This window comes from Algibacter aquimarinus (assembly GCF_039543265.1).
GTDB classification, from domain to species: domain Bacteria; phylum Bacteroidota; class Bacteroidia; order Flavobacteriales; family Flavobacteriaceae; genus Algibacter_B; species Algibacter_B aquimarinus.
In genome coordinates this window covers 230,685-288,355 of record NZ_BAABJK010000007.1, presented here as the reverse complement: position 1 = coordinate 288,355, position 57,671 = coordinate 230,685, and the positions used below count along the sequence as shown (strand labels likewise).

Here is a 57,671-nt window from a genome sequence, read left to right as displayed (position 1 = left end):
AATCGATACTGTATGCTTTCCATTTTCCAGTATTTTCTGAAGCTGTTTGAAGCTGAATAGTTTGCTTTGCAACACGACGACCAACTTTTTTGATGTTGTATTTATTGTTACTATTTAGGTTATTATCTTGTAGAAATTGAAGTGCATTATCTTCAAATATTTTAATAATACGAACATCAACCGCACTTAAATTAACGGTTTTAAAATTAAATTTTAGCTGCTCAGAATTTGGTAAAATAGTGCCATTACTAATGAGTTTTACTTGAGGTTTTAAATCTTCAAAAGTGATAGTTTCAGAAAAAGGCTTTTTCAATTTATAACCTTCAGTATTTTTGATGCCTTGAAATACATCTACTTGAATATTGCCAACCAGTTTAGTGTCTGGGTAAACTTTTAAAACATTTCCATTAACTACATATTTTGGGTTTTTTATGTTTTGAATTGTTATTAAACCATCAAAATTTTGTTGTTTTTTAAGTGGGTCTGAAAAGTTAATTGATAAATATTGTTCTGGCGTTTGAATAACATTAACATCAATAATAGTAAAGTTATTGATGCCGGGAATTATTAGTGTGTTTTCTCCTTCATTAGTTGCCTTTATGGTTTTTCCATTCCATTTTACAAGAATTTTACCATCTTCAATTTTCCTATTAATACTATCAATTTTGAATTCGAAGTATTTTGAAGATTTATTTTCTTCATTAAAAACCAAAGCTAGTTTTTTGCCATTTTGTGATGCTTCAATCAACGTTTTTGCATCTTTAATCGAAATAACATCAGCAGATTTTATAACACCCTCAAGATATTGCCAATTTTTACTATAGGACTGTAAATGGTTTGTTTCAATATTAAAACTAGGTGTTATGGTTTTAAACTGAAAGGTGTAATCTTTAAAACCATCAGGCATATTTTTGAAAATATCCTTTAGTTTTACAGTAACGGTATATTCTGTGTTTGGTTCTAAATTTTCATCTGGCTTAAAAAGTAATGTGTGTTTATTAACTACTGTTAACTTACCTTCAACGTGCGGTTTTATACTTACAATGTTATTTGTTATTCCTTCACCCGCTACCCAACTTTCAACTTCATTTGCCAAGTTAATTTCAATAGGGTTTGCTACAGATGTTATTCCAGAAGAGGTATAACTTATATAATCTCTAAATTTGAAAAGATTATCGGTTTCTACAACTTTTTTTTTGCAGGATGCGGCTACAGTAAAAATTAAAACGAAGGCGAGAAGCTTTTTTAATGACATGGATTGATGATTTTAAATGAACAAATTAACTAAAAAACGAAAGCGTAGGCAGAATCTCGTTAAATAAGTTACGTTTAAAATTTAGTGTTTAGTCTTTTTGCAGATGTTAAATAACTCTTAAGGTTTCGTTCGATATTATTTAAGAAAAGCATCGATAAACGACAAGTTTATCAAGAAACAAGGTATTTTATTAAATTTTATACATCTCTAAATACTTTATACCCGTATATTTCAAGAACCCAATCTACTAATATTATGAAAACTATTTGTTTAAAAAACTACGCCTTATTGCTTTGTATTACTTTTATGTTATTTACTGTTTCTTGTTCTAAAGATGATGTTTCCGAGGATGAAATAGAACAGTCTGAAGCTATTTCTATAGCTGAAGAAATTCTGCAATTGGTAAACGCACACAGGAAAAGTGTAGGTAAAGACCCCTTGTCTTTTAATACTTTGGCAAACGATTTAGCTTACCAACACACCTTGTACATGATAGAGCAAAGCGATATTAGTCATGATGATTTTGACTTACGATCACGCGAGCTAATAGACGAGGAAAACGCATCTAGAACTGGCGAAAATGTAGCTTATGGTCAGCGATCTGCAAAAGAAGTTATGGATGCATGGTTAAACAGTTCTGGACATAGAAAAAATATCGAGGGTGATTTTACGCACATTGGTATTGCAGTGATAAAGAATAGCTCTGGCACTTATTATTTTACCCAGCTTTTTTTGAAGAAGAGACTTGAGGATACTGGTGTTTAGTATTTTAAACGACTAGTAATAAGTGAATCTACCTTTTGTTGTTGTTTTAATGTTTTATCAAAATGATATGATATTTCTTGTTCTATTCCTGATATTAGAAAAATTCTATTTTTAAACCTTAAGGATTTTAGAGTATTGAATGATTTTATTTCTAATGAATAGAAATCAATGTCGTTTTCTAAAGTTTCAAACAGGTTTTTAATTTTAATATCAACTGCTTTTTCAGAAATTAACTCTAAATCTTTTTGGAAGGCTTGTAGTGTAGTTAGTTCTTTTGTAAAAGCTGAATAGGAAGAATTATGGAGTTTCACGTAATTAACCAAGCTGCTATTTGTAAACGTGTAAGATGTAGATCTCAGTATTTTCTCAAAAAAATAAGGTAAACTATCGTTTTCTTTTTCCAAGTTTTCCTTTTCAAGGAAAAAAGTAAAATCTTCAATTATTTTGGGCATATTTTTTCTGTAATCTACATCATATATAAGAGACTCAAGATTAATACTGTTCTCTTCTTGAAGCTTTTGAAGCAAGGTAATTTCATTATTATTAGCCTTTCTTGTTTCATTCCAATTATTTATAGTAAGCGCTATAAGAATACCAATAACAACAAGAATAATTTCGCCAATGGCGTATTTAACGTATTTGGATGTTTTTCCAGTTTCCATAAGGTTGTAACGTATTTTTCGGAAGAATTTAATCATTTACGTTCTTTAACTCGAAAGTAAATTAAGTTGAGGTAGTTGAGGTTGTTTAACTATTAGTGTTAAAGATATAGAAATGTTACAAATTAGTCTTTATACATGCCAATATATAATTCGCCATTTTCATTCATAGTTGCACGGTACATACCAGGAGTATTAAACTCCATAACCATATTTCCATCTTTATCAATGGCAACAATGCCACCTGTTCCCCCAAGTTCGGTTAGCTTGTTTTGAATAACTTCGTTTGCGGCCTCTTTTAAACTTAGCGATTTGTATTCCATAAGTGCAGAAATATCATGAGCTACCATACCACGGATAAAAAATTCGCCCCAACCTGTGCTTGAAACAGCGCAAGTTTTATTGTTAGCGTAAGTGCCAGCGCCAATTATTGGTGCATCTCCAATACGTCCCCAACGTTTGTTAGTCATACCACCAGTTGACGTTCCTGCAGCTAAATTACCAAACTTATCAAGCGCGGCACAACCAACAGTTCCGTATTTAGAATCTTTAATATCTTCATCATAAAAAGAGGCTACTTTATTATCTTCTGAAGCTTTTACGCGCTCTAAAGATTTCATTCTTCTTTCGGTAAAAAAGTAACTAGGTTCTACAATTTCTAAACTTTGTTCGGTTGCAAAAACTTCAGCACCACTTCCAGAAAGCATCACGTGAGGTGAGTTTTCCATAACTGCCCTTGCTAAATTTATTGGATTTTTTACAGTTCTTGTCCCTGCTGATGCACCTGCGTTTAACGTTTTTCCGTCCATAATAGAGGCATCATGCTCGTTGTAACCCTCGTGGGTAAACACTGCGCCTTTACCAGCATTAAATAAAGGTGAGTCTTCCATAATATTTATAGTTTTTTCAACAGCATCAAGGCTAGTTCCTCCATTTTTTAAAATATCGTATCCAACGCGAATAGCTTCTTCTAAAACTTTATTATATTCAGCTTCCTTTTCTGGGGTCATATTTTTTTTCAAAATGGTACCTGCGCCACCATGAATTATTATTGAGAATTCAGCTTTTTTTGTTTCAATTGGAGTTGTTTTAGCGTCTTCAGAAACCTCCTTTTTACAGGAAACAAAAATCAATAGTAGAGTAAATAGATAAATAAGATTTTTCATGGCGAAATTTATAGTTTTTACGAGCATAAAGTTAACAATTTTATCGTTAATAAATTTCAATAAAAACCACTTTTAATTAGTATATTCGCAAATAATTTCATCATAACTAATAAATCAATAATTAATGAGTGCAATGGCAACTAGTTTTGGTATAGACAAAGCCCTTGAAATTTTAGGTGTAAAAACAATAAATGAAGGGACTTCTACGGGGTTGAATAATTTTTCTAATGGCGATATTATTGAAAGCTATTCACCTGTTGATGGACATCTTATAGGAAAGGTGAAAACTACAACAAAGGCTGATTATGAGGAGGTAATGACTGCTGCAAGTAGTGCTTTTAAAACTTGGAGAACTATGCCTGCGCCTCAACGAGGTGAAATTGTACGTCAATTTGGAGAAAAACTACGCGAAAAGAAAGAAGCGCTTGGTAAATTAGTGTCTTACGAGATGGGTAAAAGTTACCAAGAAGGTTTAGGAGAAGTTCAGGAAATGATTGATATCTGCGATTTTGCAGTTGGATTATCTCGTCAACTTCATGGTTTAACTATGCATTCTGAACGCCCTGGGCATCGTATGTACGAGCAATATCATCCACTTGGTATTGTTGGTGTTATTTCGGCTTTTAATTTTCCTGTAGCGGTTTGGTCTTGGAATACAGCATTAGCATGGATTTGTGGTGATGTATGCGTTTGGAAACCTTCTGAGAAAACACCCATCTGCGGTATAGCTTGTCAAAACATTGCTGCTGAGGTTTTTGCAGAAAATAATTTACCTGAAGGGATTTCATGCTTAATTAATGGAGATTATAAAGTTGGTGAGTTTATGACCAAGGACACAAGAATTCCTTTAGTATCTGCAACCGGTTCGACTAGAATGGGAAAAATTGTAGCCAAAGAAGTTGCAGGACGTTTAGGCAAATCACTTTTGGAGTTAGGAGGCAATAATGCCATTATAGTAACACCTGATGCAGATATAAAAATGACGGTTATTGGGGCTGTTTTTGGAGCTGTTGGTACCGCTGGGCAACGTTGTACTTCTACACGGCGTTTAATAATTCATGAATCTATTTACAACAAAGTAAAGACGGCTGTAGTTGATGCCTACAAGCAACTTCGTATCGGAAACCCGTTAGATGAAAACAATCATGTTGGTCCTTTAATTGATACGGATGCTGTAAATATGTACAGCGAAGCTTTAAAAAAAGTTGTTGAAGAAGGTGGTAATTTAGTTGTTGAAGGTGGTGTATTATCAGGAGAAGGTTATGAGAGTGGCTGTTATGTAAAACCAGCAATTGCTGAAGCAAAACCAGATTTTAAAATTGTTCAGCATGAAACATTTGCACCAGTTTTATATTTATTAAAGTATTCAGGTGATGTTGAAAACGCAATCGATATTCAAAATGAAGTAGCTCAAGGATTATCCTCAGCAATAATGACGAATAATTTACGTGAAGCAGAACGTTTCTTATCTGTACAAGGTTCAGATTGTGGTATTGCCAATGTTAATATTGGTACTTCTGGTGCTGAAATAGGTGGTGCTTTTGGAGGCGAAAAAGACACTGGTGGCGGACGTGAATCTGGTTCTGATGCATGGAAAATTTATATGCGCAGACAAACAAATACAATTAATTATACCACTGAATTGCCATTGGCGCAGGGAATAAAGTTTGATTTGTAATATAAAATTAACGATTAATATATACAAAGCTGTTTTCAATTGAGAGCAGCTTTTTTTTGTATCTTCAAAGTCAGGATTAAACTTTTTTAAGTTATTAGAGTCTAATAGTTTATCGAATCTTTTTGTTATGAAAGCAAATCACATACAACATCTATACAGACGGGTTGGTTTTGGAATATTACCAACCGCACTTCAAAATGTTTCCACTAAAAGTAAAAAGCAAATTGTAGATGACTTAATTAAAGCTTCTAAGGATAGTACAAAACTTGAAGTAGATATATCTGAAATCAAGGATATAGTTGGCGGTTTGATGATGAGCGGCTCAAAATTAGATGCCGATACACGACGTAAAATTCAGAAAATAAGCAGACAAAAGCAATTAGAGCTTAATGTGTCTTGGATAAACCGTCTGGCTAATTCCTCAGAAGTTCTTAGAGAGAAAATGACCTTATTTTGGGCAAATCATTTTGTGTGTGAAGATAATAGTATAGTTTACATTCAACAGTTTAATAACACATTAAGGGAACATGCATTAGGGAATTTCGGAGATTTTGTAAAAGCCATTTCAAAAGAAGCGGCCATGACAAAATACCTAAACACCAAACAGAATCGAAAGCAAAAACCTAATGAGAATTTTGCCAGAGAACTTATGGAGTTATTCACTTTGGGAGAAGGTCATTACACCGAAGAGGACATTAAAGAAAGTGCTAGAGCATTTACAGGTTATAGCCACAACCTAAGAGGAGAATTTGTTTTCAGAAAACGACAGCACGATTATACCGATAAAACATTTTTTGAAAAAACAGGTAATTTTACAGGAGAAGATGTTATCGATATTATTTTAGAAAAGCGTCAATGTGCAAAATACATATGCACCAAAATATATCGCTATTTTGTTAACGATGCTGTAAGTGAAACTCATGTTAATGAGATGACAGATATATTTTTTAAAGATTATAATATTGAAAATTTAATGCAATTCGTTTTTACATCTAATTGGTTTTACGATGAAAAAAATATAGGCTCAAAAATTAAATCGCCAGTGGAGTTTTTAGTCGGACTAAAATACACAGTGCCTGTAATGTTTAAAAACAGTAGGCAAGTATTACAAATTCAACGTCTTTTGGGGCAAACCTTGTTAGATCCGCCAAATGTTGCTGGCTGGAAAGGTGGCCGAAATTGGATAGATAGTAATACTATTGTACTACGTTTAAAGTTACCATCGTTATTACTAAACAACGCCTATATTTCAAATGTTAAAAATGGAAATGAAGATGGTTTTATGGACACTAACAAGGAAGAATTCAAGAAAAAATACGGTAGACGTTTTAATACAGAAACCGATTGGAATTATTTTGAAAAACACTTTAAAAATGTGTTACTGCAAGATATGGATAGCCATATTTTGGCTTGCCCTGTAAATGAAGATGCAAAAACATATTTACAGTCTTTAGCAAAAGTTTCAAAGCAAGAATACTGTATACAACTTATGTCGTTACCCGAATATCAAATGTGTTAATTATGGACAGAAGAAAATTTTTAAAACAATCCTCTCTAGCTAGTAGCCTATTTTTTGTACCTAGTTTTGTAAGAGCATTTGAGGAAGTAGCCGCTAATAAATTAGGCTATAAGCGCTTGGTAATTATTCAATTATCTGGTGGTAATGATGGTTTAAATACCGTTGTTCCTTTTAGAAATGATTTGTATTACAAAGAGCGCCCAACTATAGGATTAGCACAAAACGATATTATAAAATTAAATGATGAAGTAGGTTTAAACGCTAGTTTAGCCCCATTAAAACGACTTTACGATAAAGGCTACGTTTCTATTATTAATAATGTGGGTTATCCAAACCCAATTCGGTCACATTTTAGATCGATGGATATATGGCAAACCGCTTCAGATTCTAATCAATATTCGCAAAGTGGTTGGATAGGTCGTTATTTAGATACTTACGGTAAAGACCCACACAGTGCTATTGAGATAGACGATAGTTTATCGCTAGCAATGAAAGGTGAACGTATGAACGCCATAGCCACAAAAGACCCGAAAATTATGTATAATTTATCAAAAGGGCCTTATTTAAAAAATATTAATAAACACTTAAAAGACAAACACTTAAGTGAACATAATTTAGGCTATTTATATAAATCTATGATAGCTGCAGAGTCTTCTGCTAAATACATTTACGAAACCTCAAAAACGGTAACAAGTAAAAAAGAGTACCCAAAAAACAAATTTGGAAAGCAAATGAAAACCACAGCGCAACTCATTAATTCACATGTACAAACCAAAGTATATTATACTTCTCTTGGTGGTTTTGATACGCATGTAAATCAAAAGGCTACCCAAAAACGTTTACTAAATATGTATGCCGAAAGTGTTGAGGCATTTGTAGAAGATTTAAAAGCTAATAACACTTTTAAAGACACCTTGATTTTAACATTCTCAGAGTTTGGGCGTCGAGTAAAACAAAACGCTAGTGTAGGTACAGATCATGGTACGGCTAACAACGTTTTTATTATTGGCGAAAACTTGAAATCACAAGGACTTTATAATAATATGGCTAGTCTAAGCGATTTAGACGATAATGGCGATTTAAAATTCGAAATAGATTTTAGAACCATTTACGCTACCGTTTTAGATAAATGGTTGGAAGTTGATGACAAAAAAGTACTTAATAAATCTTTTAGTCAATTAAATTTTATTTAAAATAATTTGGGCGTTACCCACAAGGGGTCGGGCTTTACGTTACAAGTCCTCGCTCCTTTGTCGCTGTGGGCTTTACTCTGCAATCCCTAACGCAGGCTCTCTTGTTTATTAGGTTTTAAAACTAAACGTTCTGTTTTTTTTGGATTAGTTCGTTTAATGCAAAAATAAAGTTCTGTTTTAATGAACTTTATTGGTTGTTAAACGAAGTTATCTTTTTTTTCTGACAAAGTCAAGTAGTGTTTACTTAAAAAACAACAGCAATTAATGGTATGAATATTTTGGAAAACTATGCTAATTAGTAAAATATATAAATTACTAATGCCAGAAAAAGGACAAAAAAAAACCTTGAGACTCAGATTTATAAAATCGATTTGGAGCACAAGGTTTATTAATTAATAGCGGTGCAAATGTAACACTTTATTTATAGTATCAAAATTTTAAAATTAATTTTATTAACATTTGTTAACTGTACTTCACTTTTCTAAGTATTCTTATAGTCTCTTTATACAAGTTGTAAACTTCTAAATTGTGTTTTTTTAAATAAGGTTTAGCTTCTTGTAATTTATTTATGGCTTCATGAAACAAATTAAAATAACAAATTAAATAGGTAACAGGTAGGTTTTTTAAATCGAGTTCTTCCCTTTTGGTTAAGGTAAGTCCTTTTTTTAATTTTTCTAAAATAGCATTGTTACTATTATAAATATGGAAAAGTTGTTTTTTGTCATATTGTGGTGCGTCAAATAACAGTTTTGTTTCAATACTATAATTGGCATTATCTTCAAATTTTATGAGTGTTTCTTCTAACTGATAATACTTGTTCGAGTTTTGAAAACCTAAGTTTACATATTCAATAATTTTAAAGCTATCATCATCAAATGAAATTGAAACTTCATCTAAAGCTGAAAAAAACAAACGGACTTGTTCATTAATTAATTCAATATCAACTCTTGAATAAAATACTTCATCTTTAACTACTTTTTTTGACCTGCCCAACACAACACAAAATACTCCTTAAAAACCTTGTATTGCGCATTGTAGTCTTTTCGGGTATTCATAAATTCAAAAACACCCTTAAGCGTATGTTCTATATTGTTTTGCGCATGGTTTTCTATGGCTTCAACAATTTTAGAATTGATGTCTTTTATTTCAATATCGAAAACTTTGGGCATGCTCATGCTACCATCTCTAAAAAATACAGAACCACCGTAGTATTTCCATATGTTTTTTCTAAGTGATGTAATTTTTCCAGTAGGCCTAATAGTTACTAAACCAACAACTTTATCATCTGGTAAATGCGGAAATGGGATGTTTTCGTATTGTACTATTGGAGGATTAGTTAAATAAGCGTTAATGAGGTTTTGTATTTTACTATCATCAAAAAAATCTACCCCAATAATGTTATTATCTTCATCTTCAACACCAATAACTATATAGGAATTGTTCTTTGGGTTACTATTGGAAAGTGCACAAATGTGTTTTAAAAATTTTGCCTTACCTTCTTTATGGCTAATATCAACTTTACGCTTCTTATCATAAAAACTATTCTCATCATTATGAGCCAAAAGGTGTTTTATAAGGAGGCGTTTGTTAATCATATTTATAATTTCTGCTAAGGCAGGAATCTCATGGATTTAAAGTTCTTTTTTAACAGTTGTACTATTTGCTTGAGCAGTACAAAACATTAAAACATCGGCTATATTTACATGAGGTGGTCTAGAAATAGCAAAATAAATAACCTCGGCAACATCTTTGGCTTGTAAAGCTTTAAAACCTTTGTAAACAGAATCAGCAATTTTATCGCCTTTAAAGCGTACTTGAGAAAACTCAGTTTCAACAAGCCCAGGATTTATAGCACCTACTTTAATACCATACGGATTTAGGTCTATTCGCATACCTTCAGTAATGGCTAAAACAGCATGTTTACTAGCACAATAAATATTCCCTTTTGGGTAAACTTCTTTACCTGCAGACGACCCAATATTGATGATATGCCCAGATTGTCTTTCTGTCATTTGCGGAATAACAGCCTTGCTAACATAAAGCAAACCTTTAACATTAATGTCCATCATAGCATCCCAATCCTCAATACTTCCAGTGTGTATAGGGTCTAACCCATGAGCATTTCCTGCGTTGTTTATAAGAATATCTATAGTTTTAAATTCGTTTGGTAATGTCTCAATTGCTTTAAATACAGAGGCTTTATCGCGAACATCAAAATTTAAAATATGTACATCTGTTAATTTTTTTAAAGCGCGTTGTATGGTATTTAAACGTTCTGCTCTTCTGCCACATAATATTAGTTTTATACCGTTTTTTGCAAATTCGTAGGCTGTAGCTTCTCCAATACCACTTGTGGCTCCGGTAATTAGTGCGGTTTTAGTCATTTTTTATAAATCAATACATTTAAAAATACACGTTATATGTGTATTTATGCTATTCACATATAAAAGTACTTAAAACTAGTTTAAAATTGTATTATTGAAATTAAATTAGTTGTTTAGGCTTTGATTATGAGTTTTTTAAATTAATAATTAATAATATTTTAGATTTAAATATGCATTAAATAAACCAAACAAGTAATTAGTTACGTATATATTTTTATAAACAAAAACAATTAATAAATATGAGTATAATGAAGAAGTTAAAATTAATTATCCCTTTCTTGTTTCTTACAATTTTTGTTTCCTGTAATGATAACAATTCTAGTGAAGTAAATAAAGGCGAGCCAACAATATCTATAAGATTAGTGGATGGTCCTGGAGATTATGAAGCTGTTAATGTAGAAATTGTTGACGTTATGATAAAAATGGATAACGATAATGACGATGATAACGGATGGATGTCTCTTGAAGCAAATAATGAAATTGTTAATTTATTAGAATTTACAGGAGGTTTTAGTAAAGTTTTAGTAGAAAGATTTCCAATTCCAGCAGGAACTTTAAGTCAAATGCGACTGGTACTTGGAGATGGCAATACCATAGTTATAAAAGACAGTAACAATGAAGACGAGGAGTTTGCTTTAAAAACACCAAGCGCTCAGCAATCAGGATTAAAATTAAAAGTTAATACTGAAATTGAAGAAGGTTTTACTTATGATTTCGTTTTAGATTTCGATGTAGAAAAATCAATTGTACGTGCAGGTAATTCAGGAAATATTATATTAAAACCAGTACTTTACGTGAGTGCTGAGGCAAGTTCTGGAATAATTGAAGGGAAAATTTCTCCAATTGACGTACCATCAGTGGCCTCTGTTTTAGTTGATGATAACGGAACGCCAGAAATAGATGACGATTTTATTATAACAGCTTTTACTGATACCGTAACAGGCGAATTTGCCTTATGGGGCGTGCCAGCAGGAACTTATGATGTTATAGTTAAACCTGTTGATGAAGTGTCAGATTACAGTTATGGAAGCGCAACAGATGTTTCAGTTTCAAATGGCGAGATTACAACCGTATCAGAACCTATTGAGCTTATGCTAAAAACAGCCACAGTTAGTGGTACTGTATCGGGTTTAGCAGATGGTATTGCAGCAAATGTGTCTATAAATGATACAGCTTTAACAACTGTTCAAACAGATAGTAATGGTGTTTATGAAATAAACGAAATTGTACCAGGAAATTACACTGTAACAATAAGTGCTTCGGGATATGTTTCTCAAGAATTTATGATTAGTTTAGATCCAGATGAGCAAGAAGTTGTAAATGCAACTTTAGTATTAGAATAAGAAATTTTAATTTCCAAATAACAAAGGGCAATATCGAAAGATATTGCTCTTTTGTTTTTAAGTTAGAATTAACTTAATTAGTATTAATATTTTAACCAATTGTTAACAGGTATTAATGAAAAATTTTAACAATTTGCAATGCTCAAATAAGGGCAGTATATTCGAGGTTTTTAAAACGAAAAAATAATGGAAGAGACAGGTACAATTGATATTAAATCAATTAATGAGAAAATAGAAAAAGAAAGTGCTTTTGTAGACTTATTGATGCTAGAAATGAACAAAGTCATTGTAGGACAAAAGCATATGGTAGAACGTTTGCTTATTGGTCTGTTAGGGCAAGGTCATATTTTATTGGAAGGTGTTCCAGGTTTAGCAAAAACTTTAGCCATTAACACATTGGCTCAAGCTGTTGATGGAAGTTTTAGTAGAATACAGTTTACACCTGATTTATTACCAGCAGATGTAACCGGTACATTAATTTACAATATGAAGGTTAATGATTTTTCTATTAAAAAAGGACCAATTTTTGCAAACTTTGTACTTGCAGATGAGATTAACAGAGCTCCAGCCAAGGTACAATCGGCATTACTTGAAGCGATGCAGGAAAAGCAAGTTACCATTGGTGACGAAACCTTTACGCTAGACAAACCTTTTCTTGTTATGGCAACACAAAACCCAGTTGAGCAAGAAGGAACATATCCTTTGCCTGAAGCTCAAGTTGACCGTTTTATGCTAAAAACTGTAATAGATTATCCAAAGCTTAATGAAGAGCAACTCATAATGAGAGCTAATATGAAAGGCGCTTGGGATAAAGTAAACCCTGTGGTTTCTGTAAAACAAATTCTTACGGCACAACAAGTAGTAAGAGAAGTTTATATGGATGAAAAAATTGAAAAATATATACTAGATATAATTTTTGCAACACGTTACCCAGAAAAATATAAACTAGCCGATTTAAAACCATTAATATCATTTGGAGCATCACCACGTGGAAGTATCAATTTAGCAACTGCTGCTAAATGTTATGCTTTTATAAAGCGTCGTGGTTACGTTATTCCAGAAGATGTTCGTGCTGTGGTTTATGATGTTTTAAGACATAGAATTGGTATTACCTATGAGGCTGAAGCAGAAAATGTAACCTCGGTAGACATCATCAACAAAATTGTAAACGAAATAGAAGTACCATAGTATTTTCTTAATTCTAGCTTGCAAATTAATGTTGATTGAAAAATGGATACTAAAGAATTACTAAAAAAAGTACGTAAAATTGAGATTAAGACGCGTAGGCTGTCTGATCATATTTTTGGAGGTGAATATCATTCCACTTTCAAAGGGCGTGGTATGACTTTTAGTGAAGTACGACAGTATCAATTTGGAGATGATGTAAGAAGTATTGATTGGAATGTTACAGCCCGTTATAACGAGCCTTACGTAAAAGTTTTTGAAGAAGAACGAGAGCTTACCATGATGTTGATGGTAGATGTTTCTGGTTCAGAATTTTTTGGTACCGAAGAGCAATTTAAAAATGAAGTAGTTACAGAAATTGCTGCAACATTAGCATTTTCGGCCACTCAAAATAATGATAAAATAGGTCTAATTTTATTTTCAGATAAAGTTGAACTTTATATTCCGCCAAAAAAAGGGCGTTCTCATGTACTGCGTATTATTCGTGAATTAATAGAATTTCAACCAGAAAGTAAACAAACCAATATTGCAGAGGCTTTAAAATTCATGCAAAACGTGATGAAGAAAAAAGCTATTGTTTTTGTGTTATCAGATTTTATTGCTGATGAATATCATCACACCATGAAGATAGTTGCAGGAAAACATGATGTAACAGGTATTCGAGTTTATGATAAGCACGAAGAGACTATTCCAAATTTAGGAATGGTACAAATGCAAGATGAAGAAACGGGCGAATTGATGTTGGTAAACACATCATCAAAAAAAGTAAGGCTTAATTATGGAAAATTTTATAATGAAAAAGTAAACTATTATAAAGAGAGTTTTACAAAATCTGGAGCAGGAGCTATTGATTGTAGAGTTGACGAAAGTTATGTAAAAAAATTACTTGGGTATTTTAAAAGAAGAGGATAAAAAAACAGCGTTGGGTTTAACTTAGTTTAGGCCTGTGTAAAATGAAAAATGTAAATTCAAATATAATAGAAACTAGAATTAAGAAAGAAAAGTTAATACTGTCTGGTTTTTTCAATAAAACTGCATTGTCTTTTTTATTGATTCTAATATCTTGGTATTCTTCTGCTCAAATGACATCTTCAATAGATTCAACTTCTATTAAAATAGGAGAGCAAATTACCTATAATATTCAAGTTGAAACAGATACTACAAGTTTAGTTGTGTTTCCGGAGGGGCAAACGTTTTTGCCGCTTGAAATGATAGAATCATATAAAGTAGATACCTTACAAAATAAGGACAAATACAACCTTATAAAAAAGTATGGATTAACACAATTTGACTCTGGTAAATACACCATTCCAAGACAGAAAATAATAATAGGAGACAAAACATTTTACACAGATTCCTTAAAAGTTGAGGTAAATAATATTGTTATAGACACCACTAAACAAGGGCTTTACGATATAAAACCAATTATCGAAGTAAAGAAACCATCTAGTAATTGGTGGAAATATTTGTTAATTACATTATTAATAATTGGAGTAGTTGCATTCTTATTATATTGGTTTATTTGGAGGCAAAAACCACTTACCGAAGAAGAACAAATTGCATTATTACCTCCATACGATAGAGCGAAATTGGCTTTAAAAAAGTTAGATGATACCCCTTACTTAGAGAATGAAAATTTAAAAGATTATTATTCAGATTTAACATTTATTATCAGAAAATATCTAGATGAGAAGGTGTACGATCGCGCTCTAGAAAGTACCACAGACGAACTTATAAGTAGGCTTAAATTACTTAAAGATGGTAATCAAGTAGATTTAAGTAAAGAGGATATTAAAAATTTAGAAAGTATATTAAAACGTGCCGATTTAGTAAAATTTGCAAAGTCTGCACCAGATGTAGAATTAGCAAAACTAGATAGAAATACTATTGATGTCGAGATAGACCATGTAAAAGAAGCACTTCCAGAACCAACTGAAGAAGAGAAGCTTCTAGACCAAAAATACAGAGAAGAGCAAGAGCGAAAAAAGAAACGGAATAAAATAATATTAACCCTTGCAATTGGAGTGTTTTTATTGATAGCCACATATATTGGTTTTTCACTAAAATATGGTTTCAATTATGTAAAAGACACTCTAATGGGTCATGATAGTATCGAACTTTTAGAAGGAGATTGGGTGACTAGCGAGTATGGTTTTCCACCAATTACTATTACAACACCTGAGGTTTTAAAACGAATTGAAACTCCAATTCCAAATGAATTACAAGGTCAAATGAAAATAAAAACATTTGGTTTTGAGCAAAAGCAAAGAATTACCATCGTAGTTTCAAACACAGTACTCACACAAGCTCAAGATAGTTTAGATATTCGCAAAGCTATAGAGGGTAATTTAAAAACTTTAGAAAGTAGAGGCGCTAGAAATATTCTAACTAAAAATGAAAAATTCACTACGCCTAATGGTGCTGAAGGAGTAAAAACTCATGGAACATTAGAATACCCTATAGAAAACACAGATAATTATATTAATGGGAATTACACATTATTAAGTTTTACAAGTGATAATAAAGTAATACAGCAAATTATTTTAACATGGAAAAAAGATGATGTTTATGCAGATGAAATAATGGAACGTGTTTTAAATTCAGTTGAACTTAAACCAGCAGAAGAATGATGTTTGAAGGGATTGAATTTTTAAATAAGCAATGGTTTTGGGTGTTATTAGTACTTCCTTTAGTAATACTATGGTATGTTTTTAAGAATAAAAAACAAACTGCCGAATTAAAAATATCAAGTTTAAAAGGGTTTAAAGTAACAAATTCTTGGTTACCAAAACTGAGACATTTTTTGTTTGCCTTACGATTAATAGCATTAGCATTATTAATTACTGCTTTGGCAAGACCGCAAACGGTAGATGTATCAACCAAAACAAAAACAACTCGTGGTATTGATATTGTAATGGCTATTGATGTATCTGCAAGTATGTTGGCGAAAGATTTATCGCCAAACAGATTAGAAGCACTTAAAAAGGTTGCCGCAGAATTTATTAAAGGCAGGCCAAATGATAGAATAGGTTTAGTAGAATACGCAGGAGAAAGCTATACTAAAACGCCAATTACCAGCGATAAAGCCATTGTGTTACGCTCATTAAAAAGTATAAAATACAATACCATTATTGAAGGCGGAACGGCTATAGGTATGGGTTTAGCCACTTCTGTTAATCGATTAAAAGATAGTAAAGCAACCAGTAAAGTTATCATTTTGCTTACAGACGGTGTAAACAATTCAGGGTTTATAGACCCTAAAATAGCAAGTGAGTTAGCGGTTGAATATGGGATAAAAACATACACCATTGGTTTAGGAACTAACGGAATGGCACTATCACCTATTGGTATTTTGTCAAATGGGCAATTTCAATATGGTAGAGCACAAGTAGAAATAGATGAAGAGCTGCTAAAAGAAATTGCAGACGTAACAGGTGGAAAATATTTTAGAGCTACCAATAACAAGAAGTTACAGGAAATTTATAACGAGATAAATAAACTAGAAAAAACAGAAATAGAAGAATTCAAGTTTTATAATTACGAAGAAAAATACAGGGTATTAGTATTGCTTGCAGGGTTGCTATTGCTAATAGAAGTACTTCTTCGTTTTACGTTTTTTAGAAGTTTTATTTAATTAAAAAAAAGAGATAGCTAAATGTATCAATTAGAAGAGAAAATATGGTTTTGGTTATTATTGGTTATTCCAGTAATATGGCTGTTCTTTTTGGTGCTTCAATTCTGGAAATATAAAGCTCAAAATAAATTTGCAGACAAGAAGTTGCTTAAAAGATTAAGTCCTAATAAATCACTTTTCAAGTCTATTTTAAAAATTGTGGTTTTAAGTTTAGCATTTCTATGTTTCATTTTAGCATTAGTAAATCCAAAAATCGGTACAAAACTTGAAACTGTAAAACGAGAAGGTGTAGATATTGTATTTGCTGTTGATGTTTCTAAAAGTATGTTGGCTGAAGATATTGCGCCAAACCGATTAGAAAAATCGAAACAACTGGTTACGCAGATTATAAACAACTTAGCAAGCGACCGCGTTGGTATTATTGCTTATGCAGGAAAAGCATTTCCGCAATTACCAATAACCACAGATTATGCCTCGGCAAAAATGTTTTTGCAAAGTATGAATACCGATATGTTATCCTCGCAAGGTACCGCAATAAACGAGGCTATAAAACTAGCAAAAACCTATTTTGATGACGAAGAGCAAACCAACAGAGTTTTAATTATAATATCTGATGGTGAAGATCATAGCGAAGAAGCCGTGGCTGTAGCAGAGGAAGCAAGTGAAGAAGGTATTCGCATTTTTACAATAGGTGTTGGCGATATTAAAGGTGGTCCAATTCCAGAAAAACGAAATGGCATTGTTTTAAATTATAAAAAAGATAACCAAGGCGAAACAGTTATTACACGTTTAAATGAAGAAACATTAAAAAGTATAGCCGAAGAGGCCAACGGTGCTTATATAAATGGGAAAGTAACAGATAATGTTGTTGAAAACATTCGTGAAATTTTAAATGCCATGGATAAAACAGAGTTTGAAGCTAAACAGTTTGCCGATTTTAAAGACCAATTTCAGTGGTTTTTAGGTTTTGGTATTTTCTTTCTGTTAATTGACGTTTTTCTATTAGAACGTAAAACGGCTTGGTTAAAGAAATTGAATTTATTTAATGAAGATTTATAATTAAATTTTTATAAAAATTTTAACCAATAAAAAGTACAAGGTTTTCTATATTAGAAATATAAGAAATTGAAGATGAAAAATTTAGTAGTATTTATAGCAGTATTTATAGTTTCTTTTTCTAATGCACAAGATAAAGAAATTCAAAAATCTCAAAAGAAAGCAAACGCTTATTTGTATGAGGCAAATTCTTTAATAAATGATGAAGACTTTGTATCAGCAGAAATGGAGTACCGTAAAGCTATTTCAGAACAACCCACTTCAGTTGCTGGAGCATACAACTTAGGTAATTCATATTATGAAAAGGGAAATTATGAAGAGGCACTCTATCGTCATCAACAAGCAACAGAAACAGCAACTTCAAAAATTGAAAAACACAAGGCGTTCCATAATATTGGAAATATATTAATGAAAAATAAAAAATGTAAAGAAGCTGTTGAAGCTTACAAAAGTGCTTTACGAAATAATCCAACTGATGATGAAACCCGTTATAATTTAGGCTTAGCAAAAGAATGTGCTGAACAGCAAAAACAAGATCAGCAAGACGACAATAAAGACGACGAAAACAAGGATAAAGAAAACGACGAGAATAAAGAGAATAAAGACAAAGAAAACCAGGACAAAAAAGACGAAGAAGGCGATAACAAAGAAGATAAAAAAGACGAAGGCGACCAAGAGAAGAAGGAAGGTGAGGATGAAAAAGATGAGGAAGGCAAGCCAAAAGATGAAAAAGACGATAAAGGAAAAGGTGATGAAGAAAAGAAAGAACAAAAAAAGCCAAAGCCTCAACCTGGACAATTATCACCACAACAAATAAAGAATTTATTAGAAGCCATGAACAATCAAGAACAGAAAGTTCAGGAAAAAATGAATGCTGAAAAGCAAAAAGGAGTTAAAGTTAAAACAGAAAAAGACTGGTAAAATAGAATTTTGTCATGCTAAGTTTAGTCTAAGCATCTCAATTATAACAAATGAAGCTAATAAAACATATATCAATACTATTACTAATACTTACAACAGGTCTAGTTTCAGCCCAAGTTGAGTTTGTAGCCAAAGCCAGTAAGCAAAAGCTAGGTATTAACGAGCGCTTGCGTATTGATTTTATAATGAACCAAGATGGAGACAATTTTAACCCTCCAAGCTTTTCCGGTTTTAATCTTATTGGTGGTCCAAATCAGTCTGTTAAGAATGTGTATTCTAATGGTGTACGAACTTATAAAAAAACCTACAGTTACTTTTTATCTCCAAAAACTAGAGGAACTTTAACTATTGGACAAGCTTCAATTACAATAGATGATGAAGTTTATAAAACAGTTCCAATAAAAGTTGAAATTACCGCTGCTGTTGATAAGCCAAAAGACCCAAACGATCCAAATTATATAGCTTCAGAGAACATTCATTTAGTTGCAGAAGTATCAAAAACTAATCCGTATCTAAATGAAGCTATCACTGTAGTTTATAAGTTATATGTTTCACCATCAATTGCTGTTGACGATATTAAGGAATTAGATATTCCAAGATATAACGATTTTTGGAGTCAGAATATAAGTACTCAAGGATTAAAAGTACAGAATGGAACCTACAATGGTGAAGATTATAGATATTTAATTTACAGAAAAGCAGTTTTATATCCGCAAAAAACAGGAAAGTTAAACATTGAACCTCTTGTTTTAGATTTAGCCATGCGAGTACCAACAAATAGGCGAGATATTTTTGGCAGTAGGTTAATGACTAGAGTTAATAAAACCATTTCTGCAGGTAACAAAACAATAAATGTTAAACCATTACCTGAAGCAGGAAAACCAGCTGACTTTACTGGAGCCGTTGGCAATTTTGATTTTAATGTATTTTCTTCTAAAAGAGTTTTAGATGCCTCAGAATCATTACAATTAAAAGTTGAGGTTAAAGGAAAAGGTAATTTAAAACTTTTTAAACTTCCAAAAATATCCTTACCAAGTTCTTTGGAAGTATATGAACCTGAACATGATGAAAAAGTACAAACAAATTTATCAGGAATGCGAGGCAGTATTTCAGATAATTACACTGTTGTGCCACAATACAAAGGTAAGTATCCAATCCCGAGTATTTCTTTTTCTTATTTCGATTTAGAAACGAAAAGCTATAAGCGTTTATCGTCCGCTGAGATTGTAATTGATGTTTCTAACGGGCCTTCAAATAATACAGAATCAAACGATAATAATAATTTAAGCCCTGGAAAGCAAGCAGTTGTTTTAAATAACGATCAGTTTGCATACATTAAAACAACACCAAGTTTAACATCAATCAATACATCCTATTTCTTCCAGACAAAGCTATTTTGGAGCTTACTTTTACTACCATTTTTAGCAATACCGCTTGCTGTTTTTATTAGAAAAAGCAAAGCAACTCGAGATGCCGATGTTTATGGAAACCGAATTAGAAAAGCCGATAAATTAGCACGTAAATACTTAAGTAGTGCTAAAAAATCTTTAGGTAAAAAGGAGGAGTTTTATATAGCTTTAGAGAAAGCTTTACATAATTATCTTAAGGCAAAATTACGCATAGAAACACAAGATTTAAGTAAAGATAAGATTATTAGTTTACTAACAAAGAAGCAGGTTAATAACGATACAATTAAAGATTTTATTAGCATTTTAGAAAGCTGTGAATTAGCACGCTATACACCTATAGATATTGTTACCATGCAAGAAGATTATGAGAAGGCAGCAAAAACGATTTCTTTAATAGACAAACAAGCACGTTAAATGAGATACTTTTTTTACATACTATCGTTCCTGTTATGTTTTGTAAGTTTTTCACAAAACGAAACTTTATTTGATGAAGCAAATGCTTTATATAATGAAGGAAAATATGCTGAGGCTATTGATAAATACACTCTTGTATTAGAAAGTGGAAATCATTCAGCGTCTCTATATTTTAATCTTGGTAATGCTAATTATAAACTTAATAATATTGCACCTAGTATTTATTATTATGAAAAGGCATTACAATTAGCGCCTAATGATACCGATATTCAAAACAATATAGCATTTGCAAGAAATATGACTATTGATGCCATTGATGTTGTTCCTGAAGCTGGGTTATCTAAACTGTTAAAGAATACAGCAAACAGATTTAATTTCGATACTTGGGCAAAACTATCAATATTATCTGTGTTTATTGCAGTTGTACTTTTCCTTATATATTATTTTGCCTATTCCTCAGCTAAAAAACGATTAGCATTTATAGGTAGTTTGTTATCATTGTTTTTTGTTTTAGTGACGTTATGTTTCGCATTTCATAAATTTAATTTAGATAAGAAAGACAGACCTGCTATAGTTTTTGCACAAGAAAGTAAGGTTAAAAGTGAACCAAATTTAAGAAGTGAAGAGTCTTTTAGACTACATGAAGGCACAAAAATTCAGGTTTTAGATACTGTTGGAAATTGGAAAAAAATAAAATTATCTGACGGTAAAACAGGTTGGATTGCTTCAGAAGACATTAAAATGTTGAATAATTTTTAACAATTCTTCAATTTTATCTGATTATATCATTCCTTTTTTTTATTACAAATAATTGAAAGTCAATAGATTGTAAAATATTTTTCATTATTAGTTTTCAAAACATAAAAATATTTTATACCAATCATATTATAATTAAATAAAAATTTATGTTAAATTTTTATGAAGTTTGCACTGTAATTTAAAACAGTTAACAAACAATAATATGCAATCTGATAATTTGATTAATCTGAAAAAAAATGATTCGACTTCAAAAGAGAAGTTTAACCATGGACTACCAGTTATTTCAAAATATTTAATTCCAATTACCTGGTTAGTATTCCTTTCTTGTTTAAGTTATATTATTTACTTCTTTCCTAATTTACCTCAATGGCAAATTTCTGGTGCTTTTGAAATAAACGGACTTAGTATAGTTATTTGGACGGTGGTAACATTTTTTAGTGCCATTGTACAAACGTATTCTGCTAGTTATATGAAAGGTTTTAAAAAGCAAAACACTTTTTTATTAACATGCTTATTGTTCTCAATTTCAGTTATGTTTTTTGTAGCCTCTAGTCATGTGGCTTTATTGTTATTATTTTGGTTAAGTATGGGAATACTTATGTCTAAACTAATAGGCATAAATAAGGAGTGGAACGAAGCTAAACAAGCAGCATCTTGTGCTAGGAAAAACTACTTTGTAAGCGCTCTTTTTTTAAGTATTGGTGTTTTGTTACTGGCCTTTCAAAGTGATGCTTACACTATAAACGAGATATTATCTAAAATAGATGAATTACCAGTTTATGTAAATATTATAGCATCAGTTTGTATTATTGTTGCGGCACTTATTCAATCTGCAATATTTCCATTTCACAAGTGGTTACTATCTGCGATGACATCGCCAACTCCAGCATCAGCTTTAATGCATGCAGGTTTTGTAAATGGTGCAGGTATTCTATTAGCTATTTTTGCGCCACTTTTATTTAAAGCAGATATTCTACTTTTAATTTTTATAATAGGAGGCGTTACTGCTATTATATCTCAGTTTACAAAATTATTACAAGTTAACGTTAAGCAAAAACTAGCATGTTCTACTAGTGCACAAATGAGTTTTATGATTTTACAATGTGGACTTGGGTTTTTTAGTGCAGCTATTACACATTTAATATTACACGGATTTTACAAAGCATACTTATTTTTATCTGCTGGAGAAGAAATAGAAAATTCGGCACCAAAAAATGCTGATAAAATTGTTTTAAAACCATTACAAACACTATTTATATTAGTTACAAGTGCTTTGGGAGGTGTTTTGTTTGCAATAATAACAGGTAAAGGTACTGCTTTTGATAGCGGCTTGTTTTTAACATTTATAGTAGCTATTACGGTTGGGCAAGTTACCTACAACATCATAAACAAAAGTAGCTTAAGTAGTGCAAAAAAACTGATTGTTTTACCCATATTAATTATTGCCGGTATCACTTTTTACGGTTTATGTTTTAATGGTGTTACTTTACTTATGAGCGATATGGCATTTACAAATACACCTGTAGAACTTACCAGTGTTCATATTGGTTTCGGGGTTATTTTCTTAATAGCTTTTTACATCATGTTATTTGGTATTTACCGAAAAATACCTTGGTTGTATGTAAAGCTTCTTAACAATTCTCAACCTTACGGTAAGTCAATTTTATCATTTAAAAACTAAAAGCGTTATGAAAAATTTAAATCTTTTAAATGGTATAGATGAAGCATCTAAATCATTCGGAATTACTTGGCCATTATATTCTTTTGTAACATCAAATCCTTTATCGGGTTACGAGCAATTACCATTTGATGAGGCTCTAAAAAATGCAGAACAACTTTTAAAGGCAAAAACATATCCTAGTCCTTCATTATACAAGCAAGCTTGGGAAAATAATGAGATTGATGCAAAACTACTTTCGTCGTTATTAGAAAAGCATGCGTTTTATAAATCGCCAGAATCTTATTTAAATGAGATGTTATCATCAGAAAAAGAAAACCCTAAAGAAGTTTTCGAGCATAGTAAGTTAGATGTTATAATGACTAAGTGGTTGTCTGCTTTTATGGATGAAGGATTAGCAGAATGGCAAATACCAAATAAGTCTAAAGGGTTTTATTTAGCATGGAAATATTTAGCAAAATATGATAGTTTCAATGGAAAAGATAATGCGTCGAAATTACCAAGCAGCAGTATTGAAGCGATACAAGACGTTGTAAAACAGCATAATGTTGCTAACTATACAGAATTATTTAAGCATCATTTAGCAGCGTTATCAGGTTGGGTTGGTTACATAAAATACAGAGAAAACACTAATTCTATCTGGCAACAAAAATTTCCAATTACCATTCAAGATTACCTTGCAGTTAGATTAACAATTGCTCATAATATGGGGTATAGTATTGTTCCAGAATCTAATTTAAATACAAACCAAAAGCATTCAAAATTAGAACACCTTTGGCTTCAAGCTTGGGAACAAAGTTTTCAAAAGCAGTTATTAAGTGGTTTAAAGAATGAAGCTTCAAAATCTTCAGAAACTAACACTACAAATGTAGCTCCAGATGCACAAATGGTGTTTTGTATTGATACCAGATCTGAAGCTATAAGAAGGCATGTAGAGTCTAAAGGAAATTACGAAACCTTTGGTTATGCTGGTTTTTTTGGAATAGCAATGGATTATCAACATTTTCAAGAAGATTTGGCCATAAAATCATGTCCTCCAATAGTTGGGTCGCCTTATTTAGTAACAGAAAAACCATTATCAGAAACAGACGAAAAGAACAAACAATTTACCAAAGGCAAAAACCTATATAAATCTAATAATTATATCTTAAAAAGATTAAAAAACATGTTGCCTTCATCCTTTGGTTTTGTTGAAGGAGCGGGAGTTTTTTATGGAGCTTCATTGTTATTTAAAACATTTATTCCTGAGTTTTTATTTAAACAAAAAGAAAAAATGAAACCTTCTTACGAAGCGTTTTGCGAACCAGAAATAAAATATAATAGTTGTGAAACGCATGCAGGAAAAGATATTTCTTTAGATGAAAAAGTTGCTATTGTAAAATCTGGGTTCGATTTAATGGGTTGGAAAACTTTTGCACCTTTGGTTTTATTTATTGGCCATGGAAGTCATACAACAAATAATCCTTTCGGTTCAAGTTTAGAATGTGGGGCATGTGCTGCAAGCCCAGGAAGGCATAATGCTAGATTACTCGCTAAACTAGCAAATGATGTTGAAGTAAGAGCTTTTTTGAAAAATATACACAACATAAATATCCCTGATGAAACAGTATTTATTGGCGGAGAACATAATACCACTACAGACGAAATTACCTTGTTTGATAATTTAGTTCCAGAAACACATACACAGAAGTTAGAAGCGTTAAAAGTATCATTGCATAAAGCACAAGAAACTGCGACGGCAGATAGGCTAGCAACTTCTAAAAACAGCATTGAATTAGCAAATAAAAAATCAATGAACTGGGGAGAAACAAGACCAGAATGGGGGCTTGCTAAAAATGCTGGCTTCATAATAGCACCTAGAAAAGTTACTGAGAAAATGAACTTAAAAAGCAGATGTTTTATGCATTCATACGATTATGAAATGGATGACACTGGAGTAGCGCTTGAAGGTATTATGTGCGGTCCAATGGTAGTAACCCAATGGATTAATAATCATTATTATTTTACAACCGTAGATAATAACAAATTTGGTAGTGGTTCTAAAATAACACATAATATAACCGGTAAGTTTGGTGTAGTTCAAGGTAACGGAGGCGATTTAAAAATGGGATTACCACTACAATCTTTAAAGGAGACCGATAATGATATGTACCACCAACCACTTAGACTCACAGTAGTTATTAAGGCACCGTTAAAGAGAGTAGAGTCTATTTTAAAGAAACATAATCATTTAAAAGAATTACTTGATAACGAATGGATATACCTTAAAGTGATGGATACAGATAATGATAGTACAATTACACATTACCATAAAAATTTAAACTGGGTTTTAGATAGCAATTTTGAAGTCAAACGTTCAAATACAAACAAGAAATCATATAAAGAAGAACTAGAATTAAGTGTTTATTAATCGTACAAATAAAACATTATGAAAAACAACAAGTATAAAATATTAGTGCTTTCAGATTTAAAAGAAAAATCGGTTCAAGCTTTAAGCTATGCAGCTAAATTAGCTAATGAAATTGATGCAAATGTTGAGTTTTTTTATGCAAAATCGGCAACAGAGGTTGCACAAGCAGAGGATCCAGTTTCAGCTTTAAGGATAATTACTGAGGTTTCTAAAGAAACAGACAAAAGAATAGAAAACTTAGTAAACCCGATTTCTGAAGATAATAATATCGAAATCAAGACAGCTTTTGCATATGGGAATGTAAAAAATGTAATTGAAAATTACATTAAAACATCTCAACCAGATATGATTATTCTAGGAGAAAGAAAGCGAGAAAAATTTAACTTTCTCGGAAATAATATAGCACGTTTAGTACGTAAAAATTATGACGGTGTTGTTTTTGTAGCTACAGACAAGACTGTTTTAGATTCTAATGGAGAAGTGTCTCTAGATAGTTTAGGACTTAAAAACAATATAGCTAACTATAATTTAAAATCTAAAAAGGAATTAACAGCTTAAATTAATTTTCACAACATTTTTTTACACCCCGTATAGCATAATTTATTATGCTATACGGGGTGTTGTTATTTTAGAAATGATAAATCCGCTACCATTATTGTATAGAAAAAGCAAAATTAAAAGAGAGTTGGTTTAATAAACTTTTAGGATAAAAATGGCATAAAAACTATATACTATTCGAATAAAAATGAAATTTTCCGATGGAAAAACAGTGTGGATTACTTCCGGATATATAAAAATTCTTGCAAGAGTTTTAAAAGCTTAATAAATAAGTATTATATTTAGTTTTTTGAATACTAAAAAACAATGTTTAAAAACGTAATAGCTGTTTTACTATCTTTAATATTTACATTAATTATTGTTCTGCCTACAGTAATTGTTGCATTTGATGATTCAATAGATGTTTCTTTGTTTTATAACACTTCAGAGGAAGAAAAAGAGAAAAGTCAAGAAAAAAATATTGACAAAGAGTTTATTTGTTCAATAGAAAAAGATACCATAAGAAGTAATGTTAAAGATTTTGAGGAATTTAGTTTAGAATATTGTTTTAATGCTTACAAAATACCTCATATCGAGCTTTCTTTTCCACCTCCTAAATTAGTTTCATAATTTAATACATTCATTTTAATTTTTTTTCTATAATTGAAATCATAGCTATTAACTATGGTTTAAACTTATTTATTTTATGTTCAAATATTTAAAAAACGATATACCAGCTAGTATAGTTGTGTTTTTTGTTGCTTTACCTTTATGTTTAGGAATAGCTTTAGCAAGTGGAGCGCCATTATTTTCAGGCCTTATTGCGGGTATTATTGGCGGAATTGTTGTTGGTAGTTTAAGTGGCTCAAAAATTGGTGTTAGTGGTCCTGCAGCAGGTTTAGCAGCTATTGTTCTTGTTGCCATTACTGCTTTAGGTGGTTACGAAAACTTTTTGGTAGCTGTAGTTTTAGGTGGTATCATCCAATTATTATTTGGCTTTTTAAGAGCTGGTATAATTGGTTATTACTTTCCGTCTTCTGTAATTAAAGGTATGCTAACGGGTATTGGAATTATCATAATTTTAAAACAAATACCTCACTTTTTTGGAATGGATAAAGATCCTCAAGGTGATTTTGCCTTTCTTCAAGTAGATGGAGAAAATACTTTAACTGAACTTTTAAAAGCTATTAATGCATTAATAAGTGGGAATGTAAGTATAGGAGCCACAACAGTTGCTATAATAGCTATGGCAATTCTAATTTTGTGGTCTAATGTTTTATCAAATAAAGGAAAAATATTTGAATTGGTGCAAGGTCCTTTGGTTGCTGTTGTTGTGGGTATTTTGTTTTATGTCTTCACGCAAGATACTACGTTTGCTATCACTAAAGATCATTTGGTATCAGTTCCCGTTCCAGAAGATTTTAGTGGATTTTTGGGTCAGTTCAGCTTCCCAAATTTTGCTGCAATTACTAGAGCGGATGTTTGGATAACGGCTTTTACAATAGCACTTGTAGCGTCGCTAGAAACATTACTTTGTGTTGAGGCTACAGATAAGTTAGATCCTCATAAAAATGTTACTCCAACCAATAGAGAATTATTAGCTCAAGGTACTGGAAATATATTGTCTGGTTTAATTGGAGGATTGCCAATAACTCAAGTAATTGTTAGAAGTTCGGCAAATATACAATCTGGGGGAAGAACAAAAATGTCTGCTATTATACACGGCTTTTTATTACTAATTTCAGTTATTATTATCCCCAAATTATTGAATATGATACCGCTTTCTGTTTTAGCAGCGGTACTATTTATAGTAGGATTTAAACTTGCAAAACCATCAACATTTAAGAAGATGTTTAGTTTAGGATGGAAGCAGTGGGTGCCATTTATAGTTACTATAATTGGGATTGTTTTTGTAGACTTACTATGGGGAATAGGTTTAGGACTTGTAGTTGGAATTTTTATTGTTCTATTAAAAAGCTTCCAAAACTCTCATTTTTTACATAAAGAAGGTGAAGATGTTGATGATGGTAAAATTAAAATGACTTTAGCTGAAGAAGTTACATTTTTTAACAAAGGAGCCATTCTAAAAGAATTAGATAATATTCCGTCAGATTCATATTTAGAAATAGATTTAATAAATACCAGATATTTGGATTATGATATCATTGAAATTCTAGAAGATTTCGCCTTAAAAGCAAAAGAGCGAAATATTGATATAAAACTGATATCTAAACGAGGTGTTGTTGAAAACCCACCTAGTTTTATAGAGTTTTTTGAGCTCAGACCAAAATCGAAAATGGGTTTATGATTAAGTTGATACTAAAATGAAGAATATATTTTCTAATATTAAAGGAGATGCTTTTGGAGGTATCACTGCGGGTATAATTGCATTACCTCTTGCTTTAGCATTTGGTGTATCATCAGGTCTAGGACCAGCTGCAGGATTGTATGGTGCAATTTTTATTAGCTTTTTTGCTGCGCTTTTTGGTGGAACTAATACGCAGATTTCTGGACCAACTGCACCAATGACTGCCGTAAGTATGGTAGTAATAGCTAGTATCATTGCTGCAAATAATGGAGACGTCGCTAAGGCTCTACCAACAATACTTACTGTTTTTTTATTGGCTGGATTATTACAAATAGGATTGGGTATCTTAGGCTTAGGAAAGTATATAAAGTACATCCCTTACCCAGTAGTTTCGGGTTTTATGACTGCTATTGGTGTTATTATTTTGGTTACTCAAATATTACCTTCAATTGGGTATTATTCAAAAGAAGATAGTGACTATGTAGATAGGTTTAAGCCAAATGTAGAACAGGTTATATTCGATAGGAGCATTAATGACATAAAAACGAAAAAGCCAGATGAAGCACTAGATATTAGAGACTATCACAGTGCTTTGTCTAAAGTTGAATCGATAAACAATGCAGAAATTTTAGATGAGGCCAAAGTACTTGCTTCTAGAGAAACTTCAGGTGTTTGGGGGACTTTAAAAATACTCCCAAGGGCATTGCAAAATATTGATTGGTTAGAGTTTTTATTGGCACTAGGTACCATAATTATAATTTATGGGTTTAAAAAAATAACCAAAGCAATTCCAAGTACTTTAGTGGCTTTAGTCGTTATGTCTACTGTAGCAATAGTTGCAAAATTAAATTATCAACCTATTGCAGAAATTCCTAGTGGCCTTCCATTACCAAACTGGGAAATATTTACAGGATTTCAGCTTCAAAACATAAGCCCATATATATTTACTGCTTTAACTTTAGCGCTTTTAGGATCTATTGATTCATTACTTACTAGCGTGGTAGCAGATAATATGACTAAAACCAAGCACAAACCAAATAAAGAGTTAGTTGGGCAAGGTATAGGAAATAGTATAGCCTCCGTTTTTGGAGGTATTCCAGGTGCAGGAGCTACTATACGAACAGTGATTAATATTTCATCTGGAGGAAAAACTAAATTATCAGGAATGATAGCTGGTTTATTATTACTTATTATTCTCTTAGGATTAGGTCCCATAGCTTCCAAGATACCTGCTGCAGTTTTATCAGGAATACTTATTACTGTGGGTATAGGTGTTATGGATTATAAAGGATTAAAAGCTATACCAAGTCTACCTAAAGATATGTCCATAGGGCCGCTTAAGTTTAGTTCTGAAGTATTGATTATGTTTGTGGTTTTATTGCTATCTACATTTTGGAATCTCGTTTATGCTGTAGGTATAGGTTTAGTAATAGCATCCTTGATTTTTATGAAAAAAGCAGGAGACTCTTTGGGTAAAAAATCAACTGTAAAGCTTTTAAAAGAAGAGCCTTGGGAGGATGAAAAAGATTTTCCTAAAACCTTAAAAGACGATATTTTTATTAAACACATTAATGGACCATTATTTTTTGGTTCTACAGGAGATTTTCTACAACTTAAATCACAACTTCCAGATAAGGCAGAAACTGTAATTTTGAGATTGGATAGAATGGAATATATGGATCAATCTGGACTTTATGCTATGGAAGATATGCTTTATGATCTTACTAAAAATGATGAACGTATTCTGTTTGTTGGTTTACAACAGCAGCCTAGATATATGATGGAACGTATTGATATTATTCCAGATTTAGTTTCAGAAGAACAAATTTTTGATAACTTTAGTGCATGTATGTTATGGATAAAAAAGAATATTAATTAACTAATTAAAAATTTAAATATGAAAAATACATATTATAATCAATTATTAGCAAATAATAAGGAGTGGGTAAAGGATATGACCCAAAAAGATAAAAATTATTTTGAAGATTTGTCTAAAGGTCAAAAACCACCAGTGTTATGGATAGGCTGTGCAGATAGTAGAGTTCCTGCAAATGAGATTACTGGAACGCATCCAGGTGAGTTATTTGTACATAGAAACATAGCAAACATGGTAGTACATACAGATATGAATATGCTTAGTGTTCTAGACTATGCAGTAAATCATTTAGGTGTAAAGCATGTTATTGTTTGCGGACATTATGGTTGTGGTGGAGTTGCTGCTGCAATGCAAAACAAATCTCTTGGGTTGATTAACAAATGGGTAAGAAATATTAAAGAGGTATATAAAGACAATAAAACAGAGCTTAAAAAAATAGACGATGATAAAGAGCGTTTTGATAGACTTGTAGAGTTAAATGTAAAGGCTCAAGTTTATGATTTAGCTAAAACATCTATAGTACAGCAAGCATGGAAAGATGATAGAGGCTTAGAGGTACATGGTTGGGTTTATGACTTAAAAGATGGTATTATTCACGATTTAAAAGTATCAATGGATAGTGCACAACATTTAGATGATATTTTTACTTTAGATTTAGATTAAGAGCTTGCAAAAATTACTTTATAAGAATATAGAGTTGAATTTTATTTGGTATTGCGTTAGGGATTGAAACGGCATCCTTTTTTGCTTTTTCTGCAAAAAAGATATAGTGAAAAGCCCGACCCTTTGGGTAACGCCCAAAACAAAAATTTTATTATATATTAATTAAAAAGCCATCAAAATATAAAACTTTTGATGGCTTTTTTGATTCAATTTTCTTTTTCAATTTATGTCATTTGTATAAAGGCATAATAAATGGGTAAACCTAAAGTAATATTAAAAGGGAAGGTAATACCTAAAGCCATGGGGATGTAAATACCTGCATCGGCTCTAGGTTCTGCGAGTTTCATGGTAGCGGGAACTGCAATGTAAGAAGCTCCTGCACCTAGTATGGCAAATAGTAATCTGTTACCATCGCTTTCAGTTATAAAGCCACTTAAGTAAGCTACAATTAAACCATTAATTAAAGGTATAATAATCCCGAAGGCGAATAGAAACAAACCATATTGTTTAAATCCTTTAATACGTTTTGCGGTTACCATACCCATTTCTAATAAGAATAATGATAAAAAGCCTTTAAAAATATCTGTTGTAAAAGGCTCGATACCTCTTGCCTGAGTAGCATCTGCAACTAACCCAATAACTAAACTACCTATAAGCATTAATATACTTCCGCCGGTGAGTGAATGTTTTATTAAAGCGCCTATTGATTTCTTTTCACTAGATTTTTTATTTGCATCATATAGCATAATTAAAATTACACCAACAATAATAGCTGGAGATTCCATAATAGCCATAATTGCTACCATGTGGCCACCAAAGCTAATACCTTGATTTTCTAAAAAGGAGACTGCAGTTACAAAGGTTACTGCACTTACCGAACCGTATGCAGCGGCTATGGCTCCTGCGTTTGGTACACCAACTTTTTTCTTTAAAGCAAAGAAGGTATAAATGGGTACAATACTAGAAAGTAACACAGCAAAAATGATTGAGTATAAAATTTCTGAGTTAAATTCACTGTGGGATAGTTCTTGTCCGCCTTTAAATCCAATGGCAAAAAGCAAATAAAGTGAAATAAATTTAGAGGAGTTTTCAGGAATTTTCAAATCACTTTTTAAGCATGTTGCAATAATACCAAGTAAGAAAAACAAAAGTACGGGGTTAGTTAAATTGCTAATAAGTACATCAATATTCATAAGGTTAGTTTTAAATCTGGGCAAATTTACACTAGCATATCCATATATTTTTATTTAAATTTGTTATTCAAAGCATAAGTATTATTTATGAATTTTACATTACACCAGCTAAGAGTTTTTACTGTTATTGTTCAAAATAAGAGTATTACTAAAGCCGCAGAGGAGTTGAACATGACCCAACCAGCTGCATCTATACAACTTAAAAATTTTCAAGATCAGTTTGATATCCCACTTACAGAAGTGTTAGGCAGGCAACTATATGTTACCAATTTTGGGATGGAAATTTATGAAATAGCAGAATCTATTTTAAATCAAGTAGGCACCATAGAATATAGGACTGAGGCTTTTAAAGGCTTGTTATCTGGTAAGCTAAGAATATCAGTAGTTTCAACAGGAAACTACGTGATGCCTTATTTTTTGAGAGGTTTTTTAAAACAGCATCCTCAGATTGATTTGGTTTTAGACGTATCAAACAAAACGAATGTGATTAAAGATTTGGAGCAAAACGAGGTTGATTTTTCATTAGTAACAGTTAGTCCCCAGCATTTAGAGCTTGAGGAAGAGCCTTTAATGATTAACAAGCTACACCTTGTGGCAGCATCAAGCCATGATCTAGATATTAAAAAGGTTGAAGACAAATCTATATTTAGTAGAATTCCTTTAATATATAGGGAGGAAGGTTCAGGTACACGCTTTACCATGCAACAGTTTTTTGCAGAAGAAGCCATTAAACCAAAAATAAAGTTAGAATTAACTACTAATGAAGCCATAATACAAGCAGTGGTTGCAGATATTGGAATGTCTATCGTATCGTTATTAAGTATTAAGAATGAGCTTTTACAAAATGAACTCAAAATTATTCCAGTAAAAGATTTACCATTAAAATCTACATGGAAACTTATTTGGCTTAAAAAGAAAAATTTATCACCAGTAGCTTTGGCATTTTTAGATTATGTAAGGCAAGAAAAAGATAATGTATATAAAGAATTCTTTGAATGGATGGAAGCTTATTAAGCTGTAGTGTCTTCTTTAGAATCTTTTTTGGGTTGTAATAAATTTGGGAAAATCATGGGTACTAGAGATTTTACGGGTTTATAGAGTACAGAATTTTCCTGTGTGTCTTCATCTAAAAGCGTTACTGTATTATTAAATTTATCAAATATATTAAGTACTACACTTAAAATTAGAGCGATTTTTAGTGCGCCAAAAACACCTCCAAGTAGTTTGTTTAAAATACCTAAAGCAGCAAAATTAGCTAATTTAGTAAGTGCTTTTCCAGCAAATGCAATAGCTAAAACAATAACAACAAAGGTTATGGCAAAAGCAGTAATATTAATGGTTTTTTCATTCCATTCTGTTTTGGTTTGTAAAAATTCGGCGGCAAAATTACTGAAATGGATGGCGCCATAAACTCCTGCAACCAACGCCACCAATGAAGCCACTTCAACAAAAAGCCCTTTCATAAACCCACGAACTAGCCCAAGTAAAATTAATGCTCCTAAAACAATATCAATAACCCCCATAATTATTAGATTTTAAACAAATATAAAATAATACTAACACTTAGGTTTATTAACTTTGTTGCTTTGAAATTATTATGGCAAGAGACGAACAATTAAAAGAACGCTGGGATTTAGTAGTAAAAAAATTATCCAATCAATTTGCAGATGGAGACACATTAGATCTTGATGCTATAATTTACCTTATTGGTGTTCAAGAACTGGGTCAGTTAGACAGAACGTTTAAAAAAGACCAAAAGCTAGACCTCATGCACATTGCCATTTGTAAGCTTTTGGCGCCTTATGGCTATTACGAGCTCGATTTTGTGGATGATGAAGGCTGGCCGCATTACAAAACCCTTGAAACCCTACCGCACTTAAAAGCAGGTGAGCAATCTGTTTTAATGAAAGAAGCCATTGTAAACTACTTTATAGAAACCGAGTATATTAATTAAAATAGTTAGGGGCATTACCACAAGGGTCGGGCTTTCGGTAGTCGCTTTTTTGTGTTGCATAGGTGCAACAACACAAAAAGAGCTTCAACAATACCTCAATCCCTAACGCAATTCACGTAAAAAATAGTAAATTTGCCTTCATTTTAGGATGTCATGATAGAAAAGATAAACCAACTTATAGCAGAAGCAGAAGCATTCAAAGCCCAATCTAAAGAAGAGGTTGAAGCATTTCGTGTAAAATATTTAGGTAAAAAAGGATTATTAAACGACTTTTTTGCTGAGTTTAAGAATGTAGCAAACGACCAAAAAAAGGAGTTTGGTCAAACTATAAATAAACTTAAAAAAACTGCTGAAGAAAAGGTGAATGCCTTAAAAACAGAGTTAGAAAGTAAAGAAGAAGTAAAAGGTATTTATGGCGATTTATCTCGCCCAGGCGAACCTATAGAAATTGGTGCTCGTCATCCTATTTCAATAGTAAAAAATCAAATTATAGATATTTTTTCGCGCATTGGTTTTAATGTGAGTGAAGGTCCTGAAATTGAAGATGATTGGCACAACTTTACAGCATTAAATTTACCAGAATATCACCCCGCACGCGATATGCAGGATACGTTTTTTATCCAAACAGACCCAGATATATTGTTACGCACGCACACTAGTTCTGTGCAAGTGCGTTATATGGAAAATAACAAACCACCTATTCGTACAATTTCTCCGGGGAGAGTTTATAGAAACGAGGCTATATCGGCACGTTCTCACTGTTTTTTTCATCAGGTAGAAGGCTTATATATTGATAAAGATGTAAGTTTTGCAGATTTAAAACAAACGCTACAGCATTTTACAACCGAGATGTTTGGAAAGAGTAAAATACGTTTACGTCCGTCATACTTTCCGTTTACAGAGCCAAGTGCTGAGGTTGATGTGTATTGGGGATTAGAAACGGAAATAGATTACCGAATTACTAAAGGTACAGGCTGGTTAGAAATTATGGGTTGTGGTATGGTAGACCCTAATGTTCTGGAAAACTGTGGTATTAACTCTCAAGACTACTCTGGTTTTGCTTTTGGTATGGGCATAGACCGTATTGCCATGCTATTACATCAAATAGGAGATATTCGTTTATTAAGTGAAAATGATGTTAGGTTTTTAGAGCAGTTTAAATCTGCACTGTAAATTTATAATTTTTCAATTACATACCAAATTGAAAATCCGTTAGGATTTTCTGAAGTAGGCAAAAACAAGCAATTATATATAGCAATGGTTGTACAACGTTTTTATTTAAATAATTTAGTGTATTCTCTAAATAAATAAATTTTCCCTCTTTTTGCACCTGTTATTTCAGTTAATATTTCAAGTTTTTCGAGTTCTTCAATTAATTTGTAGACAGAAGGTGAAGATAAACCTGTTGACTCTTTAACTTTTTGCGCATCTATAATTGGTCGTTGGTAAAGATGGTTTAAAATTAATTGTGCATTATATGAGCGACTTCCTAATGTTTGTAGTTTAACTTCAATTTCTTTTTGTAGTTTTAAAATACTATCAAATGTATTTATTCCGTTTTTAGCAGTTTCTATTACTCCAACTAAAAAGAATTTGAACCATTGACTTAAATCACTTTTCTCTCTAACTCTTGTTAGGTTGTCATAATATAACATTCTGTTTCTTTCAAAGAAATCAGAGAGGTATAGAATAGGCTTTTTTAATATCCCTTTTTCAACCAAATACAATGTAATCATTAATCTACCAACTCTCCCATTACCATCTAGAAAGGGATGAATTGTTTCAAATTGATAGTGTATTAATGCGATTTTAAGTAAATCAGGAAAAAATGATTCAACATTATGAGCAAAATTTTCTAAATCACCCATATATTCATTAACACTAGTATGAATAGGTGGAATAAATGTAGCATCATTAATGCTTGCTCCGCCTATCCAGTTTTGGCTACTCCTGAACTCTCCAGGAAGTTTGTGCTTTCCTCTTACTCCTTGTAGTAGTGTTTTATGGGTTTCTCGTATTAATCTAGAAGAAAAAGGTAGTTTTTCTAAACTTTTAATAGCAGAATTTAATGCTTCTATATAATTTTGCACTTCTTCCCAGTCATCTCTTTTTTCATCATTTACGTCTTCTTTATCCAATAAAGCATCTTCTATGTTAGTTTTTGTTCCTTCAATTTTACTTGATTGAGTTGCCTCTTTTAAGACGTGCATACTTATAAATAAATCAATGTTCGGAATGTATTCAGAATACATATCAAGTCTTCCAAGTTGTCTGTCTGCTTGACTTAAGAGGTTTAATACCTCCATATCGTCAATAGTCCATTTTTGATTTATTTTAGTAGGCTGAAAGCTCTTATAAGTCCCTTGGTTTATATAATTACCAGATTTAAATGTTTTCATTTTTATTTAAGTATAAACTTAAACAAAGATACTCCTTAATTAAGAATATTGCAAAAATCTTAAATAAGATAAGCTTCAAATTAAGTATATGCTTAAATTCTTAATTAATGGGCAGTATTATTTAATGTTATCGAAATACTAGATATTAAATCGATTTAACATCTGATATTAAAACGAAGTTCATACTTTTTACTGGCAAATTCAAGTTTCAAAATTTACAGAAATGATATATTTGCAAAATGAAAAAAGACATCAAAATTCCGAAAGTTGAAGGTGTTTACATTGCTGTTGTAAACGAGTACAATAAAATTTACAAAACCCATGATTGGAATGCGTACATTATTAATGATAAAGATGTTGATTTAGATATGGTAATTATAGTTACAAGTGGCTTCTCTGAAAACAAAACCACTTCCATATTTAGAAAAAAAATAGATATGCTTCCTAAAAAAAGTTATGCTAAAATTGAGTTGATGCAAGAAGCGTTATTTGCTCTAAACAACACATTTAAAGTTTCCTTTTTTGAAGGAAACCAAATGTTTGATAAAACCTATTTGTTTAGAAAAAACACAATTAACTTAAAGGCTTTACAACCATTACCTTTAATGGATGTGAAGGGAGTTTTGGTTAAATAGCTATTGGTTCTAAATAACCAATTGTTAAATGCTAAGTAATCAATCTAACCTCTCGGTCAATCTTTTAAAAACCTTTTTAGGGTTTTTGTTTTCATATAAAATCTCGTAAACAGCATTTATAATAGGAATTTGTGCTTTTTTAGCATTTTTTTCATGAAGTAAATGTGCACTTTTTGTAGCATAATATCCTTCAGCAACCATACTCATTTCCATTTGAGCAGATTTGACGGTATAGCCTTTACCAATCATGTTACCAAACATACGGTTTCTTGAAAATACAGAATACCCAGTAACCAATAAATCGCCCAAATATGCCGAGTTATTAATATTCCGTTTCATTTTATGGCGCTTCTTTATAAAGCGTTTCATTTCTCTAATGGCGTTGCTCATTAAAACACTCTGAAAATTATCGCCATAACCCAAACCATGTGCAATTCCAGCAGCAATAGCGTAAATATTTTTAAGCATTACAGCGTATTCTACACCTATAATATCATCGCTTATTTTTGTCTTTATGTAATCGCTAGATAAATTTTCGGCAATAGCTTTTGCTTTTTCAGCATCTGAACATGAAATAGTTAAGTAAGATAAACGCTCTAAAGCGACTTCTTCTGCATGACAAGGACCGGCTATTACAGCAATATTATCATAAGGAATGTTATAAGTTTCATGAAAATGTTCGCCTACTAAAAGTCCAGTTTCTGGCATGATGCCTTTAACGGCCGATACAATTGTTTTATGAGAGATGTCAATATTTAGTTTTTCTAATTCGCTATGAATGAATGCTGAAGGGATTACAAAAATTAAAACATCTGCATATTCTGCAATGTCATTAATATCGTTACTAAGTTTTAATTGCTCTAAATGAAACTCTACCGAACTTAAATAATTTGGGTTATGTTGCTCGCGTAATAAATGTTCTTTAGTATAAACACTTCGCATATACCAACCAATTTCATCTAAATTTTCGCAAAGCATTTTTACAATTGCTGTTGCCCAACTTCCTGCACCAAAAACCGCATATTTTAAAGGTTTATCCATAAATAACTAAATAGTTTATTACTCAAAAATACATAAAAAATTAATCATTTAAGCGTCGCTAAATTCTTATCAATTTAATTTTTGGCACGCCTTTTGGAATTACTTAAACAGAAACCCTAAAATGGATGATTATGAAGACTATAAAATTACTTTTAAGCTTTACATTAATATCAACACTTTTTACTTCTTGTTATACAGAAGTTATAGTTGATGATTTTGTTGAACCAGGAATTACAGTAAATCAATTATTAAGCTCGCACGAGTTATGGTATGTTGATATTAATTCAACTCAAGGTTTTGGAGAAACTCCATTTTTACAAAAGGCTTTCACAATTTCTTTTATAAACGGTGTAGTTTATGCAAACAATAATATAGTTGGTTTGGGTGATAATGGTGATGGATTTGGAATCGATATTGGAGAATATGATGCTTACAATATGGTTTTAGATGTATCTCATGATATTGACGGTTTTGAAACTTTTGACGTTTTCCAAATAGACAATAATACTATTGAATTATACAACCCAAACAACGACACATCTTACTTTTTAGATGGTTACCAAAGAAGCAATTTTGATTACGATTTTGTGTTCTACGATAATATTCATTATTTCTTACAGGAATATGAAGCTTGGGAAAAAACTTTTACTAGTGAGTTTGGTGTGTTAAATGAATTTGATAATGAAAATTATTTACAGTTTTTAGCAGGAGGAAACGACTCTGAATTTAGAAGTTCGCAAGATAATAATGGGCTTAACGTAAATAATATTTTATGGGATTATACCGGAGTTTATGGAGTTGGTAATATTAGTGGAAATGATTTATTGAAAACTTTAACATTAGATTATGATTCTCTGGACAATGAATATTTTGAATTGAGCGTTATAAATGACGGAAAGATAGAGTTATTTCATCCTTCATCTGAAACAGTTTACGAGTTTGTTGGTAGAGGATACATACAATTCTTAAAAACAGCAAATACAAAAGAAGGTGATAAAACAACAAATATAAAAGCTGATAAAAAACGAAAGTTTAAAAAGGCAAGAGTTGAAAATCCTAGAGAAAATACAAGAGTAAAATAATTTTGGTTGGTTATTTAGTTTAGAAACCGTTTAGAGCAACTGCTTTAAACGGTTTCTTTTATGGTATAAGTTAGTTTTTGCTAAAGAGCTTTTTTAAATGTATTAAACATGTCACTTATAATCTCTTTTGGGTCACCTTCTGAGAGGCTTTCAAATGACACATAGCCTTGGAAATTAGATTGTTTTATGATAGATGCAATTTTAACTATATCAGCAGGAACTTTAGTGCTATCTTTGGTTTTGACATGCTCTTTTACAAACCAATAATTGCCGTAAGGTGCTAATTTTTCAATTTCTTTATAGGGGTCATCAGATGGTAAACTCCCACAATCTAAAATAAGACCAAACCATTCAGAATCCACACGTTTAATAATATCAATTACTTCATCACTTGTAAATAAAAACTCATCATGGTTTTGTAAGCCTACAATAACACCGAGTTCCTCACCATATTTAGCGCAAGTTTTAAAGTCTTTAACAAGCCATTCTTTTATCTCATCTTTTGAGAAATCTTCAGATTTATTTCTACCGGTAAACACCCTCATAATTGTAGCACCAAGTTTTGAAGAGATTTCTAACCAGTTTTTTATAAGCTCTTTATCAGTATTTCTAATATTAACATCAGGTGTAACAAAATTATTCCTTACACCAGTCCAAGCAATATCTAAACCTAAATCAAGTGCCCTTCTTTTTAGCGCAAATAGCTCTTTGTTTGGTGGTATTTCTGGATAGGAAGAAAAATAATAACCTGTTAAATCTACGGCATCCATTCCTAATTCTGCACAGAAATCCATCATATCAAAAAAAGTCATTTCGCCACTTCTTAGCATCGAGTTAAATGAATAGGCATTGATGCTATACTGGACTCTTCTCTTTTTTAATTGGAAGTCTTTTTCGTTATTTAATGCTAGGAGTTTGCCAGAGCTTAATATAAGTGGAGTTAAAGCTAAACTTTGTAGAAATGTTCTTCTTGTTTTTTTCAAAATAATAAGGTTTACTACAAATTTAATGATAAAAACCTTATGCTTGCGGCGCCTTAATTATTTATAAAAATTCATTTCATCTAAATATTCCCAAACAAATTCGGGGAGCAAAGGCTTTACATTTTTACCGTTTTTGATTGAGTTTCTAATAAAAGTAGAGGAAATTTCCATAATAGGCGCATCAATAAAATGAACTTTTTGATGAGTATGAAATTGGGTTTCAACATTACCGCCAGATATTCTTGGGTATACGTAAAGATGGTGGTTTTTTATGATAATTTCATAGTTTTTCCATTTATGAAAACTCTTTAAATTGTCTTCACCCATAATTAATGCAAACTCGTAATCAGGATATTTTTCCTGTAAATGTGCCAATGTATTTACTGTATAACTTGGTTGTGGTAAGTTAAATTCAATATCGCTAGGTTTAAGTTTTGTGTAATCTTTTGTAGCGCGATATACCATTTCTAAACGCTGATAATTATCAAGTAAACTACTTTTCTTTTTAAATGGGTTATGGGGTGTTACAACAAACCAAACTTGATCTAAATCGCTATGCTCTGCAATATGATTTGCAATTACTAAATGCCCAATATGGATAGGGTTAAAAGAACCAAAATACAGACCAATCTTCATTATTAATTTTTAAGATTTTAAAAAATTACTAACCAAAAATTCAGCTTCTTTTAGGGCGTTTTCTAAATTGTCATTTACAATAATAGTGTCAAATAAAGGTGCAGTAGCTAACTCTGCAGATGCTTTTGCAACACGCATATTTATTTTGTCTTCGCTTTCAGTTTTACGTTTTTTAAGCCTTATTTTTAGCTCGTCTATACTTGGTGGTTTAACAAAAATAGCGAGGGTTTCTTTAGGAAATTTTCGTTTAATTCTTAGTCCACCAGATACATCAATATCAAAAATAACGTTTTTGCCATTAGCCCAAATACGCTCTACTTCTGTTTTTAAGGTACCGTAAAAATTATCACGATATACTTCTTCCCACTCTAAAAACTCATCATTTTTAATTTTGTTTTTAAATGCTTTTGCAGAAAGAAAGTAATAGTCTTTTTCGTGTATTTCTTCGCCTCGTTGTTCTCTGGAAGTAGCTGATATTGAAAACTCTAAATTTAAATTTTCTAGTTGAAGTAAATGCCTAACAATGGTGGTTTTTCCAGAACCAGATGGTGCTGAAAATACTATGAGTTTGCCTTGTTTTTTATTTGTTTTAGTCACTAATTATTCTTTTTAATTAGAGAACATTCAATAATTGTTCCTTAATTTTTTCTAGCTCATCTTTCATCTGAACTACCAATTGTTGCATGGGTGCATAGTTACTTTTAGAGCCGATGGTATTAATTTCTCTACCCATTTCTTGACTTATAAAACCTAGCTTTTTACCATTAGAATCTTTTGAATTCATAGATTCTGAAAAATAATTTAAATGGTTTTTTAAGCGCACTTTTTCTTCGGTAATATCAAACTTCTCAATGTAGTAAACAAGCTCTTGTTCAAACCTGTTTTCATCGTATTTTTCTCTTAATTCCTCAACCCCTTTTTTAAGTCGTTCTCTTACACCTTCTACACGCTCAGGGTCCATTGCAATAACTTGCTCAAGAATATTTTCAATAGAATGTATTCTTTTCTTGAAGTCTTCTTCTAGTACCTTGCCTTCGTTTAGTCTATGGTTTACTAAATCTTTAGTAGCTGTGTTTATTTCTTTTTCAATGGTTTTCCATTCGTTTTCGTCAATTTCCTCACGAACCGTATTTAAAGCGTCAGGAAAACGAACAGCCATTTTTAGTAATTCTAAATCGTCACTATTAACAACTTCTTGAAGCTGTTTCATGTATTGTTTTACTACAGGCGTGTTTATTTGAGTCGATGTGTCCTCTGCAGTGGCTTCAACATATATAGAAAAATCGATTTTCCCACGTACAAGCTTATCGGCAAGTAACTTCCTTATAGTAAGTTCTTTTTCTCTGTAAATAGAAGGCATTCTAGCGTTTAAATCTAGATTTTTACTATTTAAAGACTTAAGTTCAATTGTAATTTTTTTTGTTGGTAGTTGTAAAACAGATTTTCCGTAACCTGTCATTGAATAAATCATAAACTCATGTATTAAGTTATGCAAAGGTAATTAAAACCTTAAGTTAAGAAAATAGATATTACATGTTAAATACTTTAAGGCACATTATATAGTTTATGTAGCAATTAATAAATACTTTTGAAAAAATAACTTTGAAAATGCGAATGAATAATATAAATCTTTTTACAACTTTATTGCTTGTTTTTGCCTTAGTTTTTTCATGTAAAGATAATAATGAGAAAACTGAAATTGAAGAGAAACAAAATACTGAAGTTTTAGATAAGACAATAAACTCAAATACTTATACTTCTGAGGTTAAGGATAGTCTAATTGCTAACCCTCCAAGTGGAATGATTTGGATTCCTGCCGGATCGTTTTTACAAGGTGCAGTGCCACAAGATAAAGAAGCAATGGGGCACGAAAAACCACAACACCCCGTAAGTGTTGATGGGTTTTTTATGGATATTACAGAAGTAACAAATGGAGATTTTAAGAAATTTGTTAAAGAAACAGGCTATATAACCACTGCAGAAAGAGAAATTGATTGGGAAGAAATGAAAAAACAACTTCCTGAAGGAACGCCAAAACCTCATGATTCTATTTTACAACCAGGATCCCTTATGTTTAAAAAAACAGAGACTACTGTGCCTAATTTATATGATTTTTCACAGTGGTGGCGATGGACTATTGGTGCAAATTGGAGGCATCCAAATGGTAAAGATTCTACTATTGAGGGTAAAGATGATTACCCCGTAGTTCATATTAGTTTTGAAGATGCAGTAGCCTATTGTAAATGGGCTGGAAGGCGTTTGCCAACAGAGGCAGAATGGGAATATGCAGCCAGAGGAAATCAGAAAAACACCGTTTATCTTTGGGGAGATGATAGGTCTCAATTATCTAAATGGGTTAATAGTTGGGAAGGAGAGTTTCCAGTAACTAATACTTTACAAGATGGTTACGAAAGAACAGCACCTGTAAAAACATATCCGCCAAATACATTCGGGCTTTATGAAATGGCTGGAAACGTTTGGGAATTTACTAAAGATTGGTATAACCTAAATTATTACAAGGAATTAGCAGATACAGGTGAAGCCGTTATTAATCCGAAGGGAGCAGATAAAGCATATAATCCAAATAACCCTTACTTACAGGAAGTTATAATAAAAGGAGGTTCTTTTTTATGTAGCGATTCTTACTGTGCTAGTTATAGAGTGTCATCCCGAATGGGAACCAGTAAAGACTCTTCATCAGAACATATTGGGTTTAGAACTGTTGCTACGCCTGAAATGTTATTGAAATAACTAAACAAATCGTGGTATAAAAAAAGGATAGCTTTTAAGTTATCCTTTTTTAGTACTCAAGGTGGGAATCGAACCCACACTTCCGAAGAAACTGGATTTTGAATCCAGCGCGTCTACCAATTCCGCCACTTGAGCAATTTTGGACTGCAAAAATATAGTTTTTTTCGATATAGTGCTATAAAATACTAGCCAATATACTTTTTAGGTAGAAATAAATGTCTAAATTTGCACCTCGTTTAAAAAAACAGTCTTTTTAAATACTATAAAACAACTAGTTAACCATGGGTGTTGTAAAAACTGAAGCTAAAATATTTGCTTGTACGCAAAGTATGGTATTGGGTGAGAAAATTGCCAAAGCTTTTGGAGCAGAATTAGGTAAGGTTATCACGTCAACTTATAGTGATGGTGAATTCCAACCTTCGTATGAAGAATCTATCCGTGGTACTAGAATTTTTATTATTGGATCAACACATCCTGAACCAAGAAATTTAATGGAAATGTTGTTAATGATTGATGCCGCTAAACGTGCATCTGCCAGACACATTACTGCTGTAATGCCTTATTTTGGATGGGCAAGACAAGATAGAAAAGACAAACCTCGTGTACCAATAGCAGCTAAATTGGTAGCAAAAATGTTAGAAGCAGCAGGAGCCACAAGGATAATAACCATGGATTTACACGCAGACCAAATCCAAGGTTTTTTCGAAAAACCAGTAGATCATTTATACGCTTCCATCATATTTTTACCATACCTACGAAGTTTAAATTTACCAAACTTAACAGTAGCTTCACCAGATATGGGTGGTTCTAAAAGAGCATACGCCTATTCAAAAGCTTTGGAGAGTGATGTTGTAATTTGTTACAAGCAACGAGCAAAAGCTAATGTTATATCTCATATGGAATTAATTGGAGATGTTACTGGCAAGAATGTAGTTTTAGTGGATGATATGGTTGATACTGCTGGAACATTAACAAAAGCAGCAGATTTAATGATGGAACGAGGTGCTTTAAGTGTTAGAGCCATTTGTACGCATCCTATTTTATCAGGTAATGCTTATGAAAGACTAGAGAACTCTAAGCTAGAGGAATTAATAGTTACAGATTCTATTCCTTTAACACAGAAAAGTGATAAAATAAGAGTACTAAGTTGTGCAGATTTATTTGCAGAGGTTATGGACAAAGTTCATCATAACAGATCAATCAGTTCAAAATTCGTGATGTAAGTCACGTTAAAAAAAGAGTATTAATTAAATTATTTATATAAACAAATGAAATCAATTACAATTAACGGATCTCAAAGAGAAAGCGTGGGCAAAAAAGCAACAAAGGCCTTACGTAATGCTGGTCAGGTTCCTTGCGTATTATACGGAGGAGATAAGCCAGTGCACTTTTCAGCACCAGAATTAGCTTTTTCAAAACTTGTATACACGCCTAATGCGCATACAGTTGTGATTAATTTAGATAGTGGTGAAGTTTTAAATGCAGTGCTTCAAGACATTCAATTTCACCCAGTAACAGATAGAATTTTACACATAGATTTCTATCAGTTATTCGAGGATAAAGAAATTGCATTAAATATTCCTGTTCAACTTGTTGGTAATTCAAGAGGTGTTAAAAACGGTGGAGTTTTAAGAAGAAATAACAGAAAATTACGTATTAAAGCACTTCCTGCTAACTTACCAGATTTTATAGAGATAGATATTACGCCTCTTAAAATTGGAGATAAAGTAGCAGTTGGAGATTTACCAGATGGTAACTACACATTCTTACATTCTGATAATACAGTGGTTTGCCAAATAAAAACAGCAAGAACAGCCATTGTTGATGATGATGATGAAGATGAAGAAATTGAAGGTGAAGAAGGAGCAGAAGGAGCTAGTGCAGATGCACCAGCAGCTGAAGCTACAGCTGAGGAATAAATTTTTCTTAGGTATTAAAATACAAAGCATTCTGAATTATCAGGATGCTTTTTTATTTTTACAAAAATAAGAAGGAAGAATGTGGCAGTTTTTAAATAAATTATTTGTTAGAAAAGATAAAATACAAGAGGACAATATGAAGAAGTACTTAATTGTAGGCTTAGGAAATATTGGAGAAAAATATGAAAACACAAGACATAATATTGGATTTAAAATATTAGATTTTTTTGCTAAAAAAGCAGATATATCCTTTGAAACTCTAAAACTAGGTGATGTTTCATCTTATAAAATTAAAGGAAGAACTCTAATTTTTTTAAAGCCAAGTACTTTTATGAACTTAAGTGGGAAAGCTATTTTATATTGGATGACTAAAGAGAAAATTCCTTTAGAAAATGTACTCGTTATTACTGATGATTTAAACTTACCCTTTGGAAGTATTCGATTAAAAACTAAAGGAAGCGATGGAGGCCATAATGGTTTAAAAGATATTCAAGATAAATTAAATACCACAAAGTATAACCGATTTAGATTTGGTATTAGCGATGCTTTTAGTAAGGGCAGACAAATTGATTATGTACTGGGCGAATGGACAGAAGAAGAAAATACAACCTTGGATGAGCGCTTAGAAATATCTGTAGAACTTATAAAGTCGTTTGTTTTATCTGGGGTGAATAATACTATGAATACGTTTAATGGAAAATAAGCTATTTACAATTTTTTATTGCGTTTTACTTAATAATTATTTTTTTAGAAACACTTTTATTACCATCTTCTATATTTAAAATATACATTCCAGATTGGATGCTATTCAAAGTAATTTCTTCGTCAAATGTTTTATTGTTTAGAGCGTAGACTTTATTGTAAATAGATCGTCCTCTTAAATCGAAAACTTGAATATTTAGAGTGTCAGTAAATGTTTTATCTGCTTTAATAATGAATTTTCCTGTATTTGGGTTTGGAAAAACTTTAAAATCAGCTAAATCTAATTCTTCAATATTTAATGGTGTTTCGGTGGTTTCACAAAGCTCTACAAACCACGAATTTAAAGTTCCAACATCTCCACCGGCAAAGTCACCTAAACGAATAGTCCAATTACCAGAAGAGTTCTCGCCATTAAAACCAGAAAGCAACTCTCTTATGGATTTTGACGCAATGCCAGTTCCAGAATTAAAGCAATTATACGTTATTGCATTATCATCAAAAACACCAATTATATTATCTTCTTCATCACAATCTTTTGAAGATTTTAATAAAATTTGTGTTCCACTGGGACTTAAGACAGCTAAGGCTAAATCGCCAATATAGTCGTGCGTAACATCAACACCAATTTTTAAATTAGAGATGGTAGTGGCATCTGGAATAGTTATTATACTATTTTGAGTAAAAGCATCACCGTTATCTGTAATTGTGATACCTAAAGCAGCAGCAGAATTGTACTGACTACAGGTTGTATTAACTGTATAGTCAATAGCAAAATCGTCTGAGTTTATTGCGAAAAAATTATTGTTTGTAGGTTCAATCATTATTCTACAATACGGCGCTGGTGTATTGGGTACGGTTAAATTATAACTTCCATTATTTGGAATATTATTTACAATAGGGCTATAGGTTAAACCACCATCGGTAGAAAGTAAAATATTTACATTAGAAGCTCCTGGAAGAGTATTTGTGTTATTTACATTCCAAGTAATGGTCTCATTAGTTCCGCTATTCCATAAAATACTGGGGCTATTTTGCGAAGTTACTTCAAATGGGCCATAAGATGTGCTGAAAGTAACCTGCATGTCATCATGGTTGTTATTAGCGCCTCCTAATTTGTTGTCTCTTACAGTTAGTCTAAAATCAGCAGTTCTATTTGTTAACGGAATTTTTTCCCATTGTGTGGTGTTGATGCCGAATTTTAAGTCTGAAAGTTTTGGGAAATATCTTGTGTTATTGGTTGTAGGTGGGTAGGACCTAAATAATACAGAATTAGCATCTGTTGAGTTTGGGTTTGGATATGTTGTTAACGCATTATTTTCGTCAAATTGTTCCCAACAATATGTCAAATCATCACCATCAATATCACTAGCTGTTCCTACTAACTTAAACGCTGTACCAATAGGGAGTGTTAAATTACTTCCTGCATTTACCGTAGGAGTATTATTCCCTGTATTAACTGTTGTGGCACATGAGGTACCTTTAATGTAATTGGTAACTTGCTGGATAGAAATGCCATGAAAATAAGGGTCGCTATTTACTTCAACATTGGTAGATGCCGTAATTCCTGCATAACCCATTATTGTTGTACCACTTCCTGGTTCCATTTGCGAATTAGTTCCTTCGTTTCCACCATGAGTCCAAGTATGTGTAGCTCCAAATTGATGCCCAATTTCATGTACAACATAGTTAATATCAAAATTGAATCCAATAGGTGATGATCCTGTTGAAAACCCTGAACCTTTATGATTTCTTGTGGCTACAGAACCTCCATTATTACAAACACATCCAATACAACCTGCATCACCTGTAGGGTTATTGTTGTTGTCATTAATGCCACCTAACAAATGCCCAATATCGTAATTAGCTTCTAGAATTACAGTGTCTAATGTGTTGGCTAATTGATTGTCGTAATTAGATAAACTCGTGTAAGGGTCGGTGCCTGAATTTAGGTATATAATTAAATTATTGTTAGGAATTAATTGTAATGTGGTGTTAAAGTCGTTTTCAAAAACGGCGTTTATATTTGTTAGTGTAGCATTTATAGCCGCGTTTACAGATGCTAGAGTACCTCCATGAAAAGAGGCATATTCTCCAGTAACAGATAATGCTAATCGGTACGTTCTTTTTATACTATCATCAGCATCTTTTATACTTAAACTAGATTTTAATATTTCCTTCAAAATACTGTTTTCTGTTAAACAGTTAAAGCTACTATTTGCCTCAAGGTTTGATTTATTAATTACTCTAATTTGATTTTTTGTGTGAGGCTCAAAAATAACAGCATTATCCTTTCCCAAAATAATACCAGAAAATCCATTGTAAGGCGATAAACTAAAACGAAAATAAGCTTCAGGAGAATCGACACCATAACCAACATAAGATTTTATTTCAGGATATTTTGCCTGCAAATCTGGATGCATAACTGATGCTTCTTTGATTATGTATTTTTCGAAAACGCCTTTACTATCAGGAAAACTTAAAACAAAACTAGAGGCTTCTTTAGAGCTATTTGTTTTACTTGTTGCAGAAAGTTTTTCGGATAAGGTTTTATAATCAAATTCAAATATAACCTCATTATCAACATCCTGAAAGCTTTCGGTTGATATTTGGTCAGAATCATTACGATCTACTTTAACAAAAAAGTTGTTTTGCCCAAAAGCGGAAAATACAACTAAAAACATGGAAATTGTTAAAACATAATGTAGCTTTGTTTTCATAAAATTATTCAGGGCATTTTATTAAACTATAATAACAAATCTAGTTTTTTTTAGTTAGACTAGCAATTTACTGCTTTTATGAGCAAGGTTCAAAACATTGAAGAATATAAATCTGTACAACCTACTGTAATTACCATTGGTACTTTTGATGGGGTTCATATTGGGCATCAACAAATAATTAAACGACTTATAAATACTGGAAAAACAGAAAATTTGAAATCTGTAATTCTTACTTTTTTTCCACATCCAAGAATGGTTCTTCAAAAGGATTCAAATATTAAATTAATTAATACAATTGATGAACGCAGCCAAATTTTAGACGATTTAGGTTTAGATTACTTACTAATAAAAAAGTTTACTAAAGATTTTTCAAGGCTATCCGCTGAAGATTTTGTAAAACAAATTTTAGTTGATAAACTAAAAGCAAAAAAAATTATTATCGGTTATGATCATAGATTTGGACGAAATAGAAATGCCGATATTAATGATTTAAAAACCTTTGGAGAAACGTTTAATTTTGAGGTTGAGGAAATCTCGATGCAAGAGATTAATGACGTAGCCGTAAGCTCGACAAAAATAAGAAATGCACTAAAAGATGGGGATATAATGAGAGCAAATAAATTTTTAGGGTACAATTTTATGCTTAATGGTACTGTTGTAGAAGGTAAGGGCTTGGGTAGAACATTACAATTTCCTACAGCCAATATTTTAATTGAAGAAGATTATAAACTCATCCCAAAACAAGGCGTTTATATTGTTAATTCAAAAATAAAGAACAAGTTGTATTTTGGAATGATGAATATAGGCGAGAATCCAACTGTTGATGGTAATGAAGAAACTATTGAAGTTCATTTCTTTGGTTTTAATAAAGACATTTATGGTAGAAAGATTCAAATTAATTTGCTTAAACATATTCGTGAAGAGCAAAAATTTGAATCAGTTGATGCGTTGAAAAATCAATTAAATAAAGATAAAAAAACAGCTCTTGACTATATAGAGAACCACCATGCTTAACAAATGGTTATTTAAACATATTGATAATTCTTCGTTAATAGTTTTCCGTATTATTTTTGGACTTCTTTGTTTTTTAGAATCTGTTGGAGCTATTATAACAGGCTGGGTTAAAATGACTTTAGTCGACCCAAAATTCACTTTTAATTTTATTGGATTAGATTTTTTGCAGCCATTACCAGGAAATGGTATGTATGTTTATTATGCTGTAATGGGCTTTTTTGGACTATTTATAATGCTAGGGTATAAGTACAGATTTAGTATGTTGTGTTTTGCAATTATGTGGTCTGCTACCTATTTAATGCAGAAAGCATCTTACAATAATCATTATTACTTGTTGATGCTCTTGAGTTTTATTATGATATTTCTACCTGCTCATAAGTATGCTTCAATTGATGCTAAGCTAAATCCAAATATTAAATCTATATCTATGCCTAATTGGTGTAAATGGGTTTTTGTAATTCAACTTTTTATAGTTTACACTTATGCTTCTGTAGCTAAAATATATCCAGATTGGTTAGATACTACAGTGATTGAATTATTAATGAAAGGAAAAAGGAATTATGCTATAGTTGGGGAATTTCTTCAACAAAAATGGATACATTATATACTAGCATATGGCGGTATTTTGTTTGACGGTTTAGTAATACCCTTGTTATTATTTAAACCAACTAGAAAGTATATATTCTTTATTTCTATATTTTTTCATTTATTTAATTCAATTGTTTTTCAAATAGGCATTTTCCCTTATTTATCATTGGCATTCACTTTATTCTTTTTTGAACCCGAAACAATTCAGAAGATATTTTTAAAAAAGAAGCCCTTTTACAAATTAGAAGAAATTATTATTTCAAGTTATAAAAAGCCTTTAGTTGTATTGTTTTCAATTTACTTTTTAATCCAAATATGTTTACCATTACGGCACCATTTTATAGAAGACAGTGTGCTTTGGACAGAAGAAGGACATCGTTTGTCATGGCGAATGATGTTAAGATTAAAAAGCGGTTATGCCACTTACGAGGTAAAAAATAGAAATACTGGTAAAACCACTAAAGTTAATTTGGATGATTATTTAACAAAAAAGCAGCAACGTTTAGCAGCTTCAAAACCAGATGCCATATGGCAATTTTCTCAATATTTAAAAAAAGAGTATCAATCTAAAGGAGAAGATATATCAGTATTTGTTAAATGTAATCTTAGTGTGAATGGTAAACCGTATAAGAAGCTAATAAATTCTGAAATAGATTTGGCTAATGTTGAATGGCATTATTTTAAACACAGTAATTGGATTTTACCCTCAAAACAAGAGTAAATATATTAGTAATTGCCTAAATTTGTTGCTTAAATTTTTAACAGATGTTACAAGTATCTTTTATTAAAGAACATAAAGATTTGGTAATTGCACGATTAGAAAAAAGAAATATCGATGCAACTAACATGATCGATGAGGTAATTAAGCTTGATGAAGATAGAAAAAGTATCCAAACAGAGCTTGATAATACCTTGGCAGAATCAAATGCTTTGTCAAAAGAAATAGGGAATTTGTATAAATCTGGGGAAGCTCAAAAGGCTAACCTTTTAAAAGAAAAAACAAGCCTTTTAAAAGAGAGTTCCAAAGAACTGTCTGAAAAACTTAATGATACTGTAGAAGCTTTAACCGAATTGCTTTATAAGATACCAAATATTCCAAATGAAATCGTTCCTAGAGGAAATTCAGAAGAGGATAATGAGGAGATTTATAAAGAAGGAGATGTACCTGTTTTACACAAAAATGCTTTACCACATTGGGAACTCGCTAAGAAATATGATATTATTGATTTTGAGCTTGGTAATAAAATTACTGGAGCAGGATTCCCTGTTTACAAAGGTAAAGGCGCTAAATTGCAACGGGCATTAATAACCTATTTTTTAGATAAAAATACAGCAGCCGGTTATACAGAATATCAATTGCCACTTTTAATTAATGAAGCTTCAGGTATTGGAACGGGTCAACTTCCAGATAAGGAAGGGCAAATGTATCATGTTACGGAAGATAATTTATACTTAATACCAACTGCCGAAGTGCCTGGAACAAATATTTTTAGAGATACATTACTTAACGAAAGTGATTTACCAATAGGTATAACAGGTTATACCCCATGTTTTAGAAGAGAAGCAGGGAGTTATGGAGCACATGTAAGAGGTTTAAATAGATTACATCAGTTTGATAAAGTAGAAATTATTAGAGTGGAACACCCAAGTAATTCATACGCTGCTTTAGATGGTATGGTTAACCATGTAAAAGATATTTTAAAAGAATTAAAATTACCATACAGGATTTTAAGATTATGTGGAGGCGATACATCTTTTGCTTCAGCGTTAACTTATGATTTTGAGGTGTTTTCTACAGCTCAAGATAGATGGTTAGAAATTTCTTCTGTATCTAATTTTGAAACGTTTCAAGCAAACCGATTAAAACTCCGATTTAAAAACACTGAAGGTAAAAACGAATTAGCACATACGCTAAATGGAAGTGCTTTGGCCTTACCAAGAGTACTTGCAGGTATTTTAGAAAATTACCAAACAGAACATGGAATTTTAATCCCAGATGTACTTCAGCCTTACACAGGATTTAGCATAATAAATTAAAAAAACAGATAAAATTTAAAAACAAAAAATCCTACAAATTTGTAGGATTTTTTGTTTTTAAATCGATTAAATGCGTAAAATAAAGGTTGTTTAACGATTTTGCTTGTATTTCTTTTGTATTTCACAATATATTTTTGAAGTTAGCGTAACCAAAAAACTTAAACTTAACCTACCATGAAAAATGTTAAACGCATTTTACTTTTAATTGCCCTAATTTTCTTTGCTAGTAAAGTTTTATTTTCAGATTTCGAGATTTCAAAATCTGAAAATAAAACAACAGCTATTGCAGGAAAATAGTTTCAATAAAATTCCAAGATAAGTAATATCAAGGTTAGAAAAATAGTCCGTTTCGTTAAGTCGAAAATTTAAAGACTGTCCCCAATCGAGTATTACAAAGTTTTTGAAATTAACGGTTAGTTAATAGAACATTTATTTTGGTTGGTTAGTGCCCGAATTTTATTCGGGCATTTTTTTATCATAATATTTACAATATCTAAAAAGCACAATTGTTATATTTACAACATGAGATTTCTTTTTGTTTTATCCCTTTTTATATCTACCAGTGTTTTTGCTCAAGATGATGTTCTTGCTAAAGAATATTTTATAAATTCAGATTTTGAAAAAGCCTTATTGGAATACAAAAAGTTACACGATAAATCACCTTCAAATCTATCTTACATTGATAAAATAATTATTTCGCATCAGCAATTAGAACAATATGATGAGTCTGAAGCATTTTTGCTAAAACTATTGCAACGTATTAAGTATCCAGCTTTTATGGTTGAGTTGGGTTATAATTATCAGTTAAAAAATGATGTTGAAAATGCAACTTTAAATTACAATAAAGCACTTGCAAGTATAGATGAGAACCCTAGTAATGTGTTTTCAGTAGCGAGAAACTTTCAAAACCATTCACTTTTAGATAAAGCTATTATTGCCTACGAAAAGGCGATGCTACTCAAACCAGATTATAATTTTAATTTACAATTAGCTCAATTATATGGTGAAAAAGGCGATATGGAAAAGATGTTTGTGGGTTATATGAATTTTGTTCAGTCTAATCCTGTTTCACTAGGAAATATTAAACGCTATATTAACGACTTTATTAGTGAGAATAACGATAACGAAAATAATATTTTGTTGCGTAAAATTCTTTTAAAGAAGATTCAGCAAGAACCTAATTTGATATGGAATGAAATGTTAAGTTGGTTATTTATTCAACAAAAAGACTTTAAAAAAGCGTTTACTCAAGAAAAAGCGATTTATAACAGACGACCTGAAAGCCTAACAAGAATTGAAGACTTAGCAACTATCGCATCAAATGAGAATGATAACGATATAGCCAAAACTATCTACACATTTATTATTGAAACAGCTCAAGATTTAGACACACTATTAAATGCTCATTACAGTTTACTTCAACTAGAAACAAAAGAAGGTTTAAAAGAAAATTATAATAATATTAATTCTAAATATTTAGAATTATTTAAAGAGTTTGGAACGTTTTCACAAACGTTAAACTTACAAATTTCGTATGCTCATTTTTTAGCTTTTTATCTAAATAAGACTAATGATGCAACAACTTTTTTAGAAGAAACATTAAAATTACCATTAACTGAATTACAAAAAGCTAAGGTTAAATTAGAGCTAGGAGATATTTTAGTTTTGCAAGAAAAATTTAATCAGGCACTAATTTATTACACGCAAATTCAACGTAATTTAAAAAATAGTACCATATCTCAAGAGGCACGCTACAAAGTTGCAAAAACAAGTTATTATAAAGGCGATTTTAAGTGGGCAGAATCACAGCTTAAAATTTTAAAGGCTTCAACATCACAGCTTATTGCTAATGACGCATTGGCTTTAAAGCTTTTAATAACTGATAATAAATACGAAGATTCATTACAAACAGCCTTAAAGTTATACGCAAAAGCAGATTTATTGGCATTTCAAAATAGAAATAACGACGCTATAAATGTGTTAAGTACTATTTTAAAAGAACATAAAACAGAGCCTATAATAGCCCAAACATTATACAAACAAGCAAAATTATTTGAAAGTAAAAAAGAGTTTGAAAAAGCTAAATCCAATTACGAATCTATAATGGCAAATTATAGAGAAGGTATTTTAATAGATGATGCTCATTTTATGCTAGCAAAATTATTTGAGAATTATTTTAACCAACCCGAAAAAGCAAAAACTTTATACGAGCAAATTATTTTTAACTATGCAGATAGTATTTATTTTGTTGATGCCAGAAAACGATATAGAGCTTTAAGAGGCGATGCTATAAATTAATTATGATTATATACAACGTAACAGTAAACATAGATGAATCCATACATGATGAATGGCTAGTTTGGATAAAAGAACACATCCCACAAGTTTTAGGTACGGGTAAATTTGAAAAAGCAACCTTATCTCAAGTTTTAGTAGAAGAAGATATGGGAGGCGTAACATACTCTATTCAATACCGATCTTATTCCCGAGAAGCTTTAGATGCTTATTATAAAGAAGATGCTGAAAAGCTAAGAACTGATGGTATGAAAAAGTTTGCAGATAAAATGTTAGCTTTTAGAACAGAACTTCAAATTGTTGATGAATATACTGTGAATTTTAAATAATATTAAATGACCTCAAAAGTATCTATAACTTGTGTTAAATAAATCAAACCAGAACCAAGTAAAAGCAAAGAAACATTTAGGGCAACATTTTCTAAATGATGAATCTGTGGCAGAAAAAATTGCCAATACGCTTACTTTAAACAACTATAAAAATGTTTTAGAGATTGGTCCGGGTATGGGTGTGCTTACAAAGTATTTACTCAAAAAAGACGTTGTAACTTATGTCATCGAAATTGATACCGAATCAGTTGAATATCTTCAATCTAACTATTTAAATTTAGCACCAAGAATAATAGAAAAAGATTTTTTAAAATACGATTTAAACGAAGTATTTCAAGAAAAACCCTTTGCTATAATAGGCAACTTTCCTTATAATATTTCAACTCAAATAGTTTTTAAAACCCTAGAAATGCGTAACCAAATTCCTGAATTTTCAGGGATGTTTCAAAAAGAAGTTGCAAAACGTATTTGCTCTAAAGAAGGCAGTAAGGTTTATGGTATTCTTTCAGTTTTAACCCAAGCTTTTTATAAAGCAGAGTATTTATTCACAGTATCACCAAACGTTTTTAATCCTCCGCCAAAAGTAGATTCTGGTGTTCTTAGGCTTACCAGAAAAGAAAATTATTCATTACCCTGCGATGAAAAATTCTTTTTTAAAGTAGTTAAAGCAGCTTTTCAACAACGTAGAAAAACACTTCGTAACAGTTTAAAAACATTCAATTTATCTGATAATTTAAAAGCAAATAGTATATTTGGCAAACGTCCAGAACAATTAACTGTTGAAGCCTTTATTGAGCTTACACAATTAATTGAAAAAGACAAATAAAACCTTTTTGTTATTTCCATAGAGTGCAACGACGAGAAATCTCATGTCAGAAGAAAGCGAAAACATACAATTTCAATTAACTGATGAACTCATTGAGAAAGTTGAGTTATTTATCGAACAAGAAAATGATACAGAACTCAAAACGCTATTAGATGAGTTTCATTACGCTGATATTGCCGAAATTTTAGATGAATTAAATCTAGAAGAGGCTGTATATGTTATTAAACTTTTAGACTCCCATACGACTTCAGATATCCTTATGGAGATGGATGAAGACAATCGAGAAAAAGTTTTAAAAAATCTTTCTGCCAAAGAGATTGCCGAAGAAGTTGAAGAATTAGATACCGATGATGCAGCAGATATTATTGCAGAATTATCTGAAGAACGTCAGCAAGCAGTAATAGCTCAAATTGAAGATGAAGAACATAAAGCAGAAATTACTGAGCTTTTAGCCTATGATGAAGATACTGCAGGAGGACTAATGGCAAAAGAGCTCGTTAAAGTTTATGAAACATGGACGGTTGCTGGTTGTATGCGCAGAATTCGTGGTCAAGCCAAAGAAGTAACTCGGGTGCATTCCATTTACGTAGTAAATAAAGAAGAAAAATTGATAGGGAGACTCTCCTTAAAAGATTTAATTGTTGCTAAAAGTGACCAAAAAATATCAGACCTTGTTAAGGTTAATGTGGATTATGTAAATGTTAATGAAAAACCCGAAGAAGTAGCGAGAATCATGGCAAAATATGATTTAGAAGCCATACCAGTTATTGAAAGTGACGATAATAAAGTACTCTTAGGTAGAATTACTATTGATGATATTGTAGACGTACTAAAAGAAGAAGCTGATAAAGATTACCAAATGGCTGCAGGTATTACGGGAGATGTAGAAGCTGATGACAGTATTTTGCAACTTACCCGTGCACGTTTACCGTGGTTATTTTTAGGGCTTGTAGGTGGTATAGGCGCATTTTTAATCATGGAAGGTTTCGAAGGGCTTTTTACAGGTAAGGCTGTTATATTATTCTTTTTTACACCATTAATAGCAGCCATGGCTGGTAATGTTGGGGTACAATCTAGTGCGATAATTGTGCAAGGTTTAGCCAATGACGATGTACGAGGGAGTGTAAATAGTCGTTTGTTAAAAGAAATGTTATTAGCAGCATTAAATGGTGCTATTCTTGCACTATTTTTATTCTTTTTTGTTTGGGCTTTTAAAGGCGAAATAAATACTGCACTAGCCATTTCAGTATCACTCGTAGCTGTAATAATTGTGGCAGGACTTATAGGCACATTTGTTCCATTATTTCTTAATAAACGTGGTATAGATCCGGCTATTGCAACAGGTCCGTTTATAACAACTAGCAATGATATTTTAGGAATTTTACTTTATTTCTGGATAGCCAAAATGATTTTAGGTATTTAGTTTATTGATAATTATTATAGGGCTTTATTCTTCAGTATATTATTTTACTTGTGTTTCACATAAAAGAATTTCATCAGTAATCTATAACACTAAACTTCGTAATTTTGTAATATGAATTCAATTAATATCAAAGAGAAACTATCTAAATTTAGTAAGAATTGGCATCCGCATCAAATTGCAATTGTAGATAATATGCAGGTTATTTTAGCCAAATTAAAAGGTGAGTTTGTGTGGCACAGTCATGAAGAAGAAGATGAATTGTTTCAAGTTATAAAAGGCACATTGCACATGCAGTTTAGAGATAGAACTGAGGTGGTTAATGAAGGAGAAATTAT

The 57,671-nt window shown here is 31.6% G+C and carries 51 protein-coding genes, 1 tRNA gene and 1 pseudogene (2 of these 53 cut by a window edge); 38 read left to right on the top strand and 15 right to left on the bottom strand.

From position 1 onward, the window contains the following. On the bottom strand, nt 1-1,255 hold the beginning of the coding sequence (locus tag ABD939_RS12375; protein ID WP_345169070.1) for an alpha-2-macroglobulin family protein. The gene continues 4,322 nt to the left of window position 1, outside the view; 1,255 of the gene's 5,577 nt are visible here — the first part of the coding sequence; it begins with the start codon at nt 1,253-1,255; the stop codon falls past the left edge of the window. A gap of 255 nt (nt 1,256-1,510) precedes the next feature. On the opposite strand from ABD939_RS12375, the gene ABD939_RS12370 reads away from it, so the two are divergent. Next, the gene (locus tag ABD939_RS12370; RefSeq protein WP_345169068.1) at nt 1,511-2,020 is read left to right on the top strand and encodes a CAP domain-containing protein; all 510 of its coding nucleotides are present in this window, start codon (nt 1,511-1,513) and stop codon (nt 2,018-2,020) included. Here ABD939_RS12370 and ABD939_RS12365 read toward each other — a convergent pair. Both ABD939_RS12365 and ABD939_RS12360 read right to left on the bottom strand, forming a co-directional pair. Continuing rightward, nucleotides 2,017-2,718, bottom strand: coding sequence for a DUF6090 family protein (locus tag ABD939_RS12365; RefSeq protein ID WP_345169066.1), 702 nt, complete (start codon nt 2,716-2,718; stop codon nt 2,017-2,019). The two genes, ABD939_RS12370 and ABD939_RS12365, sit on opposite strands and share 4 nt — an antisense overlap. 86 nt (nt 2,719-2,804) lie before the next feature. Next, nucleotides 2,805-3,845 (bottom strand): isoaspartyl peptidase/L-asparaginase family protein, encoded by a 1,041-nt coding sequence (locus ABD939_RS12360; RefSeq protein WP_345169064.1) that lies wholly within the window; start codon nt 3,843-3,845, stop codon nt 2,805-2,807. Between the two features lie 124 nt (nt 3,846-3,969). Here ABD939_RS12360 and amaB point away from each other — a divergent pair, with 124 nt between their 5' ends. The 3 genes from amaB to ABD939_RS12345 all read left to right on the top strand — a co-directional run bounded on the left by amaB (nt 3,970) and on the right by ABD939_RS12345 (nt 8,235). Next, nucleotides 3,970-5,523 (top strand): L-piperidine-6-carboxylate dehydrogenase, encoded by a 1,554-nt coding sequence (amaB, locus tag ABD939_RS12355; protein ID WP_345169062.1) that lies wholly within the window; start codon nt 3,970-3,972, stop codon nt 5,521-5,523. A gap of 127 nt (nt 5,524-5,650) precedes the next feature. Beyond that, entirely contained in the window at nt 5,651-7,042 is a 1,392-nt protein-coding gene (locus tag ABD939_RS12350; protein ID WP_345169059.1) for a DUF1800 domain-containing protein, read from the top strand. Nucleotides 7,043-7,044: 2 nt separating this feature from the next. Beyond that, the gene (locus tag ABD939_RS12345) at nt 7,045-8,235 is read left to right on the top strand and encodes a DUF1501 domain-containing protein (protein ID WP_345169057.1); all 1,191 of its coding nucleotides are present in this window, start codon (nt 7,045-7,047) and stop codon (nt 8,233-8,235) included. Nucleotides 8,236-8,697: 462 nt separating this feature from the next. On the opposite strand, the pseudogene ABD939_RS12340 reads toward ABD939_RS12345, so the two are convergent. Beyond that, nucleotides 8,698-9,830 (bottom strand): annotated as a pseudogene (locus ABD939_RS12340) (DUF5929 domain-containing protein). Nucleotides 9,831-9,866: 36 nt separating this feature from the next. After that, nucleotides 9,867-10,619 (bottom strand): SDR family NAD(P)-dependent oxidoreductase, encoded by a 753-nt coding sequence (locus ABD939_RS12335; protein ID WP_345169055.1) that lies wholly within the window; start codon nt 10,617-10,619, stop codon nt 9,867-9,869. A 248-nt stretch (nt 10,620-10,867) separates the two neighbouring features. Between ABD939_RS12335 and ABD939_RS12330 the strand changes: the two genes are divergently transcribed. The 16 genes from ABD939_RS12330 to can all read left to right on the top strand — a co-directional run bounded on the left by ABD939_RS12330 (nt 10,868) and on the right by can (nt 30,812). Further along, entirely contained in the window at nt 10,868-11,962 is a 1,095-nt protein-coding gene (locus ABD939_RS12330) for a DUF4382 domain-containing protein (protein WP_345169053.1), read from the top strand. A 186-nt stretch (nt 11,963-12,148) separates the two neighbouring features. Further along, a complete protein-coding gene (locus ABD939_RS12325; protein WP_345169051.1) occupies nt 12,149-13,150 on the top strand; it encodes an AAA family ATPase in 1,002 nt (333 codons plus the stop codon). A gap of 42 nt (nt 13,151-13,192) precedes the next feature. Then, nucleotides 13,193-14,059 (top strand): DUF58 domain-containing protein, encoded by an 867-nt coding sequence (locus tag ABD939_RS12320; protein ID WP_345169049.1) that lies wholly within the window; start codon nt 13,193-13,195, stop codon nt 14,057-14,059. A gap of 41 nt (nt 14,060-14,100) precedes the next feature. Further along, nucleotides 14,101-15,777 (top strand): BatD family protein, encoded by a 1,677-nt coding sequence (locus tag ABD939_RS12315; protein ID WP_345169047.1) that lies wholly within the window; start codon nt 14,101-14,103, stop codon nt 15,775-15,777. Then, nucleotides 15,777-16,781 (top strand): vWA domain-containing protein, encoded by a 1,005-nt coding sequence (locus ABD939_RS12310; protein WP_345169093.1) that lies wholly within the window; start codon nt 15,777-15,779, stop codon nt 16,779-16,781. The genes ABD939_RS12315 and ABD939_RS12310 overlap by 1 nt, the downstream gene beginning before the upstream one ends. 21 nt (nt 16,782-16,802) lie before the next feature. Further along, nucleotides 16,803-17,840 carry a VWA domain-containing protein gene (locus tag ABD939_RS12305; RefSeq protein ID WP_345169045.1) on the top strand — a complete coding sequence of 346 codons (1,038 nt, stop codon included), beginning with the start codon at nt 16,803-16,805 and terminating at the stop codon, nt 17,838-17,840. A gap of 72 nt (nt 17,841-17,912) precedes the next feature. Beyond that, nucleotides 17,913-18,758: a tetratricopeptide repeat protein gene (locus tag ABD939_RS12300; RefSeq protein WP_345169042.1), complete on the top strand. Its 846-nt coding sequence runs from the start codon at nt 17,913-17,915 to the stop codon at nt 18,756-18,758. Nucleotides 18,759-18,808: 50 nt separating this feature from the next. Then, a complete protein-coding gene (locus tag ABD939_RS12295; protein ID WP_345169039.1) occupies nt 18,809-20,581 on the top strand; it encodes a BatD family protein in 1,773 nt (590 codons plus the stop codon). After that, nucleotides 20,582-21,340 carry an SH3 domain-containing protein gene (locus ABD939_RS12290; RefSeq protein WP_345169037.1) on the top strand — a complete coding sequence of 253 codons (759 nt, stop codon included), beginning with the start codon at nt 20,582-20,584 and terminating at the stop codon, nt 21,338-21,340. A 202-nt stretch (nt 21,341-21,542) separates the two neighbouring features. After that, nucleotides 21,543-23,021, top strand: a complete 1,479-nt coding sequence (locus ABD939_RS12285; protein ID WP_345169035.1) for a proton-conducting transporter transmembrane domain-containing protein — start codon at nt 21,543-21,545, stop codon at nt 23,019-23,021. Between the two features lie 7 nt (nt 23,022-23,028). Beyond that, on the top strand, nt 23,029-25,428 hold the full coding sequence (locus tag ABD939_RS12280; RefSeq protein WP_345169032.1) for a DUF2309 domain-containing protein: 2,400 nt from the start codon (nt 23,029-23,031) through the stop codon (nt 25,426-25,428). A gap of 18 nt (nt 25,429-25,446) precedes the next feature. Then, nucleotides 25,447-25,986, top strand: a complete 540-nt coding sequence (locus ABD939_RS12275; RefSeq protein WP_345169030.1) for a universal stress protein — start codon at nt 25,447-25,449, stop codon at nt 25,984-25,986. A gap of 306 nt (nt 25,987-26,292) precedes the next feature. Continuing rightward, on the top strand, nt 26,293-26,595 hold the full coding sequence (locus ABD939_RS12270; protein WP_345169028.1) for a hypothetical protein: 303 nt from the start codon (nt 26,293-26,295) through the stop codon (nt 26,593-26,595). A gap of 76 nt (nt 26,596-26,671) precedes the next feature. Beyond that, the gene (locus ABD939_RS12265; RefSeq protein WP_345169026.1) at nt 26,672-28,273 is read left to right on the top strand and encodes a SulP family inorganic anion transporter; all 1,602 of its coding nucleotides are present in this window, start codon (nt 26,672-26,674) and stop codon (nt 28,271-28,273) included. Between the two features lie 16 nt (nt 28,274-28,289). After that, nucleotides 28,290-30,152, top strand: a complete 1,863-nt coding sequence (locus ABD939_RS12260; protein ID WP_345169024.1) for a SulP family inorganic anion transporter — start codon at nt 28,290-28,292, stop codon at nt 30,150-30,152. A gap of 18 nt (nt 30,153-30,170) precedes the next feature. Then, nucleotides 30,171-30,812, top strand: a complete 642-nt coding sequence (gene can / locus ABD939_RS12255; RefSeq protein ID WP_345169022.1) for a carbonate dehydratase — start codon at nt 30,171-30,173, stop codon at nt 30,810-30,812. Nucleotides 30,813-31,036: 224 nt separating this feature from the next. On the opposite strand, the gene ABD939_RS12250 is transcribed toward can, so the two are convergent. Continuing rightward, complete coding sequence (locus ABD939_RS12250) at nt 31,037-32,005, bottom strand: sodium-dependent bicarbonate transport family permease (RefSeq protein WP_345169020.1); 969 nt, start codon at nt 32,003-32,005, stop codon at nt 31,037-31,039. 87 nt (nt 32,006-32,092) lie between these two features. Between ABD939_RS12250 and ABD939_RS12245 the strand changes: the two genes are divergently transcribed. Further along, nucleotides 32,093-33,019 carry a LysR family transcriptional regulator gene (locus tag ABD939_RS12245; RefSeq protein ID WP_298341082.1) on the top strand — a complete coding sequence of 309 codons (927 nt, stop codon included), beginning with the start codon at nt 32,093-32,095 and terminating at the stop codon, nt 33,017-33,019. Here ABD939_RS12245 and ABD939_RS12240 read toward each other — a convergent pair. Beyond that, nucleotides 33,016-33,528 carry a CvpA family protein gene (locus ABD939_RS12240; RefSeq protein WP_345169017.1) on the bottom strand — a complete coding sequence of 171 codons (513 nt, stop codon included), beginning with the start codon at nt 33,526-33,528 and terminating at the stop codon, nt 33,016-33,018. The two genes, ABD939_RS12245 and ABD939_RS12240, sit on opposite strands and share 4 nt — an antisense overlap. Nucleotides 33,529-33,602: 74 nt before the next feature. Between ABD939_RS12240 and ABD939_RS12235 the strand changes: the two genes are divergently transcribed. Both ABD939_RS12235 and pheS read left to right on the top strand, forming a co-directional pair. Next, a complete protein-coding gene (locus tag ABD939_RS12235; RefSeq protein ID WP_345169015.1) occupies nt 33,603-33,959 on the top strand; it encodes a hypothetical protein in 357 nt (118 codons plus the stop codon). 153 nt (nt 33,960-34,112) lie between these two features. Then, on the top strand, nt 34,113-35,132 hold the full coding sequence (gene pheS / locus ABD939_RS12230) for a phenylalanine--tRNA ligase subunit alpha (protein ID WP_345169013.1): 1,020 nt from the start codon (nt 34,113-34,115) through the stop codon (nt 35,130-35,132). A 101-nt stretch (nt 35,133-35,233) separates the two neighbouring features. Here the strand turns inward: pheS and ABD939_RS12225 are convergent, their stop codons facing one another. Next, nucleotides 35,234-36,358 carry a Fic family protein gene (locus ABD939_RS12225; RefSeq protein ID WP_345169010.1) on the bottom strand — a complete coding sequence of 375 codons (1,125 nt, stop codon included), beginning with the start codon at nt 36,356-36,358 and terminating at the stop codon, nt 35,234-35,236. A 239-nt stretch (nt 36,359-36,597) separates the two neighbouring features. On the opposite strand from ABD939_RS12225, the gene ABD939_RS12220 reads away from it, so the two are divergent. Beyond that, entirely contained in the window at nt 36,598-36,993 is a 396-nt protein-coding gene (locus ABD939_RS12220) for a hypothetical protein (protein WP_345169009.1), read from the top strand. Between the two features lie 39 nt (nt 36,994-37,032). On the opposite strand, the gene ABD939_RS12215 is transcribed toward ABD939_RS12220, so the two are convergent. Continuing rightward, complete coding sequence (locus ABD939_RS12215) at nt 37,033-38,034, bottom strand: NAD(P)H-dependent glycerol-3-phosphate dehydrogenase (RefSeq protein ID WP_345169007.1); 1,002 nt, start codon at nt 38,032-38,034, stop codon at nt 37,033-37,035. Between the two features lie 131 nt (nt 38,035-38,165). On the opposite strand from ABD939_RS12215, the gene ABD939_RS12210 reads away from it, so the two are divergent. Then, a complete protein-coding gene (locus ABD939_RS12210) occupies nt 38,166-39,116 on the top strand; it encodes a nicotinic acid mononucleotide adenyltransferase (protein WP_345169003.1) in 951 nt (316 codons plus the stop codon). An 80-nt stretch (nt 39,117-39,196) separates the two neighbouring features. On the opposite strand, the gene ABD939_RS12205 is transcribed toward ABD939_RS12210, so the two are convergent. From ABD939_RS12205 to ABD939_RS12190, 4 genes are read right to left on the bottom strand one after another with little or no spacing between them, the layout of a single operon-like run. After that, nucleotides 39,197-40,099 carry a sugar phosphate isomerase/epimerase family protein gene (locus ABD939_RS12205; protein WP_345169001.1) on the bottom strand — a complete coding sequence of 301 codons (903 nt, stop codon included), beginning with the start codon at nt 40,097-40,099 and terminating at the stop codon, nt 39,197-39,199. 57 nt (nt 40,100-40,156) lie between these two features. After that, on the bottom strand, nt 40,157-40,735 hold the full coding sequence (gene nadD, locus ABD939_RS12200) for a nicotinate (nicotinamide) nucleotide adenylyltransferase (RefSeq protein ID WP_345168998.1): 579 nt from the start codon (nt 40,733-40,735) through the stop codon (nt 40,157-40,159). Between the two features lie 9 nt (nt 40,736-40,744). Next, on the bottom strand, nt 40,745-41,332 hold the full coding sequence (gmk, locus tag ABD939_RS12195) for a guanylate kinase (protein WP_345168996.1): 588 nt from the start codon (nt 41,330-41,332) through the stop codon (nt 40,745-40,747). Between the two features lie 16 nt (nt 41,333-41,348). Next, nucleotides 41,349-42,206: a YicC/YloC family endoribonuclease gene (locus ABD939_RS12190; protein WP_345168994.1), complete on the bottom strand. Its 858-nt coding sequence runs from the start codon at nt 42,204-42,206 to the stop codon at nt 41,349-41,351. Between the two features lie 137 nt (nt 42,207-42,343). Here ABD939_RS12190 and ABD939_RS12185 point away from each other — a divergent pair, with 137 nt between their 5' ends. After that, the gene (locus tag ABD939_RS12185; RefSeq protein ID WP_425550289.1) at nt 42,344-43,486 is read left to right on the top strand and encodes an SUMF1/EgtB/PvdO family nonheme iron enzyme; all 1,143 of its coding nucleotides are present in this window, start codon (nt 42,344-42,346) and stop codon (nt 43,484-43,486) included. A 53-nt stretch (nt 43,487-43,539) separates the two neighbouring features. Here ABD939_RS12185 and ABD939_RS12180 read toward each other — a convergent pair. Beyond that, nucleotides 43,540-43,621 (bottom strand) — tRNA-Leu (locus ABD939_RS12180). Between the two features lie 146 nt (nt 43,622-43,767). On the opposite strand from ABD939_RS12180, the gene ABD939_RS12175 reads away from it, so the two are divergent. The 3 genes from ABD939_RS12175 (at nt 43,768) to pth (ending at nt 46,108) form a co-directional block, all read left to right on the top strand. Further along, nucleotides 43,768-44,709 carry a ribose-phosphate pyrophosphokinase gene (locus ABD939_RS12175; protein WP_345168990.1) on the top strand — a complete coding sequence of 314 codons (942 nt, stop codon included), beginning with the start codon at nt 43,768-43,770 and terminating at the stop codon, nt 44,707-44,709. 45 nt (nt 44,710-44,754) lie between these two features. After that, nucleotides 44,755-45,405, top strand: coding sequence for a 50S ribosomal protein L25/general stress protein Ctc (locus tag ABD939_RS12170; protein ID WP_345168989.1), 651 nt, complete (start codon nt 44,755-44,757; stop codon nt 45,403-45,405). A 79-nt stretch (nt 45,406-45,484) separates the two neighbouring features. Further along, nucleotides 45,485-46,108 (top strand): aminoacyl-tRNA hydrolase, encoded by a 624-nt coding sequence (gene pth / locus ABD939_RS12165; RefSeq protein ID WP_345168988.1) that lies wholly within the window; start codon nt 45,485-45,487, stop codon nt 46,106-46,108. A 25-nt stretch (nt 46,109-46,133) separates the two neighbouring features. Here pth and ABD939_RS12160 read toward each other — a convergent pair whose 3' ends face one another. Beyond that, nucleotides 46,134-48,824 (bottom strand): zinc-dependent metalloprotease, encoded by a 2,691-nt coding sequence (locus tag ABD939_RS12160; RefSeq protein WP_345168986.1) that lies wholly within the window; start codon nt 48,822-48,824, stop codon nt 46,134-46,136. Nucleotides 48,825-48,902: 78 nt separating this feature from the next. Here ABD939_RS12160 and ABD939_RS12155 point away from each other — a divergent pair, with 78 nt between their 5' ends. From ABD939_RS12155 to ABD939_RS12115, 9 genes are all read left to right on the top strand, one after another. Beyond that, a complete protein-coding gene (locus ABD939_RS12155) occupies nt 48,903-49,838 on the top strand; it encodes a bifunctional riboflavin kinase/FAD synthetase (protein WP_345168983.1) in 936 nt (311 codons plus the stop codon). Next, nucleotides 49,831-51,147, top strand: coding sequence for an HTTM domain-containing protein (locus ABD939_RS12150; protein ID WP_345168982.1), 1,317 nt, complete (start codon nt 49,831-49,833; stop codon nt 51,145-51,147). The genes ABD939_RS12155 and ABD939_RS12150 overlap by 8 nt, the downstream gene beginning before the upstream one ends. Before the next feature lie 44 nt (nt 51,148-51,191). Beyond that, nucleotides 51,192-52,463 carry a serine--tRNA ligase gene (gene serS, locus ABD939_RS12145; RefSeq protein ID WP_345168979.1) on the top strand — a complete coding sequence of 424 codons (1,272 nt, stop codon included), beginning with the start codon at nt 51,192-51,194 and terminating at the stop codon, nt 52,461-52,463. Between the two features lie 174 nt (nt 52,464-52,637). After that, a complete protein-coding gene (locus ABD939_RS12140) occupies nt 52,638-52,760 on the top strand; it encodes a hypothetical protein (protein WP_345168975.1) in 123 nt (40 codons plus the stop codon). A 225-nt stretch (nt 52,761-52,985) separates the two neighbouring features. After that, a complete protein-coding gene (locus ABD939_RS12135) occupies nt 52,986-54,761 on the top strand; it encodes a tetratricopeptide repeat protein (RefSeq protein WP_345168972.1) in 1,776 nt (591 codons plus the stop codon). A gap of 2 nt (nt 54,762-54,763) precedes the next feature. Then, nucleotides 54,764-55,087 carry a DUF4286 family protein gene (locus ABD939_RS12130; protein ID WP_345168970.1) on the top strand — a complete coding sequence of 108 codons (324 nt, stop codon included), beginning with the start codon at nt 54,764-54,766 and terminating at the stop codon, nt 55,085-55,087. Between the two features lie 31 nt (nt 55,088-55,118). Further along, nucleotides 55,119-55,913 (top strand): 16S rRNA (adenine(1518)-N(6)/adenine(1519)-N(6))-dimethyltransferase RsmA, encoded by a 795-nt coding sequence (gene rsmA / locus ABD939_RS12125; protein WP_345168967.1) that lies wholly within the window; start codon nt 55,119-55,121, stop codon nt 55,911-55,913. Nucleotides 55,914-55,956: 43 nt separating this feature from the next. After that, a complete protein-coding gene (mgtE, locus tag ABD939_RS12120; protein ID WP_345168964.1) occupies nt 55,957-57,336 on the top strand; it encodes a magnesium transporter in 1,380 nt (459 codons plus the stop codon). Nucleotides 57,337-57,447: 111 nt separating this feature from the next. Then, nucleotides 57,448-57,671: the 5' portion of a cupin domain-containing protein gene (locus tag ABD939_RS12115; RefSeq protein WP_345168961.1), read on the top strand. It continues 142 nt past the right edge of the window; only the first 224 of its 366 coding nucleotides appear in the window; the start codon lies at nt 57,448-57,450; the stop codon falls past the right edge of the window.

Bases quoted from the DNA above. Each gene is read 5' to 3' on its own strand.
- ABD939_RS12240 (WP_345169017.1), bottom strand. From the start codon at position 33,528: ATGGGGGTTATTGATATTGTTTTAGGAGCATTAATTTTACTTGGGCTA.
- ABD939_RS12260 (WP_345169024.1), top strand. From the start codon at position 28,290: ATGAAGAATATATTTTCTAATATTAAAGGAGATGCTTTTGGAGGTATC.
- mgtE (WP_345168964.1), top strand. From the start codon at position 55,957: ATGTCAGAAGAAAGCGAAAACATACAATTTCAATTAACTGATGAACTC.
- ABD939_RS12280 (WP_345169032.1), top strand. From the start codon at position 23,029: ATGAAAAATTTAAATCTTTTAAATGGTATAGATGAAGCATCTAAATCA.
- ABD939_RS12175 (WP_345168990.1), top strand. From the start codon at position 43,768: ATGGGTGTTGTAAAAACTGAAGCTAAAATATTTGCTTGTACGCAAAGT.
- ABD939_RS12360 (WP_345169064.1), bottom strand. From the start codon at position 3,845: ATGAAAAATCTTATTTATCTATTTACTCTACTATTGATTTTTGTTTCC.
- ABD939_RS12150 (WP_345168982.1), top strand. From the start codon at position 49,831: ATGCTTAACAAATGGTTATTTAAACATATTGATAATTCTTCGTTAATA.
- ABD939_RS12345 (WP_345169057.1), top strand. From the start codon at position 7,045: ATGGACAGAAGAAAATTTTTAAAACAATCCTCTCTAGCTAGTAGCCTA.
- ABD939_RS12155 (WP_345168983.1), top strand. From the start codon at position 48,903: ATGAGCAAGGTTCAAAACATTGAAGAATATAAATCTGTACAACCTACT.
- ABD939_RS12220 (WP_345169009.1), top strand. From the start codon at position 36,598: ATGAAAAAAGACATCAAAATTCCGAAAGTTGAAGGTGTTTACATTGCT.
- ABD939_RS12275 (WP_345169030.1), top strand. From the start codon at position 25,447: ATGAAAAACAACAAGTATAAAATATTAGTGCTTTCAGATTTAAAAGAA.
- ABD939_RS12225 (WP_345169010.1), bottom strand. From the start codon at position 36,358: ATGAAAACATTTAAATCTGGTAATTATATAAACCAAGGGACTTATAAG.
- amaB (WP_345169062.1), top strand. From the start codon at position 3,970: ATGAGTGCAATGGCAACTAGTTTTGGTATAGACAAAGCCCTTGAAATT.
- pheS (WP_345169013.1), top strand. From the start codon at position 34,113: ATGATAGAAAAGATAAACCAACTTATAGCAGAAGCAGAAGCATTCAAA.
- ABD939_RS12190 (WP_345168994.1), bottom strand. From the start codon at position 42,206: ATGATTTATTCAATGACAGGTTACGGAAAATCTGTTTTACAACTACCA.
- ABD939_RS12210 (WP_345169003.1), top strand. From the start codon at position 38,166: ATGAAGACTATAAAATTACTTTTAAGCTTTACATTAATATCAACACTT.
- ABD939_RS12185 (WP_425550289.1), top strand. From the start codon at position 42,344: ATGCGAATGAATAATATAAATCTTTTTACAACTTTATTGCTTGTTTTT.
- ABD939_RS12270 (WP_345169028.1), top strand. From the start codon at position 26,293: ATGTTTAAAAACGTAATAGCTGTTTTACTATCTTTAATATTTACATTA.
- ABD939_RS12170 (WP_345168989.1), top strand. From the start codon at position 44,755: ATGAAATCAATTACAATTAACGGATCTCAAAGAGAAAGCGTGGGCAAA.
- ABD939_RS12135 (WP_345168972.1), top strand. From the start codon at position 52,986: ATGAGATTTCTTTTTGTTTTATCCCTTTTTATATCTACCAGTGTTTTT.
- ABD939_RS12350 (WP_345169059.1), top strand. From the start codon at position 5,651: ATGAAAGCAAATCACATACAACATCTATACAGACGGGTTGGTTTTGGA.
- serS (WP_345168979.1), top strand. From the start codon at position 51,192: ATGTTACAAGTATCTTTTATTAAAGAACATAAAGATTTGGTAATTGCA.
- nadD (WP_345168998.1), bottom strand. From the start codon at position 40,735: ATGAAGATTGGTCTGTATTTTGGTTCTTTTAACCCTATCCATATTGGG.
- ABD939_RS12365 (WP_345169066.1), bottom strand. From the start codon at position 2,718: ATGATTAAATTCTTCCGAAAAATACGTTACAACCTTATGGAAACTGGA.
- ABD939_RS12295 (WP_345169039.1), top strand. From the start codon at position 18,809: ATGAAGCTAATAAAACATATATCAATACTATTACTAATACTTACAACA.
- pth (WP_345168988.1), top strand. From the start codon at position 45,485: ATGTGGCAGTTTTTAAATAAATTATTTGTTAGAAAAGATAAAATACAA.
- ABD939_RS12140 (WP_345168975.1), top strand. From the start codon at position 52,638: ATGAAAAATGTTAAACGCATTTTACTTTTAATTGCCCTAATTTTCTTT.
- ABD939_RS12335 (WP_345169055.1), bottom strand. From the start codon at position 10,619: ATGACTAAAACCGCACTAATTACCGGAGCCACAAGTGGTATTGGAGAA.
- ABD939_RS12235 (WP_345169015.1), top strand. From the start codon at position 33,603: ATGGCAAGAGACGAACAATTAAAAGAACGCTGGGATTTAGTAGTAAAA.
- ABD939_RS12290 (WP_345169037.1), top strand. From the start codon at position 20,582: ATGAGATACTTTTTTTACATACTATCGTTCCTGTTATGTTTTGTAAGT.
- ABD939_RS12305 (WP_345169045.1), top strand. From the start codon at position 16,803: ATGTATCAATTAGAAGAGAAAATATGGTTTTGGTTATTATTGGTTATT.
- ABD939_RS12320 (WP_345169049.1), top strand. From the start codon at position 13,193: ATGGATACTAAAGAATTACTAAAAAAAGTACGTAAAATTGAGATTAAG.
- ABD939_RS12315 (WP_345169047.1), top strand. From the start codon at position 14,101: ATGAAAAATGTAAATTCAAATATAATAGAAACTAGAATTAAGAAAGAA.
- ABD939_RS12325 (WP_345169051.1), top strand. From the start codon at position 12,149: ATGGAAGAGACAGGTACAATTGATATTAAATCAATTAATGAGAAAATA.
- ABD939_RS12285 (WP_345169035.1), top strand. From the start codon at position 21,543: ATGCAATCTGATAATTTGATTAATCTGAAAAAAAATGATTCGACTTCA.
- ABD939_RS12330 (WP_345169053.1), top strand. From the start codon at position 10,868: ATGAAGAAGTTAAAATTAATTATCCCTTTCTTGTTTCTTACAATTTTT.
- ABD939_RS12160 (WP_345168986.1), bottom strand. From the start codon at position 48,824: ATGAAAACAAAGCTACATTATGTTTTAACAATTTCCATGTTTTTAGTT.
- ABD939_RS12300 (WP_345169042.1), top strand. From the start codon at position 17,913: ATGAAAAATTTAGTAGTATTTATAGCAGTATTTATAGTTTCTTTTTCT.
- ABD939_RS12265 (WP_345169026.1), top strand. From the start codon at position 26,672: ATGTTCAAATATTTAAAAAACGATATACCAGCTAGTATAGTTGTGTTT.
- ABD939_RS12250 (WP_345169020.1), bottom strand. From the start codon at position 32,005: ATGAATATTGATGTACTTATTAGCAATTTAACTAACCCCGTACTTTTG.
- ABD939_RS12130 (WP_345168970.1), top strand. From the start codon at position 54,764: ATGATTATATACAACGTAACAGTAAACATAGATGAATCCATACATGAT.
- ABD939_RS12370 (WP_345169068.1), top strand. From the start codon at position 1,511: ATGAAAACTATTTGTTTAAAAAACTACGCCTTATTGCTTTGTATTACT.
- can (WP_345169022.1), top strand. From the start codon at position 30,171: ATGAAAAATACATATTATAATCAATTATTAGCAAATAATAAGGAGTGG.
- ABD939_RS12245 (WP_298341082.1), top strand. From the start codon at position 32,093: ATGAATTTTACATTACACCAGCTAAGAGTTTTTACTGTTATTGTTCAA.
- ABD939_RS12310 (WP_345169093.1), top strand. From the start codon at position 15,777: ATGTTTGAAGGGATTGAATTTTTAAATAAGCAATGGTTTTGGGTGTTA.
- ABD939_RS12215 (WP_345169007.1), bottom strand. From the start codon at position 38,034: ATGGATAAACCTTTAAAATATGCGGTTTTTGGTGCAGGAAGTTGGGCA.